The organism is Pseudoalteromonas sp. NZS100_1, assembly GCF_015864285.1.
Taxonomy (GTDB): domain Bacteria; phylum Pseudomonadota; class Gammaproteobacteria; order Enterobacterales; family Alteromonadaceae; genus Pseudoalteromonas; species Pseudoalteromonas arctica.
The window spans coordinates 1-51,289 of sequence record NZ_JADYXN010000028.1 but is presented as its reverse complement, the minus strand read 5'-3'; the positions used below and the strand labels follow the sequence as shown (position 1 = coordinate 51,289).

General features: G+C 62.6%; 73 protein-coding genes (1 of these 73 cut by a window edge). 29 read left to right on the top strand and 44 right to left on the bottom strand.

Annotated features, from left to right (window positions below):
• From I6F66_RS16555 to I6F66_RS16520, 8 genes are all read right to left on the bottom strand, one after another.
• On the bottom strand, positions 1 to 235 hold the 5' end (the start) of the coding sequence (locus I6F66_RS16555; protein WP_114488603.1) for a phage/plasmid primase, P4 family. The gene continues 2,342 nt to the left of window position 1, outside the view; 235 of the gene's 2,577 nt are visible here — the first part of the coding sequence; it begins with the start codon at positions 233 to 235; its stop codon lies beyond the left edge, outside the window.
• Complete coding sequence (locus tag I6F66_RS16550) at positions 232 to 486, bottom strand: hypothetical protein (RefSeq protein ID WP_114488604.1); 255 nt, start codon at positions 484 to 486, stop codon at positions 232 to 234. Before I6F66_RS16550 ends, I6F66_RS16555 begins: the two co-directional genes overlap by 4 nt.
• On the bottom strand, positions 483 to 767 hold the full coding sequence (locus I6F66_RS16545; RefSeq protein ID WP_147273794.1) for a hypothetical protein: 285 nt from the start codon (positions 765 to 767) through the stop codon (positions 483 to 485). Before I6F66_RS16545 ends, I6F66_RS16550 begins: the two co-directional genes overlap by 4 nt.
• A gap of 164 nt (positions 768 to 931) precedes the next feature.
• Positions 932 to 1,327: a hypothetical protein gene (locus tag I6F66_RS16540; protein WP_114488606.1), complete on the bottom strand. Its 396-nt coding sequence runs from the start codon at positions 1,325 to 1,327 to the stop codon at positions 932 to 934.
• Positions 1,324 to 1,593 carry a hypothetical protein gene (locus I6F66_RS16535; RefSeq protein ID WP_114488607.1) on the bottom strand — a complete coding sequence of 90 codons (270 nt, stop codon included), beginning with the start codon at positions 1,591 to 1,593 and terminating at the stop codon, positions 1,324 to 1,326. Before I6F66_RS16535 ends, I6F66_RS16540 begins: the two co-directional genes overlap by 4 nt.
• Positions 1,593 to 1,832, bottom strand: a complete 240-nt coding sequence (locus I6F66_RS22835) for a Lar family restriction alleviation protein (RefSeq protein ID WP_114488608.1) — start codon at positions 1,830 to 1,832, stop codon at positions 1,593 to 1,595. Before I6F66_RS22835 ends, I6F66_RS16535 begins: the two co-directional genes overlap by 1 nt.
• Before the next feature lie 349 nt (positions 1,833 to 2,181).
• Positions 2,182 to 2,571, bottom strand: a complete 390-nt coding sequence (locus tag I6F66_RS16525) for a hypothetical protein (RefSeq protein WP_114488609.1) — start codon at positions 2,569 to 2,571, stop codon at positions 2,182 to 2,184.
• Positions 2,568 to 4,343, bottom strand: a complete 1,776-nt coding sequence (locus I6F66_RS16520) for a hypothetical protein (RefSeq protein WP_114488610.1) — start codon at positions 4,341 to 4,343, stop codon at positions 2,568 to 2,570. Before I6F66_RS16520 ends, I6F66_RS16525 begins: the two co-directional genes overlap by 4 nt.
• A 414-nt stretch (positions 4,344 to 4,757) precedes the next feature.
• Here I6F66_RS16520 and I6F66_RS16515 point away from each other — a divergent pair, with 414 nt between their 5' ends.
• Positions 4,758 to 4,949, top strand: a complete 192-nt coding sequence (locus I6F66_RS16515) for a hypothetical protein (RefSeq protein ID WP_197099293.1) — start codon at positions 4,758 to 4,760, stop codon at positions 4,947 to 4,949.
• Here I6F66_RS16515 and I6F66_RS16510 read toward each other — a convergent pair.
• The 6 genes from I6F66_RS16510 to I6F66_RS16485 all read right to left on the bottom strand — a co-directional run bounded on the left by I6F66_RS16510 (position 4,931) and on the right by I6F66_RS16485 (position 6,474).
• Positions 4,931 to 5,098 carry a hypothetical protein gene (locus I6F66_RS16510; RefSeq protein ID WP_181870836.1) on the bottom strand — a complete coding sequence of 56 codons (168 nt, stop codon included), beginning with the start codon at positions 5,096 to 5,098 and terminating at the stop codon, positions 4,931 to 4,933. The genes I6F66_RS16515 and I6F66_RS16510 overlap by 19 nt on opposite strands.
• Entirely contained in the window at positions 5,095 to 5,433 is a 339-nt protein-coding gene (locus I6F66_RS16505; RefSeq protein ID WP_197099292.1) for a hypothetical protein, read from the bottom strand. Before I6F66_RS16505 ends, I6F66_RS16510 begins: the two co-directional genes overlap by 4 nt.
• On the bottom strand, positions 5,430 to 5,621 hold the full coding sequence (locus tag I6F66_RS16500; protein WP_114488346.1) for a hypothetical protein: 192 nt from the start codon (positions 5,619 to 5,621) through the stop codon (positions 5,430 to 5,432). Before I6F66_RS16500 ends, I6F66_RS16505 begins: the two co-directional genes overlap by 4 nt.
• 178 nt (positions 5,622 to 5,799) lie before the next feature.
• The gene (locus tag I6F66_RS16495; RefSeq protein WP_114488344.1) at positions 5,800 to 5,982 is read right to left on the bottom strand and encodes a hypothetical protein; all 183 of its coding nucleotides are present in this window, start codon (positions 5,980 to 5,982) and stop codon (positions 5,800 to 5,802) included.
• 46 nt (positions 5,983 to 6,028) lie between these two features.
• Positions 6,029 to 6,253, bottom strand: coding sequence for a hypothetical protein (locus tag I6F66_RS16490; protein WP_114488343.1), 225 nt, complete (start codon positions 6,251 to 6,253; stop codon positions 6,029 to 6,031).
• A gap of 2 nt (positions 6,254 to 6,255) precedes the next feature.
• A complete protein-coding gene (locus I6F66_RS16485) occupies positions 6,256 to 6,474 on the bottom strand; it encodes a hypothetical protein (protein WP_114488342.1) in 219 nt (72 codons plus the stop codon).
• Between the two features lie 176 nt (positions 6,475 to 6,650).
• On the opposite strand from I6F66_RS16485, the gene I6F66_RS16480 reads away from it, so the two are divergent.
• The 27 genes from I6F66_RS16480 to I6F66_RS16355 all read left to right on the top strand — a co-directional run bounded on the left by I6F66_RS16480 (position 6,651) and on the right by I6F66_RS16355 (position 21,163).
• Positions 6,651 to 7,298, top strand: a complete 648-nt coding sequence (locus I6F66_RS16480) for a hypothetical protein (RefSeq protein ID WP_114488341.1) — start codon at positions 6,651 to 6,653, stop codon at positions 7,296 to 7,298.
• Positions 7,299 to 7,301: 3 nt separating this feature from the next.
• Positions 7,302 to 7,466 (top strand): hypothetical protein, encoded by a 165-nt coding sequence (locus I6F66_RS16475; protein ID WP_181870818.1) that lies wholly within the window; start codon positions 7,302 to 7,304, stop codon positions 7,464 to 7,466.
• A complete protein-coding gene (locus I6F66_RS16470; RefSeq protein ID WP_114488340.1) occupies positions 7,466 to 7,996 on the top strand; it encodes an NUMOD4 domain-containing protein in 531 nt (176 codons plus the stop codon). The genes I6F66_RS16475 and I6F66_RS16470 overlap by 1 nt, the downstream gene beginning before the upstream one ends.
• Positions 7,993 to 9,342: a DUF2800 domain-containing protein gene (locus tag I6F66_RS16465; RefSeq protein WP_114488339.1), complete on the top strand. Its 1,350-nt coding sequence runs from the start codon at positions 7,993 to 7,995 to the stop codon at positions 9,340 to 9,342. Before I6F66_RS16470 ends, I6F66_RS16465 begins: the two co-directional genes overlap by 4 nt.
• Positions 9,343 to 9,367: 25 nt before the next feature.
• Positions 9,368 to 10,051, top strand: a complete 684-nt coding sequence (locus I6F66_RS16460; RefSeq protein ID WP_114488338.1) for an ssDNA-binding protein — start codon at positions 9,368 to 9,370, stop codon at positions 10,049 to 10,051.
• A gap of 38 nt (positions 10,052 to 10,089) precedes the next feature.
• Positions 10,090 to 10,290: a hypothetical protein gene (locus I6F66_RS16455; RefSeq protein WP_114488337.1), complete on the top strand. Its 201-nt coding sequence runs from the start codon at positions 10,090 to 10,092 to the stop codon at positions 10,288 to 10,290.
• 225 nt (positions 10,291 to 10,515) lie between these two features.
• A complete protein-coding gene (locus I6F66_RS16450; protein WP_114488336.1) occupies positions 10,516 to 12,621 on the top strand; it encodes a DNA polymerase I in 2,106 nt (701 codons plus the stop codon).
• 1 nt (position 12,622) lies between these two features.
• Positions 12,623 to 13,183, top strand: a complete 561-nt coding sequence (locus I6F66_RS16445; protein ID WP_114488335.1) for a 3'-5' exonuclease — start codon at positions 12,623 to 12,625, stop codon at positions 13,181 to 13,183.
• Positions 13,180 to 13,455 (top strand): VRR-NUC domain-containing protein, encoded by a 276-nt coding sequence (locus I6F66_RS16440; RefSeq protein WP_114488334.1) that lies wholly within the window; start codon positions 13,180 to 13,182, stop codon positions 13,453 to 13,455. The genes I6F66_RS16445 and I6F66_RS16440 overlap by 4 nt, the downstream gene beginning before the upstream one ends.
• Positions 13,452 to 13,661 carry a hypothetical protein gene (locus tag I6F66_RS16435; RefSeq protein WP_114488333.1) on the top strand — a complete coding sequence of 70 codons (210 nt, stop codon included), beginning with the start codon at positions 13,452 to 13,454 and terminating at the stop codon, positions 13,659 to 13,661. Before I6F66_RS16440 ends, I6F66_RS16435 begins: the two co-directional genes overlap by 4 nt.
• A complete protein-coding gene (locus I6F66_RS16430) occupies positions 13,658 to 13,843 on the top strand; it encodes a hypothetical protein (RefSeq protein WP_114488332.1) in 186 nt (61 codons plus the stop codon). The genes I6F66_RS16435 and I6F66_RS16430 overlap by 4 nt, the downstream gene beginning before the upstream one ends.
• On the top strand, positions 13,840 to 14,184 hold the full coding sequence (locus I6F66_RS16425; protein WP_114488331.1) for a hypothetical protein: 345 nt from the start codon (positions 13,840 to 13,842) through the stop codon (positions 14,182 to 14,184). Before I6F66_RS16430 ends, I6F66_RS16425 begins: the two co-directional genes overlap by 4 nt.
• Before the next feature lie 9 nt (positions 14,185 to 14,193).
• Entirely contained in the window at positions 14,194 to 14,604 is a 411-nt protein-coding gene (locus I6F66_RS16420) for a nucleoside triphosphate pyrophosphohydrolase family protein (protein ID WP_114488330.1), read from the top strand.
• A complete protein-coding gene (locus tag I6F66_RS16415) occupies positions 14,601 to 16,022 on the top strand; it encodes a DEAD/DEAH box helicase (RefSeq protein WP_328588000.1) in 1,422 nt (473 codons plus the stop codon). The genes I6F66_RS16420 and I6F66_RS16415 overlap by 4 nt, the downstream gene beginning before the upstream one ends.
• A 74-nt stretch (positions 16,023 to 16,096) precedes the next feature.
• Positions 16,097 to 16,816 carry a DUF3310 domain-containing protein gene (locus tag I6F66_RS16410; RefSeq protein WP_197161732.1) on the top strand — a complete coding sequence of 240 codons (720 nt, stop codon included), beginning with the start codon at positions 16,097 to 16,099 and terminating at the stop codon, positions 16,814 to 16,816.
• Complete coding sequence (locus I6F66_RS16405; RefSeq protein WP_114488328.1) at positions 16,816 to 17,097, top strand: hypothetical protein; 282 nt, start codon at positions 16,816 to 16,818, stop codon at positions 17,095 to 17,097. The genes I6F66_RS16410 and I6F66_RS16405 overlap by 1 nt, the downstream gene beginning before the upstream one ends.
• Positions 17,098 to 17,190: 93 nt before the next feature.
• A complete protein-coding gene (locus tag I6F66_RS22785) occupies positions 17,191 to 17,316 on the top strand; it encodes a hypothetical protein (protein ID WP_267907111.1) in 126 nt (41 codons plus the stop codon).
• Positions 17,313 to 17,573: a hypothetical protein gene (locus I6F66_RS16400; protein ID WP_114488327.1), complete on the top strand. Its 261-nt coding sequence runs from the start codon at positions 17,313 to 17,315 to the stop codon at positions 17,571 to 17,573. Before I6F66_RS22785 ends, I6F66_RS16400 begins: the two co-directional genes overlap by 4 nt.
• On the top strand, positions 17,554 to 18,039 hold the full coding sequence (locus tag I6F66_RS16395) for a hypothetical protein (protein WP_114488326.1): 486 nt from the start codon (positions 17,554 to 17,556) through the stop codon (positions 18,037 to 18,039). Before I6F66_RS16400 ends, I6F66_RS16395 begins: the two co-directional genes overlap by 20 nt.
• Entirely contained in the window at positions 18,036 to 18,263 is a 228-nt protein-coding gene (locus I6F66_RS16390; RefSeq protein WP_114488325.1) for a hypothetical protein, read from the top strand. The genes I6F66_RS16395 and I6F66_RS16390 overlap by 4 nt, the downstream gene beginning before the upstream one ends.
• A 192-nt stretch (positions 18,264 to 18,455) precedes the next feature.
• The gene (locus I6F66_RS16385) at positions 18,456 to 18,803 is read left to right on the top strand and encodes a hypothetical protein (RefSeq protein WP_114488324.1); all 348 of its coding nucleotides are present in this window, start codon (positions 18,456 to 18,458) and stop codon (positions 18,801 to 18,803) included.
• Positions 18,800 to 19,027: a hypothetical protein gene (locus tag I6F66_RS16380; protein ID WP_114488323.1), complete on the top strand. Its 228-nt coding sequence runs from the start codon at positions 18,800 to 18,802 to the stop codon at positions 19,025 to 19,027. Before I6F66_RS16385 ends, I6F66_RS16380 begins: the two co-directional genes overlap by 4 nt.
• Positions 19,021 to 19,233, top strand: coding sequence for an excisionase (locus tag I6F66_RS16375; protein ID WP_114488322.1), 213 nt, complete (start codon positions 19,021 to 19,023; stop codon positions 19,231 to 19,233). The genes I6F66_RS16380 and I6F66_RS16375 overlap by 7 nt, the downstream gene beginning before the upstream one ends.
• Positions 19,230 to 19,850, top strand: a complete 621-nt coding sequence (locus tag I6F66_RS16370) for a hypothetical protein (RefSeq protein ID WP_114488321.1) — start codon at positions 19,230 to 19,232, stop codon at positions 19,848 to 19,850. The genes I6F66_RS16375 and I6F66_RS16370 overlap by 4 nt, the downstream gene beginning before the upstream one ends.
• A gap of 262 nt (positions 19,851 to 20,112) precedes the next feature.
• Positions 20,113 to 20,409: a hypothetical protein gene (locus I6F66_RS16365; RefSeq protein WP_114488319.1), complete on the top strand. Its 297-nt coding sequence runs from the start codon at positions 20,113 to 20,115 to the stop codon at positions 20,407 to 20,409.
• Positions 20,406 to 20,948, top strand: coding sequence for an HNH endonuclease signature motif containing protein (locus I6F66_RS16360; protein WP_114488318.1), 543 nt, complete (start codon positions 20,406 to 20,408; stop codon positions 20,946 to 20,948). Before I6F66_RS16365 ends, I6F66_RS16360 begins: the two co-directional genes overlap by 4 nt.
• Positions 20,945 to 21,163 carry a hypothetical protein gene (locus tag I6F66_RS16355; RefSeq protein ID WP_114488317.1) on the top strand — a complete coding sequence of 73 codons (219 nt, stop codon included), beginning with the start codon at positions 20,945 to 20,947 and terminating at the stop codon, positions 21,161 to 21,163. Before I6F66_RS16360 ends, I6F66_RS16355 begins: the two co-directional genes overlap by 4 nt.
• A 175-nt stretch (positions 21,164 to 21,338) precedes the next feature.
• On the opposite strand, the gene I6F66_RS16350 is transcribed toward I6F66_RS16355, so the two are convergent.
• The 24 genes from I6F66_RS16350 to I6F66_RS16235 all read right to left on the bottom strand — a co-directional run bounded on the left by I6F66_RS16350 (position 21,339) and on the right by I6F66_RS16235 (position 43,962).
• On the bottom strand, positions 21,339 to 21,845 hold the full coding sequence (locus I6F66_RS16350) for a lysis protein (RefSeq protein WP_114488316.1): 507 nt from the start codon (positions 21,843 to 21,845) through the stop codon (positions 21,339 to 21,341).
• Entirely contained in the window at positions 21,842 to 22,420 is a 579-nt protein-coding gene (locus I6F66_RS16345; RefSeq protein WP_181870817.1) for a glycoside hydrolase family 19 protein, read from the bottom strand. The genes I6F66_RS16350 and I6F66_RS16345 overlap by 4 nt, the downstream gene beginning before the upstream one ends.
• A 2-nt stretch (positions 22,421 to 22,422) precedes the next feature.
• Complete coding sequence (locus I6F66_RS16340) at positions 22,423 to 22,641, bottom strand: hypothetical protein (RefSeq protein WP_114488314.1); 219 nt, start codon at positions 22,639 to 22,641, stop codon at positions 22,423 to 22,425.
• Positions 22,625 to 24,466 (bottom strand): hypothetical protein, encoded by a 1,842-nt coding sequence (locus I6F66_RS16335; protein WP_197099271.1) that lies wholly within the window; start codon positions 24,464 to 24,466, stop codon positions 22,625 to 22,627. Before I6F66_RS16335 ends, I6F66_RS16340 begins: the two co-directional genes overlap by 17 nt.
• Positions 24,463 to 24,900, bottom strand: coding sequence for a hypothetical protein (locus tag I6F66_RS16330; protein ID WP_114488115.1), 438 nt, complete (start codon positions 24,898 to 24,900; stop codon positions 24,463 to 24,465). The genes I6F66_RS16335 and I6F66_RS16330 overlap by 4 nt, the downstream gene beginning before the upstream one ends.
• Complete coding sequence (locus I6F66_RS16325) at positions 24,897 to 25,646, bottom strand: hypothetical protein (RefSeq protein WP_114488114.1); 750 nt, start codon at positions 25,644 to 25,646, stop codon at positions 24,897 to 24,899. The genes I6F66_RS16330 and I6F66_RS16325 overlap by 4 nt, the downstream gene beginning before the upstream one ends.
• A gap of 4 nt (positions 25,647 to 25,650) precedes the next feature.
• Complete coding sequence (locus I6F66_RS16320; RefSeq protein WP_114488113.1) at positions 25,651 to 26,799, bottom strand: hypothetical protein; 1,149 nt, start codon at positions 26,797 to 26,799, stop codon at positions 25,651 to 25,653.
• 9 nt (positions 26,800 to 26,808) lie between these two features.
• Positions 26,809 to 28,704 carry a hypothetical protein gene (locus tag I6F66_RS16315; RefSeq protein ID WP_114488112.1) on the bottom strand — a complete coding sequence of 632 codons (1,896 nt, stop codon included), beginning with the start codon at positions 28,702 to 28,704 and terminating at the stop codon, positions 26,809 to 26,811.
• A 3-nt stretch (positions 28,705 to 28,707) separates the two neighbouring features.
• The gene (locus tag I6F66_RS16310; RefSeq protein ID WP_197209481.1) at positions 28,708 to 30,987 is read right to left on the bottom strand and encodes a hypothetical protein; all 2,280 of its coding nucleotides are present in this window, start codon (positions 30,985 to 30,987) and stop codon (positions 28,708 to 28,710) included.
• Between the two features lie 12 nt (positions 30,988 to 30,999).
• On the bottom strand, positions 31,000 to 31,401 hold the full coding sequence (locus I6F66_RS16305) for a hypothetical protein (RefSeq protein WP_114488110.1): 402 nt from the start codon (positions 31,399 to 31,401) through the stop codon (positions 31,000 to 31,002).
• The gene (locus I6F66_RS16300) at positions 31,398 to 35,531 is read right to left on the bottom strand and encodes a tape measure protein (RefSeq protein WP_114488109.1); all 4,134 of its coding nucleotides are present in this window, start codon (positions 35,529 to 35,531) and stop codon (positions 31,398 to 31,400) included. Before I6F66_RS16300 ends, I6F66_RS16305 begins: the two co-directional genes overlap by 4 nt.
• 8 nt (positions 35,532 to 35,539) lie before the next feature.
• The gene (locus I6F66_RS16295; RefSeq protein WP_114488108.1) at positions 35,540 to 36,088 is read right to left on the bottom strand and encodes a hypothetical protein; all 549 of its coding nucleotides are present in this window, start codon (positions 36,086 to 36,088) and stop codon (positions 35,540 to 35,542) included.
• Positions 36,089 to 36,295: 207 nt separating this feature from the next.
• Positions 36,296 to 37,057 (bottom strand): hypothetical protein, encoded by a 762-nt coding sequence (locus tag I6F66_RS16290; RefSeq protein ID WP_114488107.1) that lies wholly within the window; start codon positions 37,055 to 37,057, stop codon positions 36,296 to 36,298.
• A 106-nt stretch (positions 37,058 to 37,163) separates the two neighbouring features.
• Positions 37,164 to 37,658, bottom strand: a complete 495-nt coding sequence (locus I6F66_RS16285) for a hypothetical protein (RefSeq protein ID WP_114488106.1) — start codon at positions 37,656 to 37,658, stop codon at positions 37,164 to 37,166.
• Positions 37,655 to 38,314, bottom strand: a complete 660-nt coding sequence (locus I6F66_RS16280; RefSeq protein WP_114488105.1) for a phage tail protein — start codon at positions 38,312 to 38,314, stop codon at positions 37,655 to 37,657. Before I6F66_RS16280 ends, I6F66_RS16285 begins: the two co-directional genes overlap by 4 nt.
• Positions 38,311 to 38,640, bottom strand: a complete 330-nt coding sequence (locus tag I6F66_RS16275) for a hypothetical protein (RefSeq protein WP_114488104.1) — start codon at positions 38,638 to 38,640, stop codon at positions 38,311 to 38,313. The genes I6F66_RS16280 and I6F66_RS16275 overlap by 4 nt, the downstream gene beginning before the upstream one ends.
• On the bottom strand, positions 38,641 to 39,651 hold the full coding sequence (locus I6F66_RS16270; protein WP_114488103.1) for a major capsid protein: 1,011 nt from the start codon (positions 39,649 to 39,651) through the stop codon (positions 38,641 to 38,643).
• Between the two features lie 34 nt (positions 39,652 to 39,685).
• Positions 39,686 to 40,339 carry a head decoration protein gene (locus tag I6F66_RS16265; protein WP_114488102.1) on the bottom strand — a complete coding sequence of 218 codons (654 nt, stop codon included), beginning with the start codon at positions 40,337 to 40,339 and terminating at the stop codon, positions 39,686 to 39,688.
• Between the two features lie 2 nt (positions 40,340 to 40,341).
• Positions 40,342 to 41,403, bottom strand: a complete 1,062-nt coding sequence (locus tag I6F66_RS16260) for a head maturation protease, ClpP-related (protein ID WP_114488101.1) — start codon at positions 41,401 to 41,403, stop codon at positions 40,342 to 40,344.
• 80 nt (positions 41,404 to 41,483) lie between these two features.
• Positions 41,484 to 41,783 carry a hypothetical protein gene (locus tag I6F66_RS16255; protein WP_114488100.1) on the bottom strand — a complete coding sequence of 100 codons (300 nt, stop codon included), beginning with the start codon at positions 41,781 to 41,783 and terminating at the stop codon, positions 41,484 to 41,486.
• Between the two features lies 1 nt (position 41,784).
• A complete protein-coding gene (locus tag I6F66_RS16250) occupies positions 41,785 to 42,186 on the bottom strand; it encodes a hypothetical protein (RefSeq protein WP_114488099.1) in 402 nt (133 codons plus the stop codon).
• Between the two features lie 53 nt (positions 42,187 to 42,239).
• Complete coding sequence (locus I6F66_RS16245; RefSeq protein ID WP_114488098.1) at positions 42,240 to 42,581, bottom strand: hypothetical protein; 342 nt, start codon at positions 42,579 to 42,581, stop codon at positions 42,240 to 42,242.
• Positions 42,578 to 43,006, bottom strand: a complete 429-nt coding sequence (locus tag I6F66_RS16240) for a hypothetical protein (RefSeq protein WP_114488097.1) — start codon at positions 43,004 to 43,006, stop codon at positions 42,578 to 42,580. The genes I6F66_RS16245 and I6F66_RS16240 overlap by 4 nt, the downstream gene beginning before the upstream one ends.
• On the bottom strand, positions 43,003 to 43,962 hold the full coding sequence (locus I6F66_RS16235; protein WP_197099305.1) for a hypothetical protein: 960 nt from the start codon (positions 43,960 to 43,962) through the stop codon (positions 43,003 to 43,005). The genes I6F66_RS16240 and I6F66_RS16235 overlap by 4 nt, the downstream gene beginning before the upstream one ends.
• 16 nt (positions 43,963 to 43,978) lie before the next feature.
• On the opposite strand from I6F66_RS16235, the gene I6F66_RS22780 reads away from it, so the two are divergent.
• Entirely contained in the window at positions 43,979 to 44,344 is a 366-nt protein-coding gene (locus I6F66_RS22780) for a hypothetical protein (protein WP_231615151.1), read from the top strand.
• Positions 44,345 to 44,459: 115 nt separating this feature from the next.
• Here the strand turns inward: I6F66_RS22780 and I6F66_RS16230 are convergent, their stop codons facing one another.
• The 6 genes from I6F66_RS16230 to I6F66_RS16205 all read right to left on the bottom strand — a co-directional run bounded on the left by I6F66_RS16230 (position 44,460) and on the right by I6F66_RS16205 (position 51,152).
• The gene (locus tag I6F66_RS16230; RefSeq protein ID WP_114488096.1) at positions 44,460 to 45,047 is read right to left on the bottom strand and encodes a collagen-like protein; all 588 of its coding nucleotides are present in this window, start codon (positions 45,045 to 45,047) and stop codon (positions 44,460 to 44,462) included.
• The gene (locus tag I6F66_RS16225) at positions 45,034 to 46,815 is read right to left on the bottom strand and encodes a phage portal protein (RefSeq protein WP_181870799.1); all 1,782 of its coding nucleotides are present in this window, start codon (positions 46,813 to 46,815) and stop codon (positions 45,034 to 45,036) included. Before I6F66_RS16225 ends, I6F66_RS16230 begins: the two co-directional genes overlap by 14 nt.
• Complete coding sequence (locus I6F66_RS16220) at positions 46,815 to 47,024, bottom strand: phage head-tail joining protein (protein WP_181870798.1); 210 nt, start codon at positions 47,022 to 47,024, stop codon at positions 46,815 to 46,817. The genes I6F66_RS16225 and I6F66_RS16220 overlap by 1 nt, the downstream gene beginning before the upstream one ends.
• Positions 47,025 to 48,141: 1,117 nt before the next feature.
• Positions 48,142 to 48,513: a hypothetical protein gene (locus I6F66_RS16215; RefSeq protein ID WP_197161963.1), complete on the bottom strand. Its 372-nt coding sequence runs from the start codon at positions 48,511 to 48,513 to the stop codon at positions 48,142 to 48,144.
• 83 nt (positions 48,514 to 48,596) lie between these two features.
• Positions 48,597 to 50,750 carry a phage terminase large subunit family protein gene (locus tag I6F66_RS16210; protein ID WP_114488093.1) on the bottom strand — a complete coding sequence of 718 codons (2,154 nt, stop codon included), beginning with the start codon at positions 50,748 to 50,750 and terminating at the stop codon, positions 48,597 to 48,599.
• A complete protein-coding gene (locus tag I6F66_RS16205; RefSeq protein ID WP_197161960.1) occupies positions 50,751 to 51,152 on the bottom strand; it encodes a DUF1441 family protein in 402 nt (133 codons plus the stop codon).
• Between the last annotated feature and the right edge of the window lie 137 nt (positions 51,153 to 51,289).

Sequence of the window (51,289 nt, the reverse complement as noted above, 5' to 3'; positions counted from 1 at the left end):
GCGCAGGGCCGATGACCGGGTGGCTCACGTCGATGTCCACGCCGACGATGGGGTGCGCCCCCTGGCCGCAGAGCACACCCACCCCGTGGTCAGGGTAGCGGGTCAGGTCCTCCATGCCGAGGCGGGCCTTTTGCCAGCCAGAGATTGCTGGGCGTTTTTCGCCCTTGCGGATGGGGACGATCAGGTAGCCGTTGGCGAGCAGCGCCCGGCCATGGTTGCGAAAATGGTCGGTCATCCTTGGGGGCTTTCGGCTTTCTTCTGCTTGCTCTGCTGGCGCAAGGCGATCTCACGAGCAAGCGCTGCGGTCATGGCGCCCAGTTGTTTTACAGTGTGTTTTGGCAGTACAACCAGCTTCGTTTCTTTGGGCGTCCCGGTCTGGAACGCACTGAGCATCCCCACGAAAGCCTCAGCCATGTTCGGGTCGATTGGTGCAAGAGTGGTTCGCCCATCGACCCTGATGAAGATTGCGACCTGTTCGATGTTCATGCCGCACCGCCCTTCAGCTTGGAGACGGTTTCACGCGCCTTCGTCCAGCGCTGGCCCGCGCGCACGTAGGCGTCGTGCATCTTTTCCAGCTTGCGCTCGGCCTCGGCAATGGCCTCATCGCGCGTGGCGAACAGGCCCCCCTGGTGCAGGAGCGACGGTTTGTCGCAGTTGAAGTATCCCTTGATGGAGCCAGGATAGACACCGCAGACAGACAACTGCTTCACGTTCAGCGAAGCGGTGACGTACCAGGCGGTACAGGGGAATTTGGTAGGAGAGAACAAGGCTGGCGACCTTTCTGCAAGGCGCCGCATGGTGGAGACCTGACGGAGCGCCAGCCTGTACCCCATCCGCAAAAATGGGGGTGTCAGGCCCCCACCGTGCGGCTCTGCGGGTGACGGGGAATTCTGGCTGGCGGCGTGCAGTATATCGCGTTTGCGCAAAAACACTAAACGTTTTGCGACACTCGACACTTCAGGATGCTGGTGTACACCGGGTCGATGAACTTCGCGCCCGTGTCGGCCCCGTGCCACCAGAGGTCACCGTCCATCTGCGGGATGCAGCCGCACAGCACGCTGCCGTCGGTCAGCATGATGTCCACCGTAGTGCCGAGACCGAAACCGCCGGGTTCTACCCAACCCTCGGCCGCCTCCCGCATCAACCACCCCCGCCATGCTGCCTCGATCTGCCGGACGCCGTACTGGCCGTTCGCTTCGCGCCAGAACAGGGCCTCCCGGCTGTTCGGATCACCCTCTTCCGGGTGCGACCAGCCTCGCGCCTTCAGCCCCTGGTAGTGGGCCCAGCAGGCGTCTTCGAACTGGGGGCGGGTGTCGGTGTTGGTCATGGCGCAACCTCGCACTCAGCGCACATCGAGCAGATGACCTCCAGCGTCAGCACCTGCGTGCCGTACTTCTCGTGCATGACCACCGAGGCATCGGCGATCCGCTTGGCGAGGTCAGCGCGGCACGAGCGGCGGCTGCAGATCGACAACTGGTAGAGGTACAGACGCGACGTGCCGGCGAGCCCCGCGAATTCGTCGCGCTTGTCGTCGGTCTCCAACTGGCGCAGGACGGCCAGCAGGGGTGTCTTCGGGGTGTTCTTGCGGGCCATTAGGAAGGGTCTTTCTGTGTTTGTGCACGATGGTTCCACTTCGCGCGGACGGCCGCCTTTTGGTCTTCGGTGACGTGGCCCGGCCAGTTGGACACGACAAAGCGCACACCGCAGGGGTTACAGCAGACCGAGAAGACGTCCACTGGGTCAGGGCCGAAACCACCGCCAGGGTTGTGGCCCAGCCGTTCGGAAGGCGCACCCCCGCAGAAGGGGCAGGGTGATAAAGTTATTTCGCACATGCGCAAATTCTAGCTTATTGCGCAATCGCTCACAACCACCCATCGGCCAACGCGAAAAAACTGTTGCGTACACCTAAACTCTGCGATAGTCTTACGTCACCCCAATGAGCCCCACGGAGGTGTGCTCATACCAACCCTTTCCCAACAGGCCGCTTACCCACCGGCCCCACGGGGATCACCGCACCGCTGCGCAGCGACACGCATTGGGCCACCTGCACATGGGCGACCCGCAACTCCACCCTGGACGAGTACCCCTAGCCGTAGGCCGCGCAGATGCTCGCGCTGTCCATGTGCACCTTCTCGACCACGGCGCCTTGGGCCGTGAACGCGATGAAAACGAAGACCCAGTTCACGCAACACCTCCAGTCCAGGGGTTCACCCCACCAACAAACACCGACTTTACCGGGTAGTCCATCGGCAGATCAACGGTACGCTCACCGTCCGAGAACGGACTGTACTTCGCCACGTACCCACGAGAGGCGCGAGGCTTCGGCGCGGGCCGAGGCGCGTTCTGCCCGGGGCCCAGCACCCACACGGCGGCGGGTGCCGACTTCTCCGTCGAGCGCTCCCATGCGGTGATGTGCGCCAGGTCATCCTTGTGCAAGGCCCACAGCGCGGCACGAGAACCGCCGTCGGCGATGTCACTACGCCGCTCGATCTCCGCGCACGAGCCCCGGCCGATGCGCTCCAAGGTGCTGACGACGGCTTTTCGCACGGCGCCTTTTGCCGCGATGGTCATTGGGCGCCCCCTTGCTTGCGGGCTGCGCGAGTCACCCAGCGGGGCTCCAGCGCGCTTCCGTTTAGTGCGTTCCACTGGCGATAGAACCCTTCGACTTGGTGTTTCAGCAGTGGGTTGTTGTCGTTGTCCGCTTGGGTTTCTGCTTCACCCAAAAGCACCCAGAATGAGTGCAGCACGTTGTCGCGCTCGGAAAACCACCGCGCCGCATCCTCCAGCACGCTGTCTGCCTTGTCCTTCTCCGCGCAGCGCGCAAGAATCATCGCCTGCAGTTCAGGGCTTCCAAAGCTGGACGGCTGGCTGTCTGCCGGGGGTGCTGGCTGGGGTGCGGCGGCGACAACGGCGCGTTGAACTGCCTTGCCGATGGCTGCTGCCCAATTCGTAGTGCCTCTGGTGCAACGACCTGACAGCGCTTCATCAGCCTGCATCACAACCTTCATCAGCGCGAGACTGTCCAGCGGCCCCGTTACTGCTCCAGCGGCTGGTGCCGTCACGCTGTCTGCCGGGGCACGGGATGCGCTCAGTGGCTTGAGGTATCCAGCGCGTGATTCGTGGAGCTTTTGCAGCGCCGCGTTGGGGTCGTCTGCATTTGCTGCGTTCCACCCAGCGGAAACACCGGCGAGGTATTGGCTATCGGCCATGGCGTCAGCAACCTCAGCTGGCACTGGCTGGCTGTTTGCCTGGGCGGCTGGGGTGGGCGCTGCGGCGAGTTGCTCCAAGACAGCCAACGTCGCCATTGCATCGATTGCACTCTCCTTTTTCGGCCAGCCATCATCGAAGAAATACTGGCTATTGATGCGGTGGTCGGCCATGGCGTTGAGGTATCGGCGCGCTTTCTCCACCGGATCCGCTGTGGAGCCGTCCGAGAACTTTATCGTCTCGACAGGCCCCGCAACTGCGCCAGCGGCTGGTGCCGCCAACTCGCCAGAATCCTCCGCGACGATCACCGCGCCGCGCAGCACGCGCCTCGCAGCGCGCATGCGGTCATCGGCAGGCTCGCCGATCAACTCGATGGCCTGCCGGATGGCTCGCACCGCCGCACTAAGCGTCGTGAAGTCGGTGGTGGCTGGTGCCGCCTGTGCCGTGGGGGCGGCCAGGGTAGCGTTGTGGGCCATCACGATTTCAGTGACCGCACCGGATTCGACATTCCGCCCAAGGTACGAGACAAGGCCACGGCCTTCCTTGTTCACGATGCTCCAGCCCTCGTAGCCATCTTTGCCGCCAGAGCCGTACCAGCGCTCAATCCACGCCCCTGCGGCTGGTGCCGCCTGTGCCGTGGCGGTTTCTGGGTAGGGCCAGTCCTTCAAATGCTCGACGGCTTCGGCCACCGTCTTGTCAATCGCACTGCCGGGTTGGTAGCCAATCTTCTCCTTTGCTCTCAAGAACAGGCCGATCATCGTGCTCAGTAGAGCGTGCGTCTTGGTGTTCGTCGCCCCGGCTGGTGCTTGCCCATTTGCCAATCGCAACACCGCTTCCACGATTTTTTCGGCGCCGATGGTGTCCCATGCCGTGGATTGCAGCCCTATGGCGTCTTCAACCTGTTCGACCGTGATGCGGGAGGCTGGTGCTTGCCCATGGTATGCGCGAATTGCCGCGCGCCACCCGTAAAGCACATAAGCGGCAGAGCCGCAGTCGTCGCTTGCGCTGCCAGAGCTGTCGCGTGCTTTGCGTGCTTTGCGTACTATGGCTCGCAGTTCATCTGGCGTGGGCTCAGGCAGCTCCGCATAGGCCCCGCCCTTTGGTGCTGCTGGTCTGTCGTGTTCTTCATTCGTCATGATCAATCTCTCCATTTTGTAAACGGCCGACCGGCTTTTTCCCAAGCGCAATCGACCGCAATTTCCAGTAACTCGTCGGCGGTGATCCCCTCCTGACGAGCGGCGATGCGGACAGCGCTCATGGCGTTCTGCTCGCAGTACGGTGAGCCAGGGCGGTGGGGATACCAGTAACCCCCGCAGTTGCAGACGCGGTGCCCGGTCTCACGCAGGTGCTTCGTGAACAGGTCGAACGACTTGCGTCGGGTTCGACATTCAGGGCAGCGTAGGATCAACGCCACACGTCCCCGTTTGCCCGAACAAACGCGACCGCGAGGTCTCCATCCCAACGTTTTTTGCGCATCAGACAGGTCAACAACCGAATGCGGACCTCTGTCACCCGTTCGATGGTGGCGACAACGGCGCGCACCGCAGCAGGTGGGTGTTCGGTCACACGGCGACACGCAGCCAAGCGTTCGTGCGTCGTGCTTTTCATTTGCAACCCCCGCAGAAGAACATCCGGTTGCGCCACACCCCGCCCGTCCGGTTGCGGTCGGTGAGGCACTTCACACAGAACGCCTTGGCGTAGTAGGTGCTGGTGGGTGGGATAGTCATGTGCCTTCCCCGTGAAGAAACTCGAAGTCACGCGCGTCCTTGAGTGCGGCCAACGCCTCCTTTGCCTCAGCGAACTCAGGGCTGCTTTTTCCGAAATCCCGCTTGGCCGACCGCTTTTCCACCTTGGCTTCACGAATGGCTTCATCAAATTCGTCCATCGTCATAACGTGTCCTCCAGGCTGACCATCGAACTCTCGGCCCGACGCCGCGCACGCATGCGCGCCATCGTCTCGGCGGCTGTCCACCGGCGCCCGGGGCGCGGCAGGTCGGGTTCGGTGCCCCACTGGAACACCGGCACGATGCGGCGACCCCGCACGTCGTCGTTCCATGCGCAGATGCGCACCACACCCAGCTCGCGCATCTGCTTGACCCAGCGGGCCACCGACTCTTTTGCCAGGCCGGAGACCAGCACCAGGTCGTCGTAGGTGTGCCCCTTGGCCTTCAGCGCGGTCTGCATGCGCAGGGTGATCTTGGCGTTGTTGCGGCGGGGGGCGGTCATGGGTAGGCCCTCGCAGTGCAGCCGAACGTGAGCTTGCTGCCAAACGTTCCGTGTTCGAACACCGTGGTCAGCTCGCCGTTGTTCTTCTTGCAGAACTCGTTGATAGCTTCCATGGCTTTGATCTTGTCCTCAGAGCAGCCGGCCAGTGCCAGGGCGAGCAGCAGGATAGTGGTGGTGCGGGCGGTCATGGGCGCAACACCTTGGCTTCGACGCAGCGCGTCCCCTTCCGCAGAGATTCATTTGAAAACGGGATGGATTTGCGCACATGCTCGCACTGCTCAACGGTGGGGAATCGTTCGACCACGGTCGCCTCATGTCCGTAGTACCCGCCAACGGTGATCAGGAGCCAGAGAGTTACCGTCTCCATCACACACCCTCCTTCTTCAAGAACGCCGTCAGCCGCTTGATGCGGTCGCCGTTGTACTCGGCGATGCGGCGGGCGTAGTCCGCGCTGGACTGAGCCGCCAGGAGTTGGCGCTGGGCTTCTTCCAGCTCGCGCTGGGCCAGTTCCTTGGGGGAGGGTTTGCGGAAAGGGTTTAGGAATTTCATGGGGTGCTTTCAGTTGGAACGGAGAGGTTTGTCTTTGGCGGCACGATCAGGCGAGCAGGTGTGCATAGTCTTTGAACAGGCGCGATTCCCAGTCGGTTTCGCCAAGGCATGCGCGCTGGATGAAGGCCCAGCTCGGCACGTCCTCGCGGTCGATTTCGCGGCACCAGATAGGCATACCGAGCACGCGGGTGACGCGCTCAAGCACCTGAAAACCGGTGCAGTCGCTGCGCGTCCACCGGCGCACGCGGTGGGTGGTGGCGATGATCTTCACGATCAGGCCGTCACACCGTTGATCCGAAGAAACTCGCGGCGCTCGGCGATGCTCTTGATGCCGGCGGCCTTGCGGAGCATCGCTGCTTTGCCCAAGTCTTCGCAGTAGCGGTGGGTTTGGCCGAGGACGATCCAGGTGTGCAGGGAGTCCTGCGCGTCGATCTCCAGCTTGATGGCGGCCATTTCGAGCCACTTGGTGCTGACGGTGAGTTTGCGGGTCATCTGGTGCTTTCGTTGGTTTGTCGTTACTGACAACTGAACTTTACCGACAAGTGTGAACAACGACAAGTTTTTTCGCAAAAGGTCACAAACTTTTGTCGGGTATTACGCAAACGCGAAATTTCGCATACACTTCAGTCCGCTCACCGAGCAACTTAAATTTTCAAACTGGAGCACTCATGAACATCGAAGACCGCCTGGAATCCATCGACACATCGCTGAAGACCCTTGTCACCATCCTGCAGAGCGCAGGCACCATCACCGCCGTGGCCGGCGCCCCTGAAGCCGCTGCTGCAGCGCCTACCGCAGAGACCAAGAAGCCCCGCACCAAGAAGACCGACGAGCCTGCCACCAAGGCCGACCTTGTGGACGGCGACCCCGAGGGCACGCGCTACTGGGTGAGCGAAGAAACACAGACCGCCTACGCCCAGAAGCCCGGCGACCCAGACCCCAAGGATCAGTCCTTCAAGATTGAGTCCTCGGCCCAGTACCTTGCCAAGAAGGCAGAGTTCGCAAAAAAGGCCCAAGACGCGGCTGCTGCAGCGGCGTCCCAAGCCAGTGCTACTTCCGCGCCTTCTGCAACAGCCCAACAGGACACTGCCTCGGCCGCGACTTCGGACGCTGACTGGGACACGGTGTTCCGCGCCATCAAGGAACTGTCCACGGCGCCCAGCGGCGGTCGTGAGGCGGTGCTTGGCGTGCTCAAGCACTTCGGCTGCGAGGGCAAGACCGTCCCCGCGCTGAAGGACCTGAACAAGAACGCCGAAATCTTGGCGCACGTGCAGGGCCTGCTGGCACCGGCTGCGGACGCTGATTTGGGCCTGTAAATCATGACCGCGTTCCTCTGGTGCGTCTTCGCGTACATGGGCATCGCGGTTGTGTTGGACCTCATCGTTGCAAACGAGAGCGGCGGCATGGACAAGGGCGACATTTTCGGCGTGCTGGTGCACGGCGCCCTGCTCGCTGGGGCAACTTACTTTTTGGCGGTGAACTGATGGACGAAATCTGGAAACCCATTGAGGGCTACCCACTTTATGAGGTTAGCAGCCTCGGGCGTGTCCGAAGTGTGGATCGCGTCGTGTTCAACAAGGGCAGTGGGCGGTCGTATCCTGTGTGCGGAAAAATACTTCGGTGCCGCCCCGATGCCGACGGCTATCGGCTCGTTACGATCTACGCCGGAGATTCCGTTGCGCACATGAAAGTGCACCGCCTCGTTGCTGCCGCTTTTCTTGGCGATAGCCAAGAAGCGACTGTGAATCACAAGAACGGAATTCGTCACGACAACGCGCTCGGCAACCTGGAGTGGATGACACATCTGGAAAACTTGGAGCACGCTCGTACTGTCCTCGGCACTCGGTCAGGCCAAAAGAACCCCATCGTTGGAACCCACGCGGTTACCGGCGACAAGATTGGTTTCTTGACGGTGGTGGCAGCTTGGCGCGCAGGCTTCAATCGCACCCGCATGCATTTAGCGTTGCGCGATGCTAGTCGTGTCTATCAAGGCTATAAGTGGGAGTACGCATGACATACCATGCCCGTCTTTCTCCGTCGAGCGCCGCAAGATGGACGAGCTGCACCGCGTCCGTGGGTGCCCAGGAGGGTGTCCCGAACGAGGGCAACGAGGCCGCGCGCCGGGGGACCGCCTGCCACCAGATGCTCGAAGAGATGCTGTTGGACCCGAGCATCGACCCGCAGAGCTATCTGGGGCGAAATCTGGTGTTCTTGGAAGGCCGCGAAGTCTGGGTGAACCCGGGTTGCGCGGGGCCGCTCTCGAAAGAGATCGTAACCATCGACCAAGAGCTGATCGACATCTCGACCACGGCTGTGAACTACGTGCGTGAGCGCGCAGCCCTCACCGGCGCCGAGATGCTTGTGGAGCGCGCCGTCCCCATCGGTCAGTTCACCGGCGAGGAAGGTGCCACCGGCCGCACGGACGTGACCTTGATCTACGGCACCACGGTGGAGGTCATCGACCTCAAGGGCGGCCGTGGCCGCGTGGATGCCTACGACGTGATCGTGCCTGCCACCACGGACATGATCACCGGCAAGCCCGTACCCGAAGTGGTGCGCGCCAACCTGCAGATGGCAGGCTATGCGCTGGGGACCATTGAGGAACTTGGCCTGCTCTACGACATCCGCGACGTGGTGATGACCATTGTGCAGCCTGCCATCGGCCACCTCAGCACCTACTCTTGCTCGATTGACGAGCTGCGTGAGGTCGAAGCGTTCCTGCGGCAGAAGGCCGAAGAGACGCGCACCAACCCGCAGTACGTGCCGTCGGCCGACGCATGCCACTTCTGCCGCGCCTCCGGCAATTGCAAGGCGCAGACGGAGATGGTGGTGAACCTCGCGCTCGAAGGCTTCGACACCGACGAGCCCAAGGTGCGCACCCCCGCCGAGATCGAGCTGGGCGAAGCCTACCGCCTCGTGCCGCTGGTCTCCACCTGGCTGAAGGCGGTGGGCGAGCGCGTGTACGAGGCGCTGCAGGCAGGCAAGCGCGTGGCTCGCGCCGACGGCGTGGCCTACAAGCTGGTCGAAGGCAAGAAGGGTGCACGCACCTGGACTGACGAGACCGAGGCCGAGGCCGCGCTGAAGAAGATGCGCCTGAAGACCGACCAGATGTATACCCAGTCGCTCATCTCGCCCACCACCGCCGAGAAGTTGGTGAAGGCGCCCAAGGCCAAGAAAGGTGAACCCACACTACCGCCTGTGCTCGGCCCCACTCAGTGGAACCGACTGCAGGCGCTCATCACACAGGACATTGGCAAGCCCAGCATCGTCCTAGAAACTGACCCGAGACCGACCATCGCCACCGCGCTGGACGGGTTCGGAGACGTACCGCCCGCTGACAACAGCGATCTTTTTTCCTGAAAACTGAAACTCTGAAAGCGCAGACATGAGCAATTTCGCATCTTCCCAACCCGTCATCCTCAAGGGCCTGCGGGCGGCATGGCTCGACATCTTCAAGCCCGGCGAGGGCATGAACGGCGGCGCGCCGAAGTTCAAGTTCACCGGCCTGATGGAACCCGAAAGCGAAGCGCTGAAGATCGGCAAGGCAGCAATGCTGGAAGCCGCCACCAAGCTCTGGGGTCCCGCGAACGCCGCCAACATGATCCGCTCCATGGCTGCCAACAGCCGTGCGATCCGTGACGGCAACGACAAGATGAGCGACGACGGCACCGTGCGCCCCGAGTACGAGAACATGTTCTTCATCTCGGCCAGCAACAAGGCTGACAAGAAGCCCCAGGTGGTCACGCAGAAGAAGCACAACGGCAAGTTCGTGCAGATCACAGAAGCCGGTCGCGGCCTGGTGGATGGCATGGACGTGACCGACCAGCTCGGCTACGAGGTCAAGGTGCCATATCGTGGCTGCTACGTGAACGCCAAGGTGGAATTTGTGGCCGGCAAGTCCTTCAAGGGCAGCGACGGTCAGATCATCCCCAACCAGGTGTTCGCCCGCATCATCGCCATCCAGTTCGTGAAGGACGGCGAGGCATTCGGTAGCGGCCCGACCAGCGCTGAAGGCTTCGGCGAAGAAGAAGTCGAGACCGCCGGTCAAGGCGCCAGCGACCTGTTCTAAACCCACGGGGCTTCGGCCCCGTTTTCTGAAAGACTGAAATGACCCTGAAAATCAAAATCGAAGTGCCTACCGACGGTGGGCCGTACGAAGCCCAAGTCGCCGAGAGCAATGGCAACCCCGCTCACGTGCTTGCACCCGGCGAGGCCGTCGAACTGTACGTGCACAGCGGCAATACCATCACCGTGACCGAGCTGCCCGCGGGCACCAAGGCCGCGATGAGCGCGCAAGAGCCGAAGTAAACCCTTCGCAGAGGGGCGCTTGCCGCCCTTCTCCAAAGGGATACACAACGGGGCCTCCGCCTCCTTTCGCTGGGCTGACCACCCGGTAACTCGCCCCTTATGGCTAACACCAGGTGCCCGTGGACGTTTTACACCTAGTGCATGCGCAAACCGCTGGAGGCCGGCAACGACACAAGCGGGAATTTGGGGAACGGTCATTGAACTTTGAAATTTAGAAAGAACTGAATGCAGCGACTGTGGCTTGATAGGGAGACGTGGTGCGAGATCGACCTGAAAGAAGTCGGCACCTACCGCTACGCGGAAACCGCCGAGGACCTGCTGGTCTCCTACGCGATTGACGACGGCCCGGTCAAGGTCTGGGACTGCACCTGCGAGCCGCTGCCCGACGATCTGCGCCATGCGATGGCCGAAGCCCCCGAAGTCATCGCGCACAACGCTGCGTTCGATAAGGCCATCCACAACGGCCCACGGCAGGCCCACCTCCCCCGCATCGAGTTGACCCGCTGGCGCTGCAGCATGGCTCAGGCGCTGTCCCACGCGCTGCCCGCCAGCCTCGGTGACCTGTGCACGGTGCTCAAGGTGCCCGAGGACCAGGCCAAGAACAAGGAGGGCAAGAAGCTCATCCAGTTGTTCACCCGCCCCCAGCCAGCCAACCGCAAGGTGCAGCGCGCCACGCGGCTCACACACCCCGCCGAGTGGGAGCGCTTCAAGGTCTACGCGGCCGACGACATCACCGCCATGCGCGAGTGCGTGCGCCGCACGCCCACCTGGAATTGGGACGCCTCGGCCATTGCAGAGTGGCACTGCGACCAACGGATCAACGAGCGTGGGTTCCAGGTGGACCAGGAGTTGACACGCGCCGGTGCACGGGCGGCCATCGTAGAGAAGGAGCGCATCGGCGTGCGGTTCCGCGAGCTGACGCGCGGCGTGGTGGACCGGCCGAGCCAGCGCGACCAATTCAAGGCATTCGTGCTCAATGAGTTCGGTGTGGAATTGGAGGACACGACCAAGGACACCTTCACCCAGATGCTGAAGGCGCGCGAAAAGATCGACCCACGTCTTGCCGAGCTGATGGAGCTGTCCATGGCGTCGAACAAGACCAGCACGGCCAAGTACGCCGCACTGGACCCCGCCGTGGCGGCCGACGGACGCTTCCGTGGGGGCCTGCAGTTCGCAGGGGCCAGCCGCACCCGCCGCTGGGCTGGTCGTATGTTCCAACCCCAGAATCTGCCCAGCCGTGGCCTCCCCAAGCCCACCGCAGTCGAGCAGTACATCGAGTGCCTGAAGGCCGGGGCACACGACCTGATGTTCGACAACCTCATGTTGTTCGGTGCGGCGGCCCTGCGCGGTTGCGTGATCGCCCCTCCCGGCAAGAAGCTGGTGGTGGCGGACTTGTCCAACATCGAGGGCCGCATGCTCGCGTGGGTGGCCGGGGAAGAATGGAAGCTGCAGGCGTTCCGGGAGTACGACGCTGGCCGTGGGCCCGATTTATATAAGGTTACCGCCTCCATCATCACCGGCGTGCCGGCCATGGAGGTGCCCAAGTACATCCGCGACTCGCTAGGGAAAGTTTCAGACCTCGCCAGCGGGTACATGGGCGGTGTGTCTGGCTACCAGAAGTTCGCGGCGGCCTACAACGTCCGCATGGCCGACTACTGGGGCACTCTGCAGGAACAGGTGTCCCCCGCGCTGATCGCCAAAGCTCACGAAAACCTGAACAAGTGGGGCCGCCCGCAATTGGAGTCGCTGGAGATCAGCGAAACCGAATGGCTCGCCAGCGAGGCGTGCAAACTCGCCTGGCGCGCTCGCCACCCTGCCACCAAAGCCTTCTGGTACGACCTGCAGAACGCGGCCAAGAGCGCCCTCCGGAACTGGGGCGTGGTGTTTCCTGTTGGCAAGTACATCAAGGTGCGCTGCGTGTCCCACAAGGGTCAGCGCTGGATGGTCGTGCGGCTGCCCAGCGGGCGGCTTATCACCTACTTCCACCCGCACCTGTTGGACGACGGAACCATCGCCTACTTCGGCGAGGCAGCCGAGGAAGGCAAGACCACGCGGCAGTGGGTGAAGGTGTTCACACATGGAGGCAAGATGACCGGCAACGTCTGCCAAACCACCTCGCGCGACATCCTGGCGCCAGCGCTGCAAGTGGCCGAGGACAAGGGATACCTGCCCGTCCTCAGCGTGCACGACGAAGGCTTGACCGAAGTGCCCGACACCCCTGAATACGACGCAGACGGCCTCGTGGCGATCCTGTCCACGAACCCCGACTGGGCCCCGGGCCTGCCGCTCTCGGCCGCCGGGTTTGAAACCACTCGCTACTACAAGGGCTGATATGACCACCCAATTTTTCGATCTCATGATTGATACAGAGACTGCGGGCCTCCCGCCCACCGGAGCGCTGATGTCCATCGGCGCAGTGTTCTTCGATATGAAGACGCAGACCCTGGGCCCCACGTTCCTGCGCACCGTGCACCTGGCGACCAGCGTGCGCGATGGTGGCACCATCGACCCGTCCGCGTTCCTGTGGTGGCTGGGGCAGAGCGATGAGGCTCGCCACGGCGTGCGCTTCAACGGGCAGGACATCCGCAAGGTGCTGCAGGACTTCAGCGACTGGATCAAAGAGACCTGCCGCCACGAGGACGTGCGCCCATGGGGCAACTCGAATGCGTTCGATCTGACCATCGTCGGCGGGGCCTACAAGCGCGCCGACATCAAGACGCCTTGGTACTGGACAAATGAAAGAGATTTTCGGACCGTGCGCAACATGTACTCGGCCATCGAGTACAACCCCGCCGACAAGGGCACCGGCGCGCACAACGCGCTGGCCGACGCGCAGTTCCAGGTCGAGCACCTGTTCAAAATCGCCAACCGCAACAAGAAAGCCCCTGCATGACCCGCGAGTCCACCATCGAGCGCGCCGACAAAGAGGCCACCACCGCCCTCGGCGGCCTGAGCCTCAAGTTCGTGTCGCCCGGCCGCGCCAACGTGCCCGACCGCATCAAGCTGTTCCCGGTGCCACCGGAGCACCAGGAGATCGTCGCCCGCTACTTCCGCTTTGCGGAGTACAAGGCGCCCAACAAGAAGCCCCGGCCCGGCCAAGTGCGCGAGCACGACCGCCTGCGTGCCATGGGCTTCGCCGTAGACGTGATCGACCAAGCACCATGAGAAACGAAACCATCAACAAAGCGCTGGCCCACCTGCCCGCCACCCGCGCCGAACTGGCCGAGCGGCTGGGGGTCAAAGAGGCGCAGGCCCGCTCCATCGCCAAGAACCTCATCGACAACCGCTACGCCGAGGAATGGGGTCAGGCGCCCACGGACAAGGGTGTGTGGACTGCCGTGCTGCACGCAACAGGAAAGGTGCCGGTATGAAGAACACCCACGGCGGTACGCGCCCTGGTAGCGGCCCCAAGACGAAACCCATCAACCTCGCCCGCGTGGCCGCCCTGCGCAAGCAGGGGCTCACCCAGGCGGAGATCGTCATCAGCATGGGCAGCACTCGCTGGGTGGTGGCGCAGGCGGTGAAGAAGATCAACTCTGAAAGCAAGCAATGAAGCAAGTGAAAGTGGGAGCCCTGACCTACGCGCAGTTGATCCTGCACATGCTGGAGGGCGTTCACGACTGCCGCACCCTGGCCGAGTTGACGGGCCTACACTACGTCACCGTCCTGCAGTACACCCGCGAACTCCACGCCGCCAAGGCCGCGCACATCTGCGCATGGGACAAAGACGGACGCGGCCGGGACTCCATCAAGATTTACAAGATCGGCCCAGGGCGCGACGCCAAGCGGCAACGTAAGACGGACGCCGAACGGGCGCGAACCTACCGCAGCAAGGCCCAGCATCTGGACATGGTGCAGCGCCTGGCGGGCAGCACTGTTTCCTCAACCAACTGAAAGACCGAAATGACAATTCCCCGCATCAAACAGTGGTTCCAACTTGCCGTACCGGAGCCCACCGACAAAAACCGCGCCGTACAGCTCGGTTGCCACGCGGAAGAGTTCGCCGAGATGCTGACGGCATTGGGCTTCCAAAACACCTCGGCGAACGTCGAACTGTGGGCCAATTACATGAAGAGCGAGTTCCCGGGCGTGATGCAACCAGACCGCACCGAACTGCTTGACGCCATCTGCGACCAGATCGTCACCGCCGTCGGCGTGGCCCACATGTTCGGGCTGGACATCGAGGGCGCGCTGGCCGAGGTCACACGGAGCAACTATTCGAAATTCGTTGACGGCAAGCCGGTGTTCGATGCCAACGGCAAGATTGCCAAGCCACAGTCGTACATCAAGCCTGACCTCACGCCTTTCCTGTGACCCGCTACGCCCCTCGGGTTTATCAGCCCGCCATCACCAATCATATCCTGAACCACCCCCGCTGCTTCGTGGCGGCGTCCATGGGAACCGGCAAAGGGCCGGCCACCCTGGAGGCCCTGTCCATGCTGTTGCTGCTCGGTGAGGTCAAGCGCGTGCTCGTGCTCGGCCCCAAGCGCGTGGCCGTCAGCACGTGGCCCGGTGAGATCGAGAAGTTCAAAGCCAGCTTCGGGCACATGAAGATCGCCGTGGCCGTCGGCGATGCCGATACGCGCCGCGCCGCCATTGGCTCCGACGCGGTGATCGTTACGGCAAATTACGACGTGCTGGAATGGCTGGTGGAGTACCACGGCGCCAACTGGTCGTTCGATTGCATCGTCTGTGACGAAAGCACGAAACTCAAGAGCCTGCGCGTCAGCATCCAGACGAGCAAGTCCGGCAAGAAGTTTCTCACCGGCCAAGGGGGCAAGCGCGCCAAAGCCCTGGCCCGCGTCGCGTTGACCCGCGCCACTCGGTTCATCTGCCTGTCTGGCACGCCCGCTCCGAATGGCCTGGAAGATTTGTGGGCGCAGTATTTTTTCTTGGATTCCGGCCGACGCCTCGGAACCAGTTTCACTGCCTTCAGCCACCGCTGGTTCCGCGCCCGCCCGGGAAGCGACCCGCAGAAGCAACAGATTGAACCGCTACCTTTTGCGGACGAACAAATTCGCGCAGCCATCAAAGACATCACCATCGCGCTGGAGGCGCGCGACTACTTTGACTTACCCGAACTCATCGAGAACGACATCAAGGTTGAGATGCCATCGGCCGCCATGAAGCTCTATAAAAAAATGGAGCAAGAAATGTTCGTGGAGCTGGAAGGCAAGCCCATCGAAGCCTTCAGCGCGGCAGCCCTCTCGCAGAAGGTTTTACAAATCGCTTCTGGCGCGCTCTACACCGACGCTGACGGCGCATGGTCGCTGGTGCACGACGCCAAGATCGAGGCGCTGCAGAGCGTGGTCGAAGAGGCAGCAGGCATGCCAGTGCTCTGTGCGTACCACTTCAAGAGCGACCTGGCGCGCATCTTGAAGGCGTTCCCCAAGGCTGTGCACCTCGGCGCCGACCCGAAGATCATCGACCGCTGGAACGCGGGTGAGATTCAAATGCTCGTGGCCCACCCACAAAGCGCCGGCCACGGGTTGAGTCTCCAGCACGGAAGCAACATTCTGTGTTTCTTCTCCAGCAACTGGAGTCTTGAGGCCAGCGCGCAGATGGTCGAGCGCCTGGGCCCCACCCGCCAGGCGCAGAGCGGGTACAACCGCCCGGTGTACGTCCATCGGCTCATTGCGGCCGGAACGCTGGAAGAGGTTGTCGTGAAGCGCCTGCGCACAAAAGCCTCCATCCAAGACGCTCTCATGGAAGCCATGAAAATTTCCCGCTAAAACCCCTCACAACCCCCTTGCGCAGTTTTTGCGCGTTTGCTAAACTTCCTACCATCAACAACCGAAAGGCAATCATGGTCGGAGTAAATGGCATTGAGATCAAGGTGGGGCAGGTGTGGCGCTGCCGAGATGGTAAAGAGCGCAAAGTCGTCAGCAACGACGGGCACGACGATTGGCCGTGGGACCTCGAAAACGGCGACTCGGTGTCCGACACTGGCGCTGAGTTTTATGACGGAGAGAGCAACAGCGACCTGATCGAACTCGTCAAGGACGAGAACGGCTTCACGATCTGGCGCGGCGGTGAGCAGCCGGCGGAAACGCGCGGGAAGGTGGTCGAAGTTAGGATCGGCCGCTCGACCAAGCACGGTCCTGCCGACAGATATATGTGGAACCACTGCGGTAACGCAGACATCGCCGCCTACAAAGTGGCCGAGAAAGCCGCAGCCCCGCAGCCCTCCGACAGCGCCACCCTCGCCGAAGAAACCCTGAGCGCCCTCGGCTGGACGTTCGACGGCCAAGCGTGGACGGAGCAGCCGAAGGCTGAATTGCCCATCGGTATGGTGCCCAACGCGCTCGACGTGCAGGTCGGCGGCACCCACTACAAAGACTGCGCCATCCAACCCATCGAGTACATCCACGCCAACAAGCTCGGCTTCGCCGAAGGTAACGTGGTCAAGTACATCACGCGCCACCGCCAGAAGCACGGCGCCGACGACGTGCGCAAGGTCATTCACTACTGCCAGCTCCTGCTCGAACTGGAGTACGGCGCGGGCAAGACGGAAGGAGGTGTGTGATGGAACTCAACCGTGAGTGCTTACGGAAGGCGATGATGGCTTTCTATGACGCCCCGGGTAGTGCACATGACGGCGTAGCACCGGCCATCGAAGCCTACCTCGCCGAGATGTTCAAGCCCGGCCAGATTCAGATGCTCGAACCGCTCGAAGTGATCCCCCAGCGCGACTATCGCAAGGAACTTTGGATCGGCGTTCAACTGAAATTCGGCAGCTCCAAACACGCAGACGACGCCCTTGCGGACTTTGACATCCGATTCCACAAGGAGTCCACCCATGGATGACTTCACCATCGGCCTCGCAGTCGGCCTGTTCGCAGGCGTCTTCATCGGTGTGTGCATCGCCGCACTGCTGGTCGTCAACAAAGGAGAGAGCACATGACCCCACTCGAATGGATTTTTGCAATCGGCATGACGCTGCTTGCCCTCGGTGCCGGAGCAGCGTTCTTCATCCTCGTTACCGCTTTCAAGATGGTGCGCCAGCGCCTGGAGAAACACCAATGACACCAATCGAATGGTTTGGCCTCATCGGCTTCGCGCTGCTGGGCCTGGGCTTCGTCGCCCACCTCTACAAAGCCAACCTGAACAAGCTGCGCCTCGACGCGCTGCAGACCTACCAGTGGAAGGTCATGTGCATCGACGGGCAGTTCGCCGTGCTGGAGGGCACGCCTGTGCGTCAGGTCGGCGCGCAGAAGCCCACGGTTCGCGAGGCGATTGATGCGGCGATTTTGGAGCGCCAACATGCCAAGACGCAAGTTTGACGCTTCGATGCTCGCGCCGGAGTACTACACGCCGCCAGCGTGGATGACCGGATACCCGACGGTGCTACACGACGCGCATCTACTCACCTGGAAAAAGCACAAGGTCAGCGTGCAAAAGAAGGACTACTACCGGCGCAAGAAAGAGGAAATTCTTGCTCGCAACAAAGCGTGGCGCGAGGCCAACCCAGAAAAGGAACGCGAATGCGTCCGCAGATGGAGGGAGGCCAACCCCGAGCGTGTAGCGGAACTCCGGCGCGCAGACTATGAACGCCACCGCGAGCGCCGACTGGCAAACCAAGCCCAGCGCTGGCAGGACCTCAACGATGCCAGTGTTCGGGGCATCGTGGCGCACGGATACGGGTCTGTCGGTCTGACCAGCAAGGACGTGCCCGACGAAGTGCTCCCGATCTTCCGCACCCAGATGCTGATCAAACGTGAACTCAGAAAACAGAAAGTCGCACCATGAACCTCGAAGCACTCACCAATGAATTGACGGGTCTCTACAAAGACATCCGCGCAGGCAAAGTGGAGCCAGCAGTGGCCCACGAACTCAACAACACGGCGGCCAATATCCAAGGTGTCATCCGCCTGGGCCTGCTGAACGCCAAGCTGCAGAACAAGTCGCCAGACCTCGCTTTCTTCAAGGAAGCACGCAAGGCGGCTGTCAAGAAGGGGGTGAAGCGTGGATGACGCCGACCTGAGCCAAGACCGCGCCGAGCGCGAGGCCCCTTACCTGCTCGCAGCCAGCCGCAAGCCGACTGGCCCCACGGCCACCGGTCGGTGCCTGTACTGCGACGAGATCGTTGCCGACGACCAGCGGTGGTGCGACACAGCCTGCCGTGACGGGTGGGTGCGCGAGTCGCGGTTGCGGGGAGGTGTGCGATGAGCGAAGACGAAATGTTGGAGCTGGCTGCGAAGGCCATGCACAACCTGCGGAACCCGAATTTCTGTAACTACACCGTGGTGGATAAAGAAGTCGGTGTGTGCTTAGAACTGGGTTCTCGCCGGGGTGCGATCACGAGCTACTGGAACCCCCTCGTCAACGATGGCGATGCCCTGCTTCTGGCGGTGAAGTTGCGCATGTCGGTGACGGTCTTTGACAACGCGGTGGGTATCGGTATCAAGGGCGACTTTGGTTACCGTGAGTACGACATAACTCCAGACCCCCACGCCGCCACTCGCTGGGCCATAACCCACGCCGCCGCCGAAATTGGAAAGGCAATGCCATGAACGACAAACGATTCGAATCCTGGTGGACCAGCAACCCGGCGCGCGTGGCGCTGAACCCGGCAGCGAAGGAAGTGGCGCGCAAGGTGTGGAAGGCGGCCCAGCAGGACATGGCGACGGAACTGCTGGAGATCAACCCAGCGCCTGCTGGTGCGTCGTTCGACGCGCTGATCGCCTCGCTGACCACAGCACGCGGCGTTCCGCACGTCAAGGGGGCACCATGCTAAAACGCATCCCCCTGTTCTGCCAGGAGACTGGCTATTCTGAGAAGGCCTTGGCCCGCAAGATCGAAGACGGCGTGTGGGTCGAGGGCCGCGAGTACGTGCGGGCGCCGGATGGGCGCTTGCTGATCGACATGGATGGGTTCAACAGGTGGGCTCGTTCCGAACAAAACACCAAACCCCGGCGAAGAGTCGGAGAAAGCACCATGTGAACCTCGACCAACTGACCGCGCGCATCCGTACCGCCATCGAATGCACCACCAACCAGCTTCGCCCGCCCGTAATGGGCCCGGGGCTCCCCGAGTCCACCCGCACCGCGCTGCAGGTCCACCTCGACGCGCTCCTGAAAGAAGAGCTGCGAGCGCTTACTGGGCAAGCGCCGGAGGGCGATTTGGCTGGGTTCGCAGAGCAGAACGAAAAATTTGCGCAGGACATGGGTTTGCGCAAAGACCCCGAGCCGCCCATCTACGAAAACCTCTGGCTCCAAGCGACCAGCGACCTCAACGCCGCGATGGGCCTGGTACAGCAGAACCAAGAGTTCTTCGGCGCGCAGTGCGGCGACGACAAGATCAAGGTGATTGGCGAGTTCTTCGTCAAGTGGGCGGCCCTCATGATGGAGCCGAAGGCCGACACCACCCCCTGGTATCCCGACGATTCAGGCGACTGGGTGGAAGGCCACCCGCGCGAGCTGCCACCTAACACACCAATGGCGGGCTGGTTGTTCCGGTCCGAACGGGACAACAAAGCGTACACGACCCCGGAATCCGACTGGACCGCAGGCGAGTTGCGCAACCGGAACATCGTCGCCTACAAGGTGGTCAAGCCATGACCTACGAAGTCCAATTCCAAGTGGGCACCGCCGAGTACACCGCGCGCGGTCCCGACATCGACGGCGTGCTGCGGCTGATCCAGGGGGTGCAGGGTGTGGGGCGTGTGCCGGAGTGGATCGACTGGGCCGGCGGTGCGTGTCCCGTAGCTTCCGGTGTCGTCGTTGCCCTCCAGCCCCGTTCGGGTAGACAGACGCGCGGTGAGGGTCAAACTTTTGACTGGGGTCACACCGGCCGCCCTGGCGACATCGTGAGGTATCGCGTATGCGAGTGATCCTCCACGGCCCCGTAACCGCCGACCACCTGGCCGATGCCGAACTGATGGCCGGGATCACCCCGACCAGCTTCGTGACGAACGGCCTGTCCCACCCGCCGCGCGGCAGCCGCCTGCCCGTCGATGTCTACCCGATCTGCCCGATGCAGCCGGTGGAAACCCGGGAGCGGGCGCGGAACTACACACTTGTTTTCCACTCAGACGCATTGGTGTGTGCAGGGGGAAACGACCATCTTGTGTCTCTTGCGCGCAACTATAACCTACTGATTTACGAGGTTAATCCATGAAACGGATTTCACTGGCGCGGTTGAGACAGGTGTTGCACTACGACCCGGATAATGGCGTGTTCACGTGGCACCCCCGTGGCCTCGAAGATTTCGACGGCGATGAAAGACGATGGCGCAGTTGGAACACGCAGCATGCCGGTCGCCCTGCAGGGTGCTCAACACTGCGCTACACCAACATCCGCATCGACGGCAAAACATACTGGAGTCATCGTGTCGCATGGTTCTACACACATGGTCACTGGCCCAACGGGATTATCGACCACCGGAACGGCGACAAATATGACAACCGATTGGACAACCTTCGTGTCGTTTGCCCGATGGGCAACGCTGAAAATCGCAGGGCGCTCATGCGCGGGAAGAAGGAAGACTTACCGATAGGTGTGTTCAAGATGCCTCGTCCGGGTTTGCCCAACCCCTACATGGCGCGCATCGCAGCCAGAGGCGCCCGAAAGTATCTGGGGTGCTTCCCAACACCTGAAGCCGCATCGGCCGCCTACCTCGCGGCAAAACGAGAACTGCACGAAAGCAACACGCTATGACCGAAACAGCAGAACAACCGGCCCACAAGCTCAACGCCGACCAGACCGTGGCCGTCGCCACCGACGTGTTCTGGAACGAGGACATGACCACGTGCCCTCGCGGCGCCAAGGTCCAACTGCTCGGCGCGGGCGGCGTGGCGGTATACGGCGACTACCACGGTGATCCGTTCTGGCAGGCGTGGTGCCCGCTGCCGAAGCGTCGGAGGAAGGTATGAACTCGCATCAACGTCGTGTGGCTTTTCGCAAGCAGTACCCACACCCTGTGGTTGAGATTCGCGGTGACAAGGTGTTCGTCCTCGCCTAGAGATCGTTCTGGAGAAGGGCACTGCGCCACCCCAAACTTCGTGCACTATACGCAGAGTGGGTGGCGCAGGGACGACCTGAACCTGATCACTTCAGGCAAACACCCCTGACGTAATCCTGCAGCCCCGCTATTTGCTGGCGGGCAGTTTCAATCCCGGCTCGGAGACTGAAATAATCCCGTTCAGCGGCGTCAGTAAGTCGGGGGCCGCCTGCATCAACCACGCTGGTGGCGCCGGGGGCTTGGGGCACACCAGTTCCGGTTGGGGCGGGGCACTTGGCATTGATCCGCAGCCCGACACGGCCAGCGCGCACATCAGACTGCAGAGTTTCCAGCTTGCGCTTTTCATGGTTCAGTTCCTTCGTGTGTTTCTCGTCCAGAGCGGCCACGGCCGCCTTGCGCGCATCGTCCTCGGCGACCACCGCCTGGTACGCCTTCAGTGTCTTGTCGGCCAACACGCGCAGCACCTCGGCGTTGTCGGCCTTCGTCTTCTGATGCGCCGACTTCTCGCCGGCCACCCTCACCTGCTGCCCGGCCAGCGCCAGCAGGAGCACCACGATCAGCGCCTCGCGCCAGAATTTGAGCAGCCCGATCATGTCAGTGCTTTCAGCGCAGTCTCGTACTGCGCCTTGCGCTCGGCCAGGTGCATGAGCGCTGGCCCGTTCACCCGCCGCGTCACCTCGGTCATGTCGCCCTTGTCGGCCGGGTCGTTGCACTTGGCGTCGTGCCAGTACCAGGCTGCCGTCAGCGCGGCGTGCTTTGGCGTGGTGACCAGCGCGGGGTTGCCCACGTAGTCGTACCCCAGCGACTCGCCGGCGCGTTCGTAGTTTTTGCGCCAAGTTAGCTGCACCAAACCTCTGCCATGCATGCCTTTGTAGAGCAGTTCGCTCAGGCCCTTGGGGTTGCGTGCGTATGGCTCGGCGTCAGCCATGCTCTTGAACGCGCGGGGGTAGATGCGCGCCAACCGTGAGGCGTCCTTGTAGTACAGGCCCTCTTCCACCGCCGACAGGTGCGCCGACTCCACCGCCACGGTGGCGAGGAACGCCGCCTGGCGCTGCAGAGAGCAGATGTCGAATCGACCCATGGCATCCAGCAGGGGCTGGTGGTAGGTCTGCGCGTTTCCGTACGGCGCGCTGGTGGCCGCCGCGAGTTGTTCAACCGTGAAGGTCATGGTCATACCTCGATAATCTCAATGGTCAGGTCCGGCGCGGGGCCTTCGATTGCGCCGTTGCGGAAGAACACGCGGTCACCCACGGTGGCCTCCCCGCGTGCAGTAGCCATACCACCCTGCTCCTGGATGGTGGCAACGCCGTCGGCATAGGCGATCACCTCACCCACGCGCAACGGGTAGGTGGGGATCAGCTTCTGGAACCGGCTAAACAGGTTCGACATGTGTTTCCACCCCCAAGGTTTGCCAGATAGACGGCAGCCCAACTTCGACCTGCACGCTGCGCGTGAGACCGATGCGCTCGATGCCCCCATCCAAGTAGCGCACGAAGCTGCCCGGGGCGATGATCCCGGTCTCAGCGAGCACCGGCAGGCGCAGGCCCACTGTGGCGATGCGGCCTGTGTCGGACAGCACGGCGATACCCCGCTGGCGCGCGGCCACCGCCTCGGTGATCAGCGGGTCGATGATGGTGGGCGCCAGGTAGTCGCCAGCGGTGCCTTCTCGCGTCACGCGGCCGTTGACCCCAACCTGCTGGCCCATGACGTACACCCGGTTGTAGCGGGCCTTGTCGCGCCACTCGATGCTCTCGCGGCTCATCACCGCCGATGGCAGCTCGAAGTCGGGTGTGACGCCCGCCCAGTCCCACGGCGCCACGGGGTAGCGCGACAGGACCCGCAGCACCTCGTCGGTGTTGTGGGGCTGCAGGTACGCCGAGATCGACCCGGCCACCTGGTTCAGCGCGGTGATGTAGCTGCCCTGGTGGCTGAACACGCCCGCAGGCACGTTCCAGTCGTCCGGGTTCCACTCCACGTCCCAGCCCAGCGGCACGCCGTTGTCGGTCAGGATGTCGTTCATGAGCTGTTCAGCCGTGCGGCCAAACTCGTTGCCGAAGCTCATGATCGGCGCGTACGGGGCGTCGAGCACCGCCGCGCGGCCACGGCCACCTATGCGCAGGTCGCTCCGGCCGAACGTGCGCTCGCGGGAGATAGACTCCACGATGAAGCGGTAGGGCGTGCCGTTGATCGTCGCCTGCACGTCCACGGGCACGCCGTCCTCGGGCTCAATGTCGGCCAGCGCGTAGCCTGGTACGGAGGCGCTGAAGCTCCACGTCCACGAGTCCACGTCCAGCGACATGGACATGGACAGCGTGGGGATCGGCACCGCACCCTCAACTCGAATCAGAACTGCACTGTTGATCACCAGGTAGACCTCTTTGATCGGGACAACGACCGTGCCGCCCGGTGTTGGCCCACCGTGCCGCTCGCAAATGAAAACGAGGTGCGCGGCATCGACGTGCGCCTCGGAGAACACCAGGTGTACCGGCAACGAAGGCAGGTAGCACGGGTCCGGTCCGGGCACGGGTGGCCGAACCCAGATACCCGCCGGTGGTGGCATGGCCTCTTGGTATCGGCCGGCGAGCAGTGCACCGAACGGCAGCGCATCTTGGTAGCCTTCCAGAATTGAATTCCAGTATCCGACGGCTTCCTGAAAACGCCCTGCGGTTGAATTTCGCCGGTCGTTTAGGGTGTCCTGAAACTTGGTCGTGCGCGCACTTTGTATGCCCAGCGCTTCTTGGAATCGAGCCCAGGCGTCGTTGCGCAGTCGAATTTGGTCCTGAAATTCGGAACCCAGTGTCGTCTGCAGGGGCGCCGCCTCCTGGTAATGCGACGTGCTGTCGCTGCGCAGGCGCTCTTGGTCCTGCCATCGCAGGTCGGTGGGCGACTCAACGGGGTCTGCGTCTTGCCAACGGCTCTGCCAGTGGGGAACGAGAGGCGTGCTGTCTTGCCACACACCGCGCATCGGCTCCTGGGACGCAGCGGCCCCTTGGTAGACAGAGCGCACTTCGCCCACGTCGGGGCGCTCGGCCCCGCTCACGTATTCAAACGCAACCGCGCCTGTCAGGTCGAAAACGTCATCCGCTACCAGGTCGAAGACCCCCTCGACGTAAACGGCAACGCTCGGGATGTCGGCTGTCGGCTCATCACCGAACACCAGGTGTACCGGCAGCCCAGTGGTTGGGGCGGCCGAGAAGATCAGGCTCGTGCTCATGAGAGCGCCGTTGCGCCCAGTATCGCCCGGCCTCCTGCGTAGAGATTCACGCCGTCAGCGCCGTCCAGTTTGAACGGCCCGTCGCCCGCCATGTCGGTCACGTCGCCATCGGCGATGGGGTCACCTTCACTGGTTGCCAGCCGGCCCCACACCGCTGCCCCGTTGACTGCGATCAGGTCGCCGATCACAGACTCCTGCGTGAGCAGAATCCCTGTCAGTTCGACCGTGCCGCACGGCTTCGTGAGCACCAAGGTTGCCAGGGCGGCGCCCCCCGGAACGTCACCAGAGGTGGCCGGGCGCGTCGTGCCGTAGATTTCCAGTTGCGCGGGACCAGAGCCTGCGTCGGCCAGGTCGATCAGAGCCTGCAGCACAGCAGGTCGAGCTGACACGAGCGCAGCCGCGCGCGCAGCAGCCGAGAGTGCCAGCGTGGTCATCCTGGGTAGCCCTCGGGCTCGATGCGGTCGGCGATGACGGCGCGGAAATCGGCGCTCGGGTAGATGGCGATTACGCTGTACGTGTAGTTTTCGTCCACACCCTCGAACGCGCCTTCCCCCGTGGTCGGGTCCGACCACTCTTCGCGGATCACCTTGCCGTCAATGTCACGCACCAGGCGCACCTTGGCAAACTGCGGGGTGTACGTCTTCGGCGTGGTGGCGGGCAGAATCTCTCGCTTCACGTCGTAGGGTACGCGGCCGATGCCGCTGGGTGTCTGAAAGTCAAACGCGCTGTAGATCACCCCACCGTCCGTGGGCTGCACAGCTTGCAGCATGACCCCCGTCTTGGCGGCAGAGGCGAATGCCTTCACACCAAACCCCATCAGTGTGGTGTACTCTGGGCTAGGACCCGTTCCTGTTACGGCATCTCCCCCCTGCAAGACCAGAGCGGTGGGGAATCGAGAGGCTGTGGTGCGCGCGCCCAGCTCAATGCCTGTAACCTGTACGGCCGTTGGAAACGTCCATGTCAGCACCACCGCATCACCTCCGGTGCTCCAGTAGCAGCCTGTGGCCGTGTTGTTGTCAGACAGGTTGGTCAGCGGACCCGTGGGGGCCGCACTCGCCGTCAGCGTGGCCGCCGCATCGACGCGCGTGGCGCCGTCGAACAGGTGAAACTCAGACAGCTCAAGCGTGGACAGCGTGGGGGCCGTCATCAGCTTGGCACGCCAATATTTGTGTGCGGCCACGGCGTTACCTCCAGGGGCCGGTCACATCAACCGCGAGGGAGTTGAAACCCGACGCACTGGTCATGTTGTTCGGCGCGAGCATGTTCACGCGAGCACGACCATCTGTGTCGTAGAAGATTTGATGCTCGGAGAGTACAGTTTCGGCGCCGAAGTGCAGTGACAACCTGCCCCCCGGTATGTCCGCACGAATGCCTGTTTGCGATTGCGAGTCCCGCACCATGATCGGCGTGAACGGGACACGTCCATTCACGGTGTTGGGCAAGAAACTAAGGTTGTACGCGGTGTACGGCGAGACTTCTGGTTGTATCGCGGTCCCCGTCCCGTCTACCTTGCGAGGTATCGCGCGCGTTGCTACGTCCGAAGACAGGATGTACTGACCACCGTAGCTTTCCCACACCGAACCTGGCGCGCCGGTCAGCATGGTTGCGTAGGCGTCCCCGGACCGACTATGCGGCACGAGGTCGCCAAAAAAGTAAGCCGCACCACCGTTGGCTGTTGGCCCTCCGGTCGTCACATACGCCGCAGCGTTGAAGTAGAAGGCACGGCTGTCGGCCGCAATCGCCCACGCCACGTCCGCGGAACCAGCCGTGTGAGACTTACCCCAATAGAAACCGCCACTGAGCTGCGCGCTCGTAGGAAAAAGACCTGTGCCGGTAGACACCGCAGTCATATTCTCGTACCCGACCACCCGCGCCGCCGTCGTGCCGGTGTCGTTGACGCGCAGAAACTGCCCGTGGGCCTGCGGGTCGGCCGACTTGTAGACTGCCAAGTTGGTGCCGGTGTAAACCTTCGTCCAGCCAGCCGCAGCCATCTTCACCGTGATTGTGCCGGTGGCTGTGCCGTCAGCTTCAGCAGTTGCCCACCGGATGACGTTCGGTGCCACCGCGGTCACCTTCTGTTCGCCATTCAACCCAGCAGGTGTCGCCCCTGCGACCAGCACCACCGACTCGACGGCGGCTGCGTGATCGGCTGGAAATGTGGCCGTGGCTACACCACCCGTGATGATCACCGACGAGGCGGTCTGACTGCCCCAACCGTTTACCAAACAGGCGTCCAGCAAAGAGATCAGACTGCCAACTTGGCCGCGCAACGCTGGTGCACCCGGCATGGTGCTGCGGAAGAGTTTGACGGACGTGTCAACCGGAGAGGTCATCGGAAATCCTTACGGGCGATCCACGCCACCGCGTGTGATCAGAGAGAACGAATAGTCCAGGCCGGCTTCTGGGCCCTGCTGCACCGTGCGCGCCACCCACACGGGGAACTGCGCACCGACAGTGTTCATGCGTACGATATTTCCCACCGACCAGCCGGAACCCCAACCGGTTTCCAGAATGGTGAAGTACGGCGTACCAGTGGCCGGATTGTTCGGCGAGCAGTCAGCATTGATGGTCCCGGTCCCGATCACACCGACATGTTCGCCAATGATCTGGAATGCCGTGGTGCTGGTGAAACGGAAAGCCCATCGCTCCGTCACGGCACCAAGGTTGTTCACCTCTACGGGGGCCAGCGTGTTGTTGTAGGTCCCCGTGGCAGGAGAGCCGTCCACCACATCCGACCATGTGGTGCCATCCCAGGAGCCTTGGTCGAACATCAAGGACATGCGGCTACGCAGGTCTCCCGCGATCAGGGCGCCCGAGACGTAGCTACCTGGCACCGGAAAGTCGTGTGTGAGCTGACGTGTTAAGCCAATCTGGCCTGTGATCTGCACATCGCTGACCTGGGCCAAGTCCTCGATGCGGTGCTCGATGGTGATGGGTTGGCTCCAACCGGTGGTGTCCACAATCGTCACCGTTCCTGCTTCCAGGTTGGCCGTGTAGCCAGTGTTGATCGTGTCACCGTCATCGCCGATCACCCGAACGCGAGACAGGCGCGTGCGGGCCAGGTCGATGGTTTGCCCGTTCGACACAGTGGCCGGACTGGTTACCGCCGTATGGCCGACCACGGCGAAGCCACCGGGGCGGAAAATGGGAACGCGACCATCTTGTGGCAGCCGCACGGGGTCCAGGCCCAACACGTCGGCGTCCAGCGGGAGGTAGAAGTAAGCCACGCTGTTGTAGCGCAGTGTGGTTGGGTCCACAGGCCATGGGCGCCAGATTTTCAGCGCCTCAACTGCGCCCACGTCGTCCGCGTCGTACCACCACTCCAGCTTCTGCTCGACGGTCAGCGAGGTGTCGAGAACGTAGTCGCCGAACTGCAACTCGACCACGCCCGTCTCGAAGTCCACCTTGCCGCGCAGGTGTGTCCCCGCGATCACGCCGTCGATGCCCGCGCTGGCGGTGATCGCGTTACCCTCCGTGTCCGACAGGTTCATCACGAACCCGGCGGGCTTCAGGGGGGCGATCTGGGTGCGCATGAAAATGCTGGCAGTCGTCCACTTCTGACGCACAGTCCAGAGGCTTGTGATGGTCAGGTCTTCGGCGTCGTAGAGGGGGTCCACCACGTAGTCTGTGATCTCGGCGATGCCGCCCGCGTAGTTGACTCGGCCTGCGAAAAAACCGGTGCCCGGGGTCGTGCGATCCCGAATCAGGTCGCCGTCGTAGTCCGCATAGGTGTGACCCATCCAGGTGAACTGCACGCTGTTTGGCACCACGTAGTCGCTGGTGTATGGGCACAGGTCAATCGTGATGGTCGGGGGCTTGAAGCTGTACTCCGTAGTGACCGTGCTGGCGAAGTCTGTCGCGTACGTCACCGTCAGCGTCGAAGCGGCCAACAGCTCTTCACCCACGGATGTGTCGCCGTACTCCCCGCCTTTCTGCGCGCTGTCACCTCCGGTGGAAGGCTCCAGATAGCTCTCGAAGGATTCGGCATCTTCGTGATCGCTTTTGTATCCTTCCGTCGTCAGGTCAAGCTCGACCAGGCGCACATTCAGCGCGCCCGTGCCGTAGTTGACCGTGCCGAAATCACCGAGGCCACCCGTGCCGTCGTCAGTGAGTTCGTTGACCAAGGTTTCCTGTGTCTTCTCGGTCTTGTAGGTTGTCTTCGTGTGCGAAGAGCCTGCTGTGACCTTGCGCGATGCGCGGCGGCGCTGGGGTTCGAGGTATGCGTATCCGGTTGCCATGTGTTATGCCCCTGCGAGGAAATAGGTCTTGAGCACGCCGTCACGGCTCATCAGCGATTTTTGGCCTGCCGTCAGGTCACCGGAAGACCACACGGCTCCGCCAGATGCCGGAGGGTCGTACACGTTCCCAAAGCCTGCAAGGCTGCTTGGAATCACGTTGACGTACACAGTAGCGCCGTTGTCGTCTCGAATGCCGCCCGGATAGACGCCACCAACGGCCACCGCGCCGGTCGTAGCGCTGCCGCTCACCAATGGATCGCGCACCACGTCTGCCGGGGCTTTGATCGTGAGGGGAACGCTGGGGTTTGGCACAGGCCAAGAACCGGCGTTGTAGTTGTAGAGAACAACCGACTGGCCCACCGTGATGGACGACGGATTTTCCACGAAAACGTGGTGCGTGCTGTTCACCAGCCAGCCGGAGACTGTTGGTACAGAGAAGGACCCTTGACCCCCTGACACGGTGAACGTGCCGGAGGTTGCGCCAAGGCCGCCACCTTTAAGGGTGATGGTCGTCCAGGAGTACGTGCCGTCCGCGCCGGGGCCTGCGTCAAAGGTTAAGTTGAACGCCGTTCCGCTCAAGACCTGCGGGTTGCCGCATTCCAGCCAGGCGTAGGATGTGGACGAACCGCCCCCGCCGCCCCCACCCCCGCCGGTACTGCCCCCACCGCCAGAGCGCGGCGGGTCTACGATCACGGCGCCGTTGTACTCGATCTCCGTGCTGCTTTCACTCACCAGATCGCTGGTCCCGCTGCTGTTGCTGACGTTGCGCACCGTGATCCAACGGGCGGTGATGGTCCCAGCCAGGGGCGGTTCGCTCAAGGTGATGGTCACAAAACCGCCGGCGTCGGGGCTAAGGCCGGCGAAACTCTCGCTGCGGGCCGACGTGTAGGCGTATTCGGTGTTGAACTCGCCGCCTGGGTCGATCATCGCCAAAGGTTTGAGGGAGATGAACCCGCTGTTGTACGTGATGCTGCCTGTAGCGTCTCCGGTGAAACCGCCTGTGCCGTTGTCGGTTGCGGTCTTCAACACACCCCCAGACTCCCAGGTCACGACGACGGACCCTGGTTCCAAGGGGGAGTGCGGTACGGTCCACGACAATTCGGGCATCCGAAAACCGATGGCGGCAGATCGGTTGGTGTACGCAGACTTCTCACCCCACGAGTAGATGATGGATGAGCCAACGTCTGGCATCGAGGGGAACGTTACGGCGATGGAGCCGTTGTCGTAGTTGACGGTGCCAACCCCCGTGCCCGTCAGGTTGCCGAGACCGTCGTCCTGGATGGTGTACCAACTACCGAGCGCCCGGAAGGAAACCACCAAGGAGTTCGCAGCCGGGAACGGCCGCAGGATGTCAACGAAATTGAAGCCGCGGTTTTCCTGCCCGATCTTGATGCGCTTGCTGTGCGGCGCGGCGCCAACGGTAACAAGCCGTGGCGTCTCGGCCAAGACCAAGGATCGCTGTGCGGAAGGCCGCTGGTCGAGCGCACTGACTTCCGTCCGCGCGTTGGGAACCAGTTGGGTGTAGACGCTCTCCACCTGCACCGTTGCGTCGCCGATAGCCCCCGCCGATTCCAGGGCAACGACACCGTGGTACGACCCGGCATCCGCGACGGTGGTGTCACGGACCTTAGTCTTGCCGTCGGCCACGGCGAAAAGCCGGGATGGGGGTGAGCCAGGGAAGTTGACGCGCAAGGCATCGCTGATGTCACAGGTGACAACTTCCGCTTCAAAGTCCACCAAACCGCCGCCAACCAGTTCGGTGTAGGTGCCGATGGTGCTTTCCACCCGCGTCGTGCGCACGTACTGCACGATCTCGTCGGGGGTGTCTTCGTCGGCCACCAGTACCAGGGTGCGGCCCACAGCGGGGAGCGGGGACCCGGGGCGTTGGAACAACTGGATCGCCCGCTGACCAGCGACGTGGTTCTCCAGCAAGAAGCCCGGAAGTGCGGGGCCTTTCACCAGATAGGCTTCGATGAAATCCGCAGCGTTGGTGCGCGTGTCAAAGGTCTCGCCGGTAGAGAAGACCGTGATGCTCACGTTCGGATCATTAGGGGGCTCGGCCACAATGAAATTGGTGCCCAGCAGCGTGTCACGGTCGCCCGTCTGGACGTGCACATGCACTTTGCGCAGGTTCACCCGACCGCCCGCGCGGTCCAGCTCGCTGATGTCCGGGAAGATGTTGTTGCTCTCACCGTCCTGGATGATCGTCGCCGTGGGGGCACCGCCGCCTTCGCTCACGTCATCCATCACCGCCGACGCTACCAGGCGGACATCGCCTTTCAAGATTGCCACTTGTTAAATCTCCATGAGACGGATGGTGCAGAGGTAAAAGTCGGCAGGCAGTTCGTGCCCATCGCGGTACTGGATCACAGGACGGGCCTCAAAACCGCCGTCCTGGTGACGGAAGATGACCTCCCGAGCCTCGCCGCGAAGTGTAAGAGTCATGGTTTTGCCGGGTACTGCGGCCCAATTTCGCAACGCCGTCACGTCGGCGCGCGTCATCCACGCGCTGCTGTCGCTCTCCGGCTCCAGCGTGATGGGTCGCCCCTTGACCCTCGCCGCCGCCTGGACGATGTACGCGCCCGTGATCGTGCGGTCGGCAGTCTGCTCGACCGGGTTCCAGTTGTTCTCGTCGGACCAGAACAGGTCTGGGTTCAAGGTCAGTGTGGTCGTGCCATCGGCCAGGGTGAGGCTCATGCTGCGGTTCCTTGTGAGGTTTCAAGTGCGCGAAGCACTGCGAGAGTTTCACGTGACTGCGTGGGGTTCAGTCCGGTGATGGTTCCGAGGTTGCGGCCGCCGAGGTTGACGGTCAGGTTCCCCCCGCTGCTGACGCCACCGCTGCTTGGGCGCCCACCCGAAGGGCTGCCGCCTGGCGTCGTCGATCCCCCACCTGCGGGTGTGGTCGCCGTGCCGCCTGGTGCCGGGCCTGTGTTGAGCAGCTTCGCTTCCAACTCCTGCAGTTGCCGGCGCATGTCAGCCACCTGCTTGCTGTAGTTGGGGTCTCGAATCTGCCCACCCTGACTGGAGATGAACTTCAGCATCTCTGCCAGGCCGCGAGCCTTGATGGCGTCTGGGTTGCCGATGTTCTCTTCGCCGTAACGCCGGGCGATGTCGCGGTCTACCTGCTCTTGGGTTTCCCCGGCCATCACGCGCTCCCCTGCGGTGTTCAAGGAGTAACCTTCCTTGTCCACGTTCAGGCGCTTGCGGCGGGCTTCGGCCAGTTTTTCCTCGGCGGCGGCTTCTCGTTCCAAGATGGCGATCTGCCGCTCGCTGTAGTCGGCGCTGAGTGTGTACTGCATGAGCATCTTCGCCATGGCGTCGGCCTGGCGCTCGCTGGCCTCTGTGACGTTGCCTCGCGCGGATGCCTCACTGCCGAGGTCGTTGGTGGCCTGCTGCCGCAGGCGGTTCTCTTCTTCTTTCAACCGGATGAGTTTGTCCGCGCCATCCAGTTCGGTAAGGGTTGCCTTCTGCAACTTGATCTTTAGGTCCAACTCCCGCACCAACAGTTTGTAGTTGGCGTCACTGGCTTGGAGCTTCAACTTCTCGTTTTCGAGAAGTTTGATCTGGAGTTGTGCCTGTACCCGGTCGATCTCGATTTTGATCTTGGCGACCTCGATCTGCTTCGCCATGGCCTCGCGCTCCAACTGCATCGCCTTGGTGTTATCCCCACGAAGGCGAGCGATGTTGGCACTTGCCTGTGCAATCTGAATGTCCACGGAAAGTGAAGCCTGTTTGGTCTTCAGCGTGGCGACTTCTTCTGCCGCTTGCAGGCGCAGGTTCCGTGCCAAGTCATTCACGGTGTCTTTGTACTTGGCCGTTATCTCGGCCAGTTTCTGGCGCACAGCCGCGACTTCCTCGTCAGTCTTTTTCCCGTTGATGTTGAGCTTTTCGTACTCTTGCAAGACGAGGATGAGCCGATCCATTTCGGCGCGGTACTCGGCCATCTTGGCCGACTGGTCGCCGTATATCTCAACGGCCAGTTTGCGCGCCGCGACTTCCTGTTTTGCCGCCTCCGTTGACGCCTTGGTCTGCTCGACCTCGGACTGCTTGGTCTTGATGAGTTCGCGCAGCTTCTGCGTCTCTTTTTCCTGCTGATCCGCCGTCGCCTTGTCGGCTTCGAGCTTGGCCTGCTGTGCGACCAACTGTTGCTCCAGGATTTTCAGCTCTTCCTGCTTCGAAGCCGCGACCCGCGCGCTGGCAAGTGCGTACTCTTCCGCCGCTTGGCTGGCTGCCTTCAGGACGCCCTGTTCATCGCCTCGCAACTTCGCCAGCGCCACCAGGGTCTCACCCTCTTCCTTGCGCGCTTTGGCGACGCGCTCCAGGTTCAGCGTCTCGTTCTCCTGCTCTTTGATCAGCGTGGCCGTGGCAATAGAGAGTTGAACGTACTTCGCAGCCGCCTCTAGTGTGGCGTCTCCATTTAGCTGCGCCGCGATGGCTGCGAGCTTCTGCGAGTTGGTCAGGCCGTCGGTCGAGGTGATAGTCTCTTGGACTTTACTGGTCAGTTGCGTCGTGGCGGCGCTTGTCTGAGCGACCCCCTTGATCGTCGCGTCGAAAGCCTCGGTCAACTTGGACTGGCGATCCGCAGCCTGTCCCCAGATTTCACTCAAAGCCTCCATGGGGTTTGTCCATGTGGCGATGGCTGCGACCAAGGCTCCCCCAGACCGGATCAGGCCCGCCATTAATTCAAACAGGGCGTTGAGCGGGAGCAGTACCGATCCTGCCGCCAGGCCCAGACCGCGCAACCCCATGGTCAGGATTTCCAGCCAGCCGGCGTCACCAGCGTTTTGGGCGGCCAGTGTGAAGGCGTTCTTCAGGCGCTCCCACGTGGGCACCAAGCCTTCTGTCTCGCCGTGCAGTTCCTGCAGACCCTTGGTGAACGACGGGAAGAAGTCGCGCGCTGCCAAGTTGCCTGACTCCACCAGTTTGACCAGTTCGGCGTCGGTGATTCCGAGCCCCTTGGCCGTCAAACTGAGCGCACCAGGTAGGGAATCCCCTAATTGCTGTCGCAGCTCTTCCATGCTAACGACGCCCTTGGACGCTATTTGACTGAGTGCGTCCAGGGCCAGGGACGTGCGCTCGGCGCCGAGGCCCAGCGAGCCTGCGGCGCGGGTCAGCGAGGCGAACAGCTCGTTGCTCTGCTGCGCCGGTACGTTGGCCGACTTCATGGATGCCGAGAACTTGACGAACGAGTCGCTGAGGCCGCCCACCCCCACGCCGCTATCGTTGGCGGTCTTGCGTAGGAAATCCAGTTGGCTGGCGACGAGTGCGGTGTCTTTGTAGACAGCGTTCATGGCCCGGCGGAACGTGTCGAGCTGCACGACCGAGGCGATGAACTGGCGACCCATGTCCTTGACGCGCTCCACAATCGCGCCCACGGCGTCCGCGATCAGGTTGCCGGCCGCAATCTGGCCCAGCGAGTTCTTGAACAGGCCGGCCGCCTTGTCGGCGGTGGTCAGCGTGCCGGTCAGCTCGCGGATTTCCCGCTCCAGCACCTTGATCTTGTTCTCGCCCGCAGCAAAGGCGCCGGAGAGCTGTGCACCCGTCTGCCCGGCAGTGGTCGCCAGGGTTGCCATCGCAGCGCGTGTCTCGGCGATTTCCTGCTGGACGGCCTGCACCGAGCGCACGCCGAGCGTGCCGAAGGCGTTGTCGATGCGCTGGGCAGCCTTCTGGGCTTCGTCAGCGGTCTGCTTGACCTGGGTCTCGGCCTGCTCCAGCGCGTTCTCCCAGAACTTGACGTACTGGGCCGCCTGCAGCAGTTTCTGCGCTTCGGTGGCCTGCTTCTCGAAGGCGTTCTGGTTGGCGAGTTCACGCTGGGCCGCAGCCAAAATCTCGGTCTCGCGGGCCAGTTGCTGGGCGGCGTGGGCCGCGTTGACCAGGGCCTCGGCCTCTTTCTGCCAGGCATCGTTGGCCGCAGCCGCTTCGCGCTTTGTGGCCGCGTACTGCTCCGTGGCCCGCGCCGCATCGCGCTGGGCCAGTGTCTCGGCCTGCAGCGCCGCTTGGCCGCGTGCCAGCAGGTCTGCAACTGCCTTCTCTTCGATGGCGAGCAGGCGGTTGGCTTCTGCCATCTCGCGGAGCGCTGCGTTGCGCGCGTTTACGGTCTGAACGCCAGAGTTGAAGATCGCCTGCAGCTTGCCCTCAGCCGCAGCTACGTCTGCAGTGGACAGCCCCAGCGCCTCGGCCGCCGTGGTCGCCTGACGTAGCGCCTCGTTCTGCTTGTTCAGGGCGGTGTCCAGGCGTTCGACCTGTGCCGCGCTCTTCTTGTACTGGGTCTCCAGTTTGCCTTGCTCGGCCACGGCCGACGAGGCTTCGGCGTTGGCTGCCTTCTGGTTGGCGCGCAGCGTTACGAGTTCGACGTTTGCTGCGTTCTGAGCTTTGACCGCATCGGCCAGTTGGTCGCGGTAGGCTGCAGTGTTCTTCCCGGCCGCGTCGTATTCTGCCTTCAGGAGTCGCAACGCTGCCGTGGCCTCGGCTTGCGTGCGCTGACCCTTCAACAACTCGGCGTTGGCCTCGCTCTGCCGCTGGGTGGCCTTAGCAGTGGCATCACGCAACACCTCCAGCCGCTCGGCCATCTGCGCGGCGCTGTCGGCGGCGTCCACTTGGCGCGCGGCCAGCTTGTCGGTTTCCTCGCTCAGTTCCCGGAACGTGGTCAGCGCTTGGCTCTGCTCGCCCAGGCGGCCGATCTCGTCGGCGAGCTTCTGGAACTCAGGCGCCGCTGCGCCGCCGTCGCGCCCGAGAGCTTCAACCGCCTTCTGCAGTTCCTTGATACCGTCTTCACCGAGGGTCTCAACGCTCAGTTTGAGGGTTACATCACGATTCGAAGTAGCCATGGTGTCTTTCAGGGCTGGTCAGGCCAGTGGCGGTTGCCTTTGCGGATGTTCTCGGCTTCAGGCAGGACTTGGAGGTTGGCTTCGCAGTGCAGGCCGCGCACCGTCTTACCTTGCAGCGGTACGATGTGGTCCACGTGATACCACTCCCCAGTGAGCATGCTCAGGCCGTCGGCGGCCTCATAGAATTCCGCGATCTTCTTTTGGTCGGCCCATGTTGGGGTTGCTTGCAAAAGGGCCGCGCGCCATTTCGCCGAATGCATCGCCATCACGCCCGGGTTGGCGTCCCGCCACTTCTTGAAGATGGCCTTGGACTTTTCCAAGTTCGCGGCGCGCCAACGGCGCGACTTTTCATTATGGCGATCAAGCATCGACGCGCGACGGGCGTCGGCCTGTGCCTTGCGCTTCGCGCGGTTTTTCTCTTCCAGCGCGCGTCCCAGTTCAAGACGACGCGGGGCATACGCCGCGCGACTGATCGCGCGGAGTTCTTTGCGACGCTCGGCGTTGTTCTCTTCGTACCGCTTGGTGTACTCCGCAGCTTTTTCCGGGTGCTTCGCCATCCACTCGCGGTTTGTCGCCTTCGAACACTCTTTGCACCGGGACTGCAGGCCCGAAGGATTCTTGGTGGCTTTGTAGAATTCACTAGGGGTCTTGGTCAACCCGCATCGGGTGCATTTATGCATGACGATCCTTGAATGAAAAAACCCGCCAGGCTGAAGGCGCGTGGCGGGTTTGGGCTGCGGGCGGGCCCGCCACACCAGCAGTGCTTAGGCCACGGGGTCTTGGATCAACACCTCGTACGGAGCGTCCTTGCCGACCGGGGTCTTCAGTGTCCCCGTCAGGTTTACGTTCCCGAAGTCATCCGCCAGGAAGTCAAACTCGCTGTCTGGCGCCAGGATGGCTTCCCAGATCGTTGCCGTGCACTGGGTGCCGTCAGCTTGGTTGATACCGTCGAAAATGATTTCAACGCGAACTTCTGTGCGGGTGGAGCCCTTAACGTTCGTGCCCGTGGCACCGCTATGTGCGCAGGTAATGAAAACGTGGTCGTTTACCGCCAGAGCGCCCCCGGCCAGCGCCATGATCCAGCCCATGGGGCGGTTCAGTTTGTAGTCGGTGCCTTCGATCAGCGTGGCGCCACCAGTGGCCGCGTCTTCAACGGTAACCAGTGTGGCGAGATTCTTTTTGCCGATGGGGAGCCATGTGCCCACCTGTGTGACAGTCAGGTCGTAGCCCGTCAGCGTGCCGGAGGCTTCGGTGAACGCGGCAGAGGTTCCGAGGAAGGCCATGGTCAAGATGTCGCCGGTAACTTCCTTAAGCGCCATGGAGAACTCAGACGGTTGGGCGATGTTCACGCTCTCCAGCACCTGACCATAGTCATACCGGCCCTTGCTGGTCGATTGGATCGTTTCGACGCTGGGGGTGATCGAGAGACTGTCGGCGTAGATCGGCCCGACAAGACCTTGCTTTACGCCGTCCACCATACGGTTAAAGTAAACGTCGCCAGCGCCATTGAAGCTGCGTGCTGCCATGAGAAACTCCTTGAGAATGTCATGCCGCACTCACGGCAAGATCGGATTACAACGCTCGCAGTGTCATCGCACAGGGCGAATCGACCTCTGCGGCACAATTTCGGACTCAGGCTTCCAGCAGGTTCTCGGCGAACACCACCGTGATGTGCACGACGGCGAACACAATGTTCTTGCCATCGGCGCGGGGGCCGATGTCCTTCCCCCGGTAGCTCAACTTCGCTACGCGGCCGTTGGCCCCGCGCGCACCGGCAATCGGTCGTCGGGCCAGGTCGCTGGAGAACACCGCCTTCTTGATGTCCTTGATCGCGTCGTGCGCGGCATCGTTCGGGTTGTCCACGTTGCAGTGCACGTAGGCGCCGAGTACGAAGTCTTGCTCCAGGGTGATGTCCAGTCGGCCGCCGTCGTTCTCCTGCGGGCGGTCCTCACCCTCGATAAGCACGGCGTAGGGCACACGGTCCTCATCGTGCTTCAGGCGGCCCCGGTACACCGTGGTGCCGAGGTCGGTCTTGTAGCCGTTGGCCTTGGTGACGCCCTGCAGTACCGTGGTCAGATACTCGGCGATGTCGGAGGACTTCTTGAAGATGGCGGGGGTGGCGGTCATGGTTCGATGGCTTTCTGCAGCGCCAGGTCAACCTGTGCGGCGAGGGTGTCTTCCAGGTCGTCGGTCACATCGTTCACGATGCGCTCGACCTGGTAGGCGAACAGTTGATACACGGACGGGCCGTAGCGGTGGCGCAACTTGCCGTCGCGCGAACGCGCGAAAACGCCGAAGCCGTTGCCACCGGACTCGGTGCCTCGGTTCAGCGGGAGTAGGAAACCGCGCGGTACAAACCCGTCACTCGTTTGCCCACGGGTCACCTCAACGGTGACACCGACCTGCTTCTGGCCCGACGGGATGCCAAGGGCCTTGTTGCCCTTTCCGGGCCGCCCTTTGTTGTTCGCTACGATCACCGGCTTGGCGTCGTAGCGCCCGAGCACGGTGGTTGCGTTGCGCGCACCGCTGGCCGTGATCGACGCCACCGGCTTGCCGGGTGTGGCGCGCTGGAGCGTCATTCGACGCCGCAGATAATCGTCGGACAGGTTGATACCGGCGATCATCCGGTCGCGCGCCAGATCGTATGTGCGGTCCACCACCTCGTTCAAAGCGGTGACGGACGCGCGGCCAATCTCTTCGCCGCTGGCCTGCGCGAGTCGTTCTCCCAGTTTCACTACCTGGGAGGCGTCGATCTTGAGCGTGTAGTCGCGGGCTTTGGTCATGGCACCGTCGTCTCAATGACGATGTAGCGGCGGGAGTAGCCGTTGTCCTCGATCATGGTTTCGAGGCGGAACGAGCGGCCCGCGTGGGGCCCGGTTCCCGTGAATTTCAGAGAGTCCCCGCCTTTGGGGTTGTGCCGTTTAGCGAGGGTGATCACGTCGCTGTTGGTCACCAGGTCGCCCCGGCTCTGTGCGCGCTCGGCGTCCATACCGACGAGCTGCACGTCGTGCTCGATGTTCACTTTGCAGGGGACCGCACCACGTAAAAGAGCGTCCTCGCCCAGCAGGGAAAGGACGCTCTCCGTCATGCGCCCGAAGACGCTTGCCATTTAGCTCGCGGCCACAGACAGCTTGATGACTGCCTCGGGCAACGAGTTGAAGTGGATCGGGTTGGACTGCGCCTCGCCGATGATGCCCTTGTTGAAAGGCATCGCTTCCTGCTTGGCGTAGAACGGCAGGCCCTGCGTGTTCACCGTCTCCATGTAGTCCGCAGGTGCGAACTTGGACTGGAACATGCCGGGGACACCTTCGGGGTAGGCGTAGGCGATACCGTCAGCGATGAAGTCGCCGGCCGAGGTGCCGCCGTCGTAGACCTCGAAGATCACGCCTGCGAACTCGAAGTCGCCACCGTTCACCTGGTCGGTGCGCAGGTAGGCGCCTTGGTTCCACAGTTCCCACGCCTTGATCATCTTGGTGTTCTGCACCAGGGGGGTGAAGAAGCCCAGCGAGCAGATCACGCGGATGCGACCGAAGGAGCGACCACCCATCTTGGCGCGGATCATCGACTTGAGGGTGATGATCGAAGCCTTGGGGTCGCCGTTGGCGGCCACAGCGATGTTCCAGAACTGGGTCTGCTGGGTCATGCCGAAGGCGTCGTACACGTCGAGCAGCGTGGAGCCGTCGGCGTCGGTCACCAGACCCTTGAGTGCGCCGACGCGCATGTTCTCGTGGGTCAGGTCCATGCTGGCACGCACGTTGGCGAGCTTGCGCTGCACCAGTGTGGCTGCCTGCTCGACTTCGGTCTCGCTGCCGTAGGCGCGGATGCCTTGCACTTCGTCTGCGAGCACCGACCATGAGGCGGGGATGTGCAGAGCGTGCAGAGGGATCAGCTTGCGAGGGCCGAGGGCGACAGGCTCACGCACACCGCCGCGGGGGGCGGTGGGCAGCAGCTTGATGCTCGACCCTTGGCGTTCGATCATGAACGAAGTGGTCGAGATGCCTTCCTCTTGGAACAGACCCTTGTCGCCCAGTTTGGTGGGCACGTCGGGAATGTCCGTGATGGTGCTGGACAGAGACGTAACGCTGAACGCATCGTCCTGGAAAATGTCGAGGGTTGCCATGTTTCTTGTGCTCCTGAGTCGAGAGATGAAAGGCTCAGAGAGCCGGGGTGGAAACGGTTGGCAGGCCAGCCGTGCCGCGCACGATCAGACCTTTCTTCGCCAGGTCGGTCTGGCCTGCCGCGTCGAGACCCGTGAGTTCGAAGCGGTTCAGCTCGGCGTCGCGCACGAAGCCCACTGCGTCGGAGTCGCCGGTCTTGGCGGGCAGCCAGTTGTAGAGCACCGCGTCAGCGGGGCCTGCGGCGCCGTTGGCGGTGTAGGCGATGTACTTGCCGGAGCCTGCAGCCACGGTGATGGTCGCGGTGTCGCCAGCCACTGCGGGGGTTGCGCCTGCTGTCAGCGTGACGCCGACGCCACCCTTGCTGAAGGCGGCACCCAGCGTGCCGGTGCCGACGGTCTTGCCTTCAGGGTCTTCCACCGTGAACTTGGTGGCTGCGGTGAACTCGATCACGTAGACGCCGGGGATGGCCGCAGCGCCGACAGTGATAGTGCCCGCCGTGGGGTTGCCAGTTGCGCCGGCGTCCATGGCGAAGGTGCCCTCGCCTGCGTCGCCCGAGCGGGTCAGCAGGGTGCCGGAGGCCAGCGCGGTGCCCGATTGGGTCACGACGATGTTTTCACGGCTGCGCTGGTTGGACGCTTCCGAAATGATCACCGCTTTGACGCGCGGCGTGGAGAGAAGAGAGGTTGCCATGGTCAGTTTCCTTTGCGAGAGTTTTGCTTGCGTGCCGCACGCTTTTCGTAGACGGCTTTCGCCGACAACACCCCGGACTGGCCGGCGGTTTGGGACCCACGCGCCGGAGGCGCGTTGTTGGTGTGCTCATCGGCCTCGGCCATTGCCTTGATCAGCGCGGCGCGCACGTCCTCTACGGACTGGTTGGCGCGGATGGCCTTGGCGGCATCGTCCGGGCGCTTGGCAACGGCGCAGAGCGCCACAATTTCCTTGGCCGCAGTGATGCGGGTCTTGGCTTCGTCCAGCGAGGTGCAGGCCACTGCGAACGTAGCGGCGTAGGCCTGCAGGCCAGCGGTGATTGCCAGGGCTTCGATCTGCTTGGCGACGGGGGTGTCTGGCACCGCGGGGTCGATCACAGGGTCGATCACAGAGTCGATCACAGGGTCAACAACGGGGTCAACCACTGGGTCGGCTTCCGCCTTGAAGATCGCAGCCACGTTGGCGGGCAGGTCGGCGCGGGCCAGGTCGAACTTGGCCGTGGCGCGGATGTCGTCCAGAAGCGCAGTGGCGAAGCCCAGGTCCAGGCATTCGTCAGCGGTCAGGTACGTGTCCTTCGCCATGATTTCGGCGGCCTTGGCTTCGTCAGCACCCATGCGGTCCATGTAGATGTTGCGCAGAGAGCCGTCCACCTTGTCCAGCCAGTTGGCCGCGTCGCGCATGTCTTCCGAGGTGCCGGCTGCGATGGTCGAAGCCTGGTGCACCATGGCGAACGTGTTCTTGGGCATCTCGCGCTTGTCGCCTGCGAGGGCGATGATCGAGGCGATGCTGGCTGCGATGCCGGTCACGCGGGTGGTGACGGTCTTGCCGTCCTTGGCCCAGGAGCGCAGCATGTTGTAGATGCCCAGGCCGGCCATCACGTCACCGCCAATCGAGTTGATCTCGACCACCAGTTCGTTGCCTTCGACAGCATCCAGTTGGGCACGGAAATCTTTGGCCTGGGTGCCCCAGAAGCCGATTTCCTCGTCTAGCGCCAAGACCGCGGGCTTTTTACCCGCCTTGGCTGTGAATTTGAAACAGGGGCGCATGCGCAGTCCTTTGCTGAATGCTGCGCATTGTGTTGATCCCTGCGTTATTCACCTCTGCGGCACAATTTCGGACGACGCTCTCAGGCCAGTTCGGCAGGACGTGTTTCGGTCTCGATGGGGGCGGCGCGGCGCCAGCGGTGCGAGCTGGTGAGCAGCCCGACAAACACCGTGACCACGAAAAACATACCTGCGGGCGTGGGCCATGTGCCGAAGATGAACGGCTGAAATCCGTATGCGCAGGCGCCGGACAGCAGCAGGGTGTATTTGAGACGGACGAGCTTGCGAATGCCTACGTGCATGACCGACAAGCGGCAGATGCAGACAACCATGATCGCCCCGCAGACGACCGTGTTCAGCAGGGCCCAGAGGTGGGAATTCATCTCAGTCGTCCTTTTTCGGTGGTTGCTCGGTGCCGGTGCGCTTCTCCAGCAGGCGACCCAGCCAGGTCACGAACCACTCGCCGACCTTGGGCCAGCTATTGCCGACACCGCCAACCAGGAGGCCGACGGGGACCAGGAGCCAGTTGGCCTCTTGCCAGCCGAGCATATGCTGAACACCGGATGCAATCGGTACTGTAACCAACAAAGCGGTGCAATTGAGTTTCAAAAAGTACCAGAGGCCCTGCGCGCGGGTCATCGGCGGGCAGCGCCCAAGGCCCCAGCCAGCCCCCGTGGTAGCTGCAAGGATGATGACGGCGTAGGGGCCAATCACCGCACTGAGTTGAGCCCCAAAGATGGAGGCCAGCAGCACGGTGAAGGCCGCAGTGGGGTCTAGATGTCGCATGGGTGGCGATTGTCGTCGGAAAATGTGCTGGTGGACTGCGGGCTGGTTTCGGATCAGATGTGATCGCCGCTCGGGTCGAACTGGTCGAGGTGCTGTTCCGCCCAAACGGCGACAGCCTTGCGCCAGCCGGTGCTTGTCTCGTTGTGGCGCTTCAGTCGGGCGGTGACAGTTCCCTCGCGCGGCAGTTCACCCAGAAGTACCGTGAGCACCAAGGTGTTTGCCAGAAAGTCCAATAGCAGCCCGACGAACAGCACTGGGTATCCGAACATTTTGTTCCAAAAGGTCAGCGTGCCGGCGTCCTTGGCGCGCTTGAGCGACATGACCGCGAGGAAAAACACCCACAGTGCGTAGAGCAGGAGGAAGGCGTAGACGGGGAAAAATAGGAGGTGGCTCATGGCAGTTGGCTCCTGAGTGCTGCGCTCTGTTCGTCCAGGGTTTTCAGACCCGCGTAGCCCTTGTTCTTGGCACGCAGATACTCAATGGTCAGCCCCATGGCAACCGCGCGTTCTTCAGCCAGCGCGATGATCGTTTCGCGGGTGATGCGCGGCATTAGGTGCTGGTCTTCCAGCGCTTGGATGCGCGCGACGATTTCAGCCTGACGCTCTGCAAGCGTTGGTGGTTCAGGCGGCACATATTCGGCCTCGACCTGGGCGAGTAGTGCCTCGTACTGCGGGGCGTCAGCGCCAAGGTCTGCGCGTAGCATGTCCATTTGGCCGTTGCTGTAGGCGTGGCACTTGATGACCGCGCCGCTTGCATCAACCCATGTTGCTTCGAGGGTCGCGGGGTCGTTTTCGTAGCGGATTGGTTGTTTGATAATCATGATGTAGAACCTGTCCTTAATTGGAAATTGATTACAAGCTCCTCTGAAAGTGTGCCGGTGGATATATTTGTCACTCTTACACTAAAAACCCCGTTTCCAGACCAATTAAGTTCAATCCTATAATTAGATGGATCAGGGGCACCGGAGTTGTATCCCCCGCAAACATCAATTAAACTTGTGGATAAGGCGTATGAATTACTCACGCTAAAGACCACAGCCGCGCCTGCCGATAATGCAGAACTGTTCATAGTTATCTGCCCGTTAGGTTTGTTAAGTGTCACGCCGGTGGTTTTGCTGGTTGCTTGAGTAACTGTACCTCCTGCTCCCGTGCCGTAACCCAGCGCGCCACGCAGCGCGAGCACATCACCATTCGTCCCCAAATGAAGCGTAGTCCCGCCTGGAGTTTCAATATTTATCGGGAGCGATGCGCCCGTTCCTATGGCTGTAGAGCGCAGCCGCGCGGTACTGCCGCTTATGGAAAAATCAAATTTAGCTGCGTTTGTCGGGTCGGGTCCGTTGTAAAGTGAATACTCTGAATAACCACCGGCCCCACTTGGCATCGCCCCCAATACCGTAGCGCCGTTAGTCGTACTCGTCTGAAACATCGCTCGGCTCGCAACGGTCGCGTTACTGAAATCCGCAGTAATACGCCTACCAGTTCCCGAGAAATTTACATTGCCTGCAATATCACCACCGGTATTATCTAACTTTTTGGTGTCCAGCTCGTTGACCTGCGCTTGCAGCTTGCCCAGAGCAACCAGCACCGTGTCTGCAGCAGTGATCACCGCGTTCGTCGCAGTGCTCAACCCTGTGAGCGCGATCCCACGCACCCACGCCGCGAGATTCGCAAACGTCAGCTTTTTGAGGACGTTGGACGCAGCGCTGTCAACAATGCCCAGTTCATCGGCATCGACCGGGGTTGCTTTGCTGGTGGCGGCGTGAATCAGCGCAGCCACATCACCAGCACCACCCGTGGCCCCGGTTGCTCCCGTGGGGCCTGTGCCGCCAGTGGCACCAGTTGCACCCGTTGGCCCTGTAGCGCCGTCAGCGCCATCATTCCCCGTCGCCCCAGTTGGCCCGGTGGCGCCGGTACTGCCAGTTGGGCCGGTCGCTCCATCATTGCCGGTTGCGCCTGTTGCGCCTGTTGCGCCTGTTGCGCCTGTTGCGCCTGTTGCGCCTGTTGCGCCTGTTGCGCCTGTTGCGCCTGTTGCGCCTGTTGCGCCTGTTGCGCCTGTTGCGCCTGTCGGACCTGCTGGCCCAGTGGGGCCGATGTGCTGCGCCCATTCAACCGGGGCGAGCCCGGTCAGTACCCACTCGGTCTTGTCGCTCTCCTGGTAGAGATACTTGCGCACGTCCGTTTCGGTCGGCGCCAGCGCCAGGCGCTCGGCCTCGTCCGCGACGACCCAATTGTGGGGTGCGTGAATTTCCCCAGCGGGTATGAGTTCGTGTTCCATCAGCTTGTTACCACCACATATTGACCGTTGACCGTGACGGCTTCGCCGTTGACTGTGACCGCGTTGGTCGGCACTTCACCTGCCTGTAGAACCACGCGCACGCGCATCAGAACCCCGCCCCGAACGATGACCATCTCGTCGTCGGGCACGATGGTGTCGGCAAGGGGGAAGTCGCCGGGGTTGACGGAGCCACCACCTGTGGATGCGTTGACGTACACGCCACCGCCGGTTCCAGCCTTGCCGGGCTTGCCTTGCAGGTCAACCCACTTGCCCCACCGACCTTCAGTTTGTTGGAACCGGAGTTTGGTGCCTTGCCATTCGTGCTTGGGCATAGGGCCCATCGGCCCGCGCTCGCCGTCTTTACCGGGAGCCCCATCTCGGCCAGGCTTTCCTGGGGGACCGTCCCTGCCGCGAGGGCCAGGGTCGCCACGCAGGCCAATACCGTCCTTGCCGTCCAGCCCATTCTTGCCGGGTACACCGTCTTTGCCGGGAGGGCCGGGCTGCCGGGCGAGATTGCTGACCTGAGCGCGCAGGTCACGGACTGCCTTGGCGAGCAGGGTGAGGATGCCGCGATCATTGCTGTCCACCTTCGGCCCCCTCGCCGAGCAGGTCGAGAATTCGGTTCTGTAGCGCCAGGGTCTGCTCGGCCGTTGGGTCTACCGGAGGTGGCACTGGCGCAGGTGGCGGCGCCTTGGCGGCAGCCGCGCGTGCGCGCAGCGCGTCGGTCTCAGCCTCGGTGCGCTTGAGCAGCGCCAGGTGCATCTCCCGCTGCTGGGCCTGCGTGGGGTTGGGCGGCGCGCTGTATTCGTCGTCGTCAATGCCGTCCTCTTCCGGGTCATCCTCGCCCGGTGCAGCAGGGACACCCATTGGGTCCACCCACAGACCCATCTCCTTCTCGCGGTCCATGTCGACCTTGCGCTCTTCGTCCACCGTGTCGGCGTCGTCACCGCGCTCGCCGATGACACTGGAGCGGCTGCGGAAACCGTTCGTGACTTCCGCTGCCTTGCCCTGCACGTCCTGCACGGGGTGGATGTAGGCCCAGCCGTGGGGTGCGTGCTCTACGCGAATCACGTCGTCGTACTCGGCCAGTGTGATCTCCCCGGCCAGCAGCGCTGCGTCAGCGAACCACTCGATCACGCGCTGGCAGAACATCGGGATCACGATCTGCCACTGGCGCTGCTCGGCAAAGCGGCGGAAGTCGTTGATCACGACGCGCAGCGTGCGGTCGCTGACCTCGCGGATGTCGCCCGCCATCAGCTCGTACGGCAGGCCAGCGCCCGCCGCCGTGCCCAGATGGGTCGTGCGCATGTAGTCGCTGTAGTTGGTGCCGGCCTCGGGAGGGTTGGACCACTCCATCTTCTGGCCGTCCTCCAGCTCTTGCACTAGGCCGGGCCGCAGCGGGACCAGCGGCTCGGGGCTCACACCGTCGGTCTCGTACGGCGTGCCTGTTAGCGCGCCGTTGTTCGGGTCGTTCGGGTCCAGTGGGGGCAGCGTGCGCGAGATCGTGGCGACGAACAGGTTCGCCAGCTTCTGGCGCTCCAGCGTCGCGTCCTCGTAGTCCACGGCGTTGCGCTGCTTGACCAGCACCGAGGCCATGGTGGGCACGCCGCGCAGGGCACCGGGACGGTCGGGCTCGAACATGTGGATCATGTCTGATGCCGCCACGCGCACCAGCGCGTCGGGGTCCATCACGCCCATGAACCCCTTGTCGCCCGGGTGCTGTTTGTAAACCCAGTACGCCACGCGCTTGCCGCGCTTGTTCAACTCGATGCCGGAGCGGATGACGTGGCCGACAGGCAGGCCCTTCCACTGGTCCGCGTCCATGAGCGGCACCATGTCGGCCTCCAGCAGTTGCACCTGCATGGGCACCGCGAGGCCGTCTTCGTCAAGGAACCGGGCACGACGGCGGGCGAACACCTCACCGGCGGCCAGCCACGACTTCACGGCCAGGGTCTGCTGGCCGTAGCCGTCGAGCACGCAGTCGGCGTCTGCCTTCTTCACGAAGTCGTTCCACAGGTCCGTCAGTTCCTGCTTGCGTGTCTTGCTGGTGATGCGCTTGAAGCGCGGCGTGATGGCGATGCCGACGAGGTTGGTGGCCCACTTCTGGGTGACGCTCTTGGCGCTCCAGTCGTTGCGCACCGCGTCGTGCGAGCGGTTGCGGATCGTCTGCAGGCCAGCCATGGCCGTGTTGGGGCCGCTGGAGGGTGGTGTCCAGCCAGCGAGGCGGCGGCCCTGCCCTGCGGCGTCGTAGCGGTTGGTGAACGTGCGTGCGGCCTGGGCGACCGGAGTCTGCTCAGGCTGGGGGTTCTTGGGTGGTCGGCCGATCAACTTGCCGTTTGCGCTGTACCGAGCCATCAGTCGTACCCTCGACCTGCGTAGAACGCATAGGACTGGCGGGGGCGCTGCGGGCTTTGTGCGGCCAGTTCCTTCTTCATGTCGTCCCGGGCCTGGATCAGCGACTCCGGCGTTCCGTAAATGACCGTCTGCCCGCCGAGGGTGACGGATCGAACGCCAGCCGCAATGGCCGCGTTTAGATTGTCGATGTCTGCCTGGGTGACGGCCATGGTTGATCCGATATGCGAAATGATCGGCATCATCGGCGAGGTGGCGCGAAAACGGCCTGCGGCACGATTTCGGAAAAAAGAAAGACTTTCTTTTTACGGAAAGTCTTTTAAAAGGAGACGCTGATGGCGGCGTCTGCTGCTGAGACAAGTCGATGGTGGCCGTGTTTGGTTGGTCAGACCCGCGCTGAACCCCGGCCACTGGGCGCCACACTGCGAGAACCACCTCGCGGGCATTTAGCACCATCGAGTCTGCAGTCTGGTGCGCTCCCCCAGGATCGCCCAGAGGCCAAACTGCAGGCTTGCTAGTTCCCGTCTCTCCGGGATGTCACGTAATTACCTCACGGGGCCTACCGCACCAGTACGTTCGGTGCTGCTACTGCCGTGACAGGATCGCGTACTCGCATGCTTCCGGCGATCATCCCTTTGCCGCCGTCGAAACGGCGCGCTGCGCGGGAGAGATGTTGAAGAATGACCCAGCTCACATGAAGCAGTGTTTACGCACCACGATCACAAGGTTTTCGCATGAAAGTCAGTTTGGCGAGGCGCTAACCCTCGGCCGCTGGGCCACCTTCAAGTGTGACGCCTGAACATCAACTCCGGGGTACTACCGGAGGTTGTCCCTTGCGGGTGGCCCTTTCCGGCCAGGTGTCACACTTGAAGGCCCTGCTCGCGCAGGCTCCAAGTTCGGGTCGCAGGGAGTGTTGGATGGCGCGGACATCACCCCGTTGTTAAGGGAGCTTTTACTACAGCACCACGTGGTGCGAGAGTGCCTTTGTTCTCACTTTTTCACTGTGCGACCTTCAAGTGAGAGGCCGATTTACGGTGCTACGCTGCCTTGCGTGAGAATGGCAGTGGCACCTTCTTATCAGTCTCTCGCTTGAAGGCCCTGCTCGCGCAGGCTCCAAGAATCCGTAGGTGGATCAGCCCCTTCCCCTTTCGCGTTTGAGAGCGCGCCGGCTTAGGGTCCGACCGGAGGACCGTTACTGGGTGTAACCCAGCCTCTTCGTCACCGAAATCTTCCAGTTGGTTTGAGAGCCTTTCGACTTTTAAACTCCGGCCACTGGTTGCGCTGGCCTGGTTCGTATTATCGCGTTTGCGAAATAAAGGTCAAGGGTTTTTAAGCGCAGGCCCGTGCCATTTTGGCATTTTTGCGATTTGCTGAGCGCGCAGCTTGAGTGCTCGCAACCCAGTTCATCAAGCCGCGTCCGTAGGCGCCTGCCTGACGCTGCTGGGACGTGCGTGTGCCGTCGCCAATGGTGAAACGACGACCTGGGCCGCGTTTGGTGTGGCTGGCCGAGCGCATCTTGCCGTAACCTGGCAGGCCCACGTTGGCTACGCCGAGGTGCTGCAGCAGTTGGCAGGCCGTGTTTGGGCCACTGGCCTTGACGCGGTACGCCTCCATGCTCTGGGTCACCTTTTCAGATGCTGCACCAAGAGCAGCAAAAGCGGCTGCCTTGAGGGACAAAGAACGGGGCTCGGACGGTTGCATATTTGCCTTTCAAAAAGATCGTCGGACTGACGTTGTTGCGATGTGTGTAATTTAGCAAACGCGCAAGAAGTCGTCAAGCGATTTCAATACTGCGCCACCGCACTTCGCCGTGGCCTGCGCACAGGCCGGAGTACGCGCACTTCTTCTGCAGGTGGTAAGGCGATAACGCTGTTTTCCTGCGCTGCTCGGCGATCTTCGCGCGCCACGATCTCGCTGTTGCGGTCGAGCGGCGCCAGCCATGGCTGCACGACGTTCCAGTCCTTGATCTTGTCGAGCTGCATGCGCAGCATACCCGCCATCATCATCCGGCAAAGGTCAAAGCTCTCGTTGCGCTTGCGGACCTTCTGCCAGGTGCCGTTCTTGCCGCGCACCTCGGCCTCCAGCTCGTCAAAAAACGCCTGTGGCAGCCAGCCGTCGGGGTTCTGTGTGGGGTGTTTCGGCTGAGGGAAGTGGTAGAAACCCGGCCCCGGCATGGTCCGACGCAGGCCCGCCGCCACCATGTCCGACAGCAGGTTCGGGTTGCAGATCAGCAGAGGGATGTCGCCCTTGGTCCCTTTGCGGCCACTCACTAGGGTCTCCCGGATGATCGGTGCCTTGGGCTCGGACGCACCCTTGTAGAGCGTGACGCGGTGCGCATGTCCGGCCTTGCGCACGCGCCGATACCAGGCGTAGGCGTTATGGGTCACGCCGTCCTCGCCCCCGGTGTCCACCGTGAGCATGCGGATTTTGATCTCTCGGTTGGGGTCCGGTGTCTTCCACGTGGCGTCGAGCAGCTTGTCCGTCAGCACATCCCAATCTTCAGGAAAGCTGGCGGGGTCGATAGGGGCAAACTCGCTTCCCATTCCGGGCCTTTTCGAGTGTTTTATCTCGAAACGATCCACCAACCACTGCTCCATGTGCACGCCGACGGCGTGGAGTTGCACCACGAAGCGCGCGTTCACCCCGCCCTGCACGTCCACGGAGGCCGAGAGCATGCGTGTCTGCTCGGGTACCTGGTAGCGGATCAGGTCGTTTTCAGCGCGGTCCTGCGGTCGGGCACGTCCTGATTGGGACTCCTTCAGGTGCCGCGAGATGTACGGCATGCCCTGGTCCACGTTGATCGCGTTCTTCAGGGCCTCTTCCGATCCGCTGAGGGCATAGTGGCGCAGGCCCTGCAGGTGGCGCACTAGGATAGAGCGCCACGGTTGGAACGCCGCCGCCACGCCGCCCAGCCAGAACCCGGCGATGGAAGATGTCATGCCCTCGCCCACCAGTTCGTCGTCAACGGTCAGTGTCATGCCGTCCCGCAGCCACCGGCCGTTGGCGTTCAGAGCCTTCTTCTGGTCGGCGCCGTGCAGCGACCCACAGTGGGGACACACGATCTTGGCGTAGTGCTCGGCGAGCTTGTCCAGGTTGGCGCTGCGCACCGTCTCCAGCAACTCGTCGTCCGGGGGTAGGTTGAACAGACCAACACCGGGCGCGGCTTCAAACCACTCGCGGCAGTCGTGGCACTTCCAGTACCACCGGCGCCGGTCGCTGGTGTTGTAGATGCCAACCACTCCGCGCACCGGCGGGGCCTCGTGCGGGGTAGACGGTTTCCAGTTCGGGTCTTCGATGTCGCGCCCGGGGCTGGACTCAACCAGGCACATGCCGCGCGACAGGAAGGTCTGCGTGCGCTTGAGCCCCAGCGGGAACGGCGCGCCCTCGCCGCCCACGTCGTCCGGCATACGGTCGTAGTCGGTGAAGGCCACGTAGCGATAGGTGGAGCCGGACAGGTTGCTGACGGTGGGCCAGCCGATCTTGAGCCACATGCCGTGGCGAAAGCTCTTGTCGAACGTGTTGTCGGCGTTGGCGTTGCGCGAGACGAGCGCAGCCAAGTCCGGGCTGTGGCGCAGTGCGCGGTCCACGGTGGTCTTGGAGAACTCGCGCGCCTTCTCTTGGGACATGTGGATGATAGCCATGTCGCCAGGGTCGTTGACCACGGCGTGCGCCATCCAGCCGGTGATCAACCCCTCGGTTTTCCCGCACCGTGCTGGACCGACGAAGGCGACGGCCTCGTGCCGGCGGCTCGCCAGCGTGTCGATTGGCTCGCACATGTAGGGTGTTTCGGTGGCCGACCATGGGGCGGTGGTGCCGCCGGTCTGCTTGACGATCAGCGAGGCGGCCGCGCCTTGGCTGACGGAAACCCGCTTGGGTGGTCGGAACGCTGCGTGAGGGGAGAAAACGTCCTGTACCGCTTTGGTGAAATCGTCTGCCACTCAGCCTCCGAACAATTCGAACTCTTCAGCCAAGGTGTTCAGTGCGTCGTCAATCGTCTTGCTCACCGTTTCGCAGGTCTCCGGTGCCACGCCCTCGCGCCGCTCCAGCAGGTCGGGGATTGAGCGCAGGGTCTGGGCGATGGATGCGAACGCGGTGGCGCAGGCTTCGCGCACAGCCTCGCGCTTCACGTACTCGCCCTCCTTGATGCGGTAGTCCAGCTCGACAGTCTTGGCCGTCCATGCCTCCTTGCGCGCCCGGGAGACGGCGTACTCAACCTCGCCCGCGTCCTCCAGTTCCTTGCGCACCTGGTCCTCGAACACCTTGGGCTTGCGGCCAGCGTTCTCGCGTTTGCCGCCCAGCCGGGGCACGTCGATCTCGATGCCTTCGACGTATTCGCTCATGCCAAAGGTGCCGCAAAGGCGTCACAGAATGTGTTGCTCATACGCCAATTCTACTTGTTGCGCAGGTATTTGCGCAATCGCTAAGGGATTCAGTTGAGATTTTCTAAAAATGCTTGAGCCCCGCGCCTCTTCGTCCC

What these genes read in the sequence shown, in the direction of transcription:
- I6F66_RS16405 (WP_114488328.1), top strand. Translation starts at nt 16,816, where the DNA reads ATGGAACTCAACCGTGAGTGCTTACGGAAGGCGATGATGGCTTTCTAT.
- I6F66_RS16300 (WP_114488109.1), bottom strand. Translation starts at nt 35,531, where the DNA reads ATGGCTACTTCGAATCGTGATGTAACCCTCAAACTGAGCGTTGAGACC.
- I6F66_RS16245 (WP_114488098.1), bottom strand. Translation starts at nt 42,581, where the DNA reads ATGAGCCACCTCCTATTTTTCCCCGTCTACGCCTTCCTCCTGCTCTAC.
- I6F66_RS16225 (WP_181870799.1), bottom strand. Translation starts at nt 46,815, where the DNA reads ATGGCTCGGTACAGCGCAAACGGCAAGTTGATCGGCCGACCACCCAAG.
- I6F66_RS16365 (WP_114488319.1), top strand. Translation starts at nt 20,113, where the DNA reads ATGCGAGTGATCCTCCACGGCCCCGTAACCGCCGACCACCTGGCCGAT.
- I6F66_RS16280 (WP_114488105.1), bottom strand. Translation starts at nt 38,314, where the DNA reads ATGACCAAAGCCCGCGACTACACGCTCAAGATCGACGCCTCCCAGGTA.
- I6F66_RS16435 (WP_114488333.1), top strand. Translation starts at nt 13,452, where the DNA reads ATGAGAAACGAAACCATCAACAAAGCGCTGGCCCACCTGCCCGCCACC.
- I6F66_RS16305 (WP_114488110.1), bottom strand. Translation starts at nt 31,401, where the DNA reads ATGAGCCTCACCCTGGCCGATGGCACGACCACACTGACCTTGAACCCA.
- I6F66_RS16470 (WP_114488340.1), top strand. Translation starts at nt 7,466, where the DNA reads ATGGACGAAATCTGGAAACCCATTGAGGGCTACCCACTTTATGAGGTT.
- I6F66_RS16520 (WP_114488610.1), bottom strand. Translation starts at nt 4,343, where the DNA reads ATGACGAATGAAGAACACGACAGACCAGCAGCACCAAAGGGCGGGGCC.
- I6F66_RS16380 (WP_114488323.1), top strand. Translation starts at nt 18,800, where the DNA reads ATGAACGACAAACGATTCGAATCCTGGTGGACCAGCAACCCGGCGCGC.
- I6F66_RS16525 (WP_114488609.1), bottom strand. Translation starts at nt 2,571, where the DNA reads ATGACCATCGCGGCAAAAGGCGCCGTGCGAAAAGCCGTCGTCAGCACC.
- I6F66_RS16255 (WP_114488100.1), bottom strand. Translation starts at nt 41,783, where the DNA reads ATGAATTCCCACCTCTGGGCCCTGCTGAACACGGTCGTCTGCGGGGCG.
- I6F66_RS16285 (WP_114488106.1), bottom strand. Translation starts at nt 37,658, where the DNA reads ATGACCGCCACCCCCGCCATCTTCAAGAAGTCCTCCGACATCGCCGAG.
- I6F66_RS16465 (WP_114488339.1), top strand. Translation starts at nt 7,993, where the DNA reads ATGACATACCATGCCCGTCTTTCTCCGTCGAGCGCCGCAAGATGGACG.
- I6F66_RS16425 (WP_114488331.1), top strand. Translation starts at nt 13,840, where the DNA reads ATGAAGCAAGTGAAAGTGGGAGCCCTGACCTACGCGCAGTTGATCCTG.
- I6F66_RS16445 (WP_114488335.1), top strand. Translation starts at nt 12,623, where the DNA reads ATGACCACCCAATTTTTCGATCTCATGATTGATACAGAGACTGCGGGC.
- I6F66_RS16495 (WP_114488344.1), bottom strand. Translation starts at nt 5,982, where the DNA reads ATGAAATTCCTAAACCCTTTCCGCAAACCCTCCCCCAAGGAACTGGCC.
- I6F66_RS16315 (WP_114488112.1), bottom strand. Translation starts at nt 28,704, where the DNA reads ATGGCAACCGGATACGCATACCTCGAACCCCAGCGCCGCCGCGCATCG.
- I6F66_RS16430 (WP_114488332.1), top strand. Translation starts at nt 13,658, where the DNA reads ATGAAGAACACCCACGGCGGTACGCGCCCTGGTAGCGGCCCCAAGACG.
- I6F66_RS16455 (WP_114488337.1), top strand. Translation starts at nt 10,090, where the DNA reads ATGACCCTGAAAATCAAAATCGAAGTGCCTACCGACGGTGGGCCGTAC.
- I6F66_RS16265 (WP_114488102.1), bottom strand. Translation starts at nt 40,339, where the DNA reads ATGGCAACCTCTCTTCTCTCCACGCCGCGCGTCAAAGCGGTGATCATT.
- I6F66_RS16400 (WP_114488327.1), top strand. Translation starts at nt 17,313, where the DNA reads ATGACACCAATCGAATGGTTTGGCCTCATCGGCTTCGCGCTGCTGGGC.
- I6F66_RS16390 (WP_114488325.1), top strand. Translation starts at nt 18,036, where the DNA reads ATGAACCTCGAAGCACTCACCAATGAATTGACGGGTCTCTACAAAGAC.
- I6F66_RS16375 (WP_114488322.1), top strand. Translation starts at nt 19,021, where the DNA reads ATGCTAAAACGCATCCCCCTGTTCTGCCAGGAGACTGGCTATTCTGAG.
- I6F66_RS16295 (WP_114488108.1), bottom strand. Translation starts at nt 36,088, where the DNA reads ATGGCGAAGCACCCGGAAAAAGCTGCGGAGTACACCAAGCGGTACGAA.
- I6F66_RS16450 (WP_114488336.1), top strand. Translation starts at nt 10,516, where the DNA reads ATGCAGCGACTGTGGCTTGATAGGGAGACGTGGTGCGAGATCGACCTG.
- I6F66_RS16250 (WP_114488099.1), bottom strand. Translation starts at nt 42,186, where the DNA reads ATGCGACATCTAGACCCCACTGCGGCCTTCACCGTGCTGCTGGCCTCC.
- I6F66_RS16475 (WP_181870818.1), top strand. Translation starts at nt 7,302, where the DNA reads ATGACCGCGTTCCTCTGGTGCGTCTTCGCGTACATGGGCATCGCGGTT.
- I6F66_RS16340 (WP_114488314.1), bottom strand. Translation starts at nt 22,641, where the DNA reads ATGTCGAACCTGTTTAGCCGGTTCCAGAAGCTGATCCCCACCTACCCG.
- I6F66_RS16275 (WP_114488104.1), bottom strand. Translation starts at nt 38,640, where the DNA reads ATGGCAAGCGTCTTCGGGCGCATGACGGAGAGCGTCCTTTCCCTGCTG.
- I6F66_RS16260 (WP_114488101.1), bottom strand. Translation starts at nt 41,403, where the DNA reads ATGCGCCCCTGTTTCAAATTCACAGCCAAGGCGGGTAAAAAGCCCGCG.
- I6F66_RS16540 (WP_114488606.1), bottom strand. Translation starts at nt 1,327, where the DNA reads ATGACCAACACCGACACCCGCCCCCAGTTCGAAGACGCCTGCTGGGCC.
- I6F66_RS16215 (WP_197161963.1), bottom strand. Translation starts at nt 48,513, where the DNA reads ATGCAACCGTCCGAGCCCCGTTCTTTGTCCCTCAAGGCAGCCGCTTTT.
- I6F66_RS16385 (WP_114488324.1), top strand. Translation starts at nt 18,456, where the DNA reads ATGAGCGAAGACGAAATGTTGGAGCTGGCTGCGAAGGCCATGCACAAC.
- I6F66_RS16205 (WP_197161960.1), bottom strand. Translation starts at nt 51,152, where the DNA reads ATGAGCGAATACGTCGAAGGCATCGAGATCGACGTGCCCCGGCTGGGC.
- I6F66_RS16500 (WP_114488346.1), bottom strand. Translation starts at nt 5,621, where the DNA reads ATGACCGCCCGCACCACCACTATCCTGCTGCTCGCCCTGGCACTGGCC.
- I6F66_RS16410 (WP_197161732.1), top strand. Translation starts at nt 16,097, where the DNA reads ATGGTCGGAGTAAATGGCATTGAGATCAAGGTGGGGCAGGTGTGGCGC.
- I6F66_RS22785 (WP_267907111.1), top strand. Translation starts at nt 17,191, where the DNA reads ATGACCCCACTCGAATGGATTTTTGCAATCGGCATGACGCTGCTTGCC.
- I6F66_RS16535 (WP_114488607.1), bottom strand. Translation starts at nt 1,593, where the DNA reads ATGGCCCGCAAGAACACCCCGAAGACACCCCTGCTGGCCGTCCTGCGC.
- I6F66_RS16220 (WP_181870798.1), bottom strand. Translation starts at nt 47,024, where the DNA reads ATGGCCGTCACCCAGGCAGACATCGACAATCTAAACGCGGCCATTGCG.
- I6F66_RS22835 (WP_114488608.1), bottom strand. Translation starts at nt 1,832, where the DNA reads ATGTGCGAAATAACTTTATCACCCTGCCCCTTCTGCGGGGGTGCGCCT.
- I6F66_RS16240 (WP_114488097.1), bottom strand. Translation starts at nt 43,006, where the DNA reads ATGATTATCAAACAACCAATCCGCTACGAAAACGACCCCGCGACCCTC.
- I6F66_RS16485 (WP_114488342.1), bottom strand. Translation starts at nt 6,474, where the DNA reads ATGACCCGCAAACTCACCGTCAGCACCAAGTGGCTCGAAATGGCCGCC.
- I6F66_RS16345 (WP_181870817.1), bottom strand. Translation starts at nt 22,420, where the DNA reads ATGACCTTCACGGTTGAACAACTCGCGGCGGCCACCAGCGCGCCGTAC.
- I6F66_RS16510 (WP_181870836.1), bottom strand. Translation starts at nt 5,098, where the DNA reads ATGACGATGGACGAATTTGATGAAGCCATTCGTGAAGCCAAGGTGGAA.
- I6F66_RS16420 (WP_114488330.1), top strand. Translation starts at nt 14,194, where the DNA reads ATGACAATTCCCCGCATCAAACAGTGGTTCCAACTTGCCGTACCGGAG.
- I6F66_RS16505 (WP_197099292.1), bottom strand. Translation starts at nt 5,433, where the DNA reads ATGACCGCCCCCCGCCGCAACAACGCCAAGATCACCCTGCGCATGCAG.
- I6F66_RS16440 (WP_114488334.1), top strand. Translation starts at nt 13,180, where the DNA reads ATGACCCGCGAGTCCACCATCGAGCGCGCCGACAAAGAGGCCACCACC.
- I6F66_RS16320 (WP_114488113.1), bottom strand. Translation starts at nt 26,799, where the DNA reads ATGACCTCTCCGGTTGACACGTCCGTCAAACTCTTCCGCAGCACCATG.
- I6F66_RS16395 (WP_114488326.1), top strand. Translation starts at nt 17,554, where the DNA reads ATGCCAAGACGCAAGTTTGACGCTTCGATGCTCGCGCCGGAGTACTAC.
- I6F66_RS16480 (WP_114488341.1), top strand. Translation starts at nt 6,651, where the DNA reads ATGAACATCGAAGACCGCCTGGAATCCATCGACACATCGCTGAAGACC.
- I6F66_RS16355 (WP_114488317.1), top strand. Translation starts at nt 20,945, where the DNA reads ATGACCGAAACAGCAGAACAACCGGCCCACAAGCTCAACGCCGACCAG.
- I6F66_RS16360 (WP_114488318.1), top strand. Translation starts at nt 20,406, where the DNA reads ATGAAACGGATTTCACTGGCGCGGTTGAGACAGGTGTTGCACTACGAC.
- I6F66_RS16330 (WP_114488115.1), bottom strand. Translation starts at nt 24,900, where the DNA reads ATGACCACGCTGGCACTCTCGGCTGCTGCGCGCGCGGCTGCGCTCGTG.
- I6F66_RS16270 (WP_114488103.1), bottom strand. Translation starts at nt 39,651, where the DNA reads ATGGCAACCCTCGACATTTTCCAGGACGATGCGTTCAGCGTTACGTCT.
- I6F66_RS16290 (WP_114488107.1), bottom strand. Translation starts at nt 37,057, where the DNA reads ATGGCAGCACGCAGCTTCAATGGCGCTGGCGACGTTTACTTTAACCGT.
- I6F66_RS16460 (WP_114488338.1), top strand. Translation starts at nt 9,368, where the DNA reads ATGAGCAATTTCGCATCTTCCCAACCCGTCATCCTCAAGGGCCTGCGG.
- I6F66_RS16550 (WP_114488604.1), bottom strand. Translation starts at nt 486, where the DNA reads ATGAACATCGAACAGGTCGCAATCTTCATCAGGGTCGATGGGCGAACC.
- I6F66_RS16335 (WP_197099271.1), bottom strand. Translation starts at nt 24,466, where the DNA reads ATGAGCACGAGCCTGATCTTCTCGGCCGCCCCAACCACTGGGCTGCCG.
- I6F66_RS16350 (WP_114488316.1), bottom strand. Translation starts at nt 21,845, where the DNA reads ATGATCGGGCTGCTCAAATTCTGGCGCGAGGCGCTGATCGTGGTGCTC.